Consider the following 52383-nt stretch of genomic DNA (forward strand, 5'->3'; position numbering starts at 1 on the left):
AGTCATTCAGGGAGTACGGCGCACCGAAGGGGACGTTGGGGGCGGTCGGCGGGGACGCCGAGGGTTACTGGACCGATCGTTCCAGAGTTGCTACGGTCTGCGGCATGGGCAGGACCAAGGAGTTCGACCCCGACGTGGCGCTACGCGCGGCGATGGAGCTGTTCTGGCGGCGCGGCTACGAAGCGACGTCGATGCAGGACCTGGTCGACCACCTCGGCATCGGCAGGGCCAGCATCTACGCCACCTTCGGGAGCAAGCACGAGCTCTACCTGAGCGCACTGGACCGCTACTGCGAGAGCATGGACGGCACCGCGCTCGCGGCGTTGTCGAAGCCGGGACCGGCCCTGCCCGCGGTCCGCGAGGTGATGCGCTCCTTCGCGGAGTCCGCCCTCGCCGACGAGGAGCGCAAGGGCTGCATGGTCACCAACACGGCGGTGGAGTGCCTGCCCCGCGACCGACAGGCCGCGCGCCGCGTCGACGCCAGTCACGACGCGGTGGAGACGGCGCTGACCGGTGCGTTGATCCGCGCGCAGAACCAGGGTGAGCTGGCCGAGGACCGCGATCCGCGCGCCATCGCCCGGTTCCTGGTGACCTTCCTCCAGGGCTTGCAGGTGATCGCGCGGACCGGGCACGACCGGCGGCTGACGGACGCGCTGGACCAGGCGCTGGCGCTGCTCGGCTGAGACCTCCCCTCACTTCTGGGTGGCATCGCGCTGCCCTTTTACTGGAACGGTCGATCTAGAAAGGGAGCTGGGCATGGGTTGGTCCTTGCGCATCAAGGCGGGAGTCCTCGCGCTCGCACTGCTGGCCGCGACGGGAGCGGCGCCGGTCGACGGGCTCTCCGACGCGGCGCTCGCGCGCTCGCTGCCGGGGGACTTCCGCAGCGCGCACGCGGAGGTCAACGGCACGCGGCTGCACTACGTCGCGGGCGGGCGGGGTGAGCCGCTGGTTCTGTTGCCCGGGTGGCCGCAGACGTGGTGGCAGTACCGCAAGGTGATGCCCGAGCTGGCGAAGAGCTACCGCGTGATCGCGGTGGACCTGCGCGGCATGGGCGGCTCGGCCAAGCCGGAGTCCGGCTACGACAAGAAGACGATGGCCGCCGACATCCACGGGCTGATCGCGAAGCTCGGGCTCGGACGGGTCAACCTCACCGGCCACGACATCGGCGCGATGGTGGCGCACAGCGTCGCCGTGAACCACCCGGCGGACGTGCGCAGGCTGGCGCTGCTGGACGTGCCGCACCCGGACGAGAGCCTGCGGAACCTGACGCTGCTGCCCGACCCGAAGGGCTCGCCGCACCTGTGGTGGTTCGCCTTCAACCAGGTGCAGGGATTGCCGGAGCGGCTGGTGGCCGGGCGTTCGCGGGTGATGCTGGACTGGATGCTCGGCAGAATGCTGAAGGACCAGGCGAGCGTCGAGGAGAAGGCCCGGCAGGTGTTCGCGCGGGCCTATGACTCACCGGATGCGATCCGCGGCGGAAACGGCTGGTACCAGACGTTCAACCAGGACATCGCGGATGCGAAGAACTATGCGAGGGTGACGATCCCGGTGCTCGGGCTGACCAATGACAGCCTGGGCTACGACGGCCTTAGCCCGGTGCTGCCGAAACAGGCGACGAACTTCCGGGTGGTCGCGGTGGCGGGCACCGGGCACTACCTCGCGGAGGAACAGCCGCGCGCCGTCCTGGACGAACTGCGCAGGTTCTTCGGCTGAGCCGTTATGGCGCGCTGTTGCGATTGCGGGCCCGGTCCGCAATCGCGACAAGGTGCCATAACGTGAGCCCAGGTCGCCCCGCGCCACGCCGGTCGGACTAATCATTTGAGGGATTTCCTCCACATTTCGACCAGGACCGGCTCCGTGGGCTTGCCCGGCCTCGTGACCACGGTGTTGAGCGCGTCAAGCCGTTCGCCGACGGTGAATGTGACCGTTGCGCGCGACGCAAAAGTGGGACGGGCTATGTCGAACCCCCGGTGGGTTATTTGCTACTGTCGCGCCCAACGGGGCGACAAAACCGGCCAAACCCGACCTGACCACACCTTCATGGGGGTACATCATGGCTCAGCTCACCATCGTCCAGCTCATTGATGACCTGGACGGAACCAGTAGTGAGGACATCTCGCGCGTCGAGTTCGCTATTGACGGCGTCGCTTACGAGATCGACCTCAACGACGAGAACTCGGCGAAGCTGCGCGACACCTTCGCGCAGTACGTCGAGGCCGCGCGCCGCGTCGGTGGCCGGGCCAAGCGGGGCACCGCCCCCGGCAAGACCGGCTCCGCCCGCAGCAAGGACGAGACCCGCGCGATCCGCGACTGGGCCAAGGCCAACGGGCACGAGGTCTCCGACCGGGGCCGCATCCCGAGCAACGTCATCCAGGCCTACGAGGCTTCCAAGAACTAGGGCCTCCAAGAACTAGGGGAACAACCAGAGTTCCCCGGCGAAGGGCACCACCGCGGGCCGCGCGGTGGTGCCCTTTCCTCATGTCCGGGCCCTGTGCGCGGCCTCACAAAACGTGCAGAGACTGCAACTGTGCAGAAACTGCAAGATTTTTGCTAGCGTGGGCGCATGCCGTCGACCGACCAGATCCCCGCGCAGGCCCTCGGGCTGCGCGCGCGCAAGAAGCTGGAGACGCACCGCGCGCTGACCATGGCCGCGCTGCGGTTGGTCGGCGAGCGCGGGCTGGAGCACGTCACCGCCGAGGACATCAGCGCGGAGGCCGGGGTCTCGCCGAGGACGTTCTTCAACTACTTCGCCACCAAGGAGGACGCGGTCCTCATCGCCTACCCGGAGTCCGAGCAGCGCGCCGAACAGGCCGTGCTGCGGCTGCTGGAGGCGCCGCCGGAACTGGGGCCGATGGAGGCCGTCCTGGCGATGGTCACCGAGGACGTGGCGCTGATCGACGAGAACCGCGAGGAGTGGCTGGCCCGCTTCGCCATCGTCGACAAGCACCCCGCACTGGCCGCTCGCGTCCTCACCGGCCAGCTCAGCAGCGAGCGGGTGATGATCGAGGCGATCGCGCGCCGCGTCGGTGTGGACGCCGACGCCGACCTGTACCCCGCGCTGCTGCACGGCGCCGTCGGTGCCGCGCTGAAGGCCGCGATCCGCCTCTGGGCCCACGAGGGCGGACGGCGGCCGGTGGCCGAGCTGATCCGCGCCTCCTTCGCCGCACTCGCCGCCGGGCTCCCTGTCCCGGCGAGCACCACCACGAGGGGAAACTCATGACGAGCACAACCGCTGCGCGGGCGGAAGCGCCGCAGCACCAGGACCCCAGCAGACGCGTGGTCCTGCAGGCCCTGTCCGGGCTGATGATGGGCATGTTCGTGTCCATCCTGGCCTCCACCGTGGTGGCAAACGCGCTGCCGAGGATCATCTCCGACCTCGGCGGCTCGCAGTCGGCCTACACCTGGGTGGTCACCACCGAGCTGCTGGCGATGACCGCCACGGTCCCGTTGTGGGGCAAGCTCTCCGACCTCTACAGCAAGAAGCTGCTCGTGCAGCTCTCGCTCGGCTCGTTCCTGATCGGCTCGATGGTCGCGGGGCTGTCCCAGGGCATCGACGTGCTGCTGGTCAGCCGCGTGGTGCAGGGCATCGGGGCGGGCGGGCTCACCGCTCTGGCCCCGGTCATCCTGGCCACGATCGTCTCGCCCCGGGAACTGGGCCGCTACTCCGGCGTCCTGGGCGCGGTCTTCGCGGTCGGCACCGTCGCCGGTCCGCTGATCGGCGGCGTGCTGGTGGACACCCCGTGGCTGGGCTGGCGCTGGTGCTTCTTCATCGGCGTCCCGCTGACCGCCGCCGCGATCGTGCTGCTCCAGCGCACGCTGAGCCTGCCGACCACGCGCAAGGACGTGAAGGTCGACTACCTCGGCGCCGCGCTGCTGATGACCGGTGTCTCCACGCTGCTGGTGTGGTCCTCGTTGGCCGGCAACCAGTTCCCGTGGGGGTCGTGGTGGACGGCGCTGCTCGTCGGTGGTGGTGTGCTGATCCTGGTCGCGGCGCTGTTCGTGGAGTCCCGGGTGTCCGAGCCGGTGCTGCCGCTGAGCCTGTTCCGCAACCGCACGGTGACGCTGTCGATCATCGCCAGCTTCCTGGTCGGTGTCGCGATGTTCGGCGGCACGGTGTTCCTGTCCCAGTACTTCCAGCTCTCGCTGGGCAAGACGCCGACGCAGGCCGGGCTGCTGAGCCTGCCGATGATCTTCGCGATGCTGATCTCGTCGACGGTGTCCGGGCAGCTGATCAGCCGCACCGGCAAGTGGAAGTCGCACCTGCTGATCGGCGGTGTGCTGCTCAGCGGCGGGCTCGCCCTGCTCGGCACGATCAGCGCCACCACCTCCGTGGTGCTGCTGGGCTGCTACATGGCGGTGCTGGGCCTCGGCGTCGGTCTGCTCATGCAGAACCTGGTGCTGGTGGCGCAGAACGACGTCCCGCCCAAGGACCTCGGCGCGGCGACCTCGTCGATCTCCTTCTTCCGCAGCCTCGGCGGCTCGATCGGCGTCAGCGTGCTCGGCGCCGTCCTGGCCAGCCGGGTCGGCACCCTCACCGCCGAGGGCCTGGCCGCCGCGGGCGTGGTGGTCCCGGTCGGGGAGTCGCACGGCGCGGTGCCGAACCTCGCGCTGCTGCCGGAGCCGGTCGTGGCCGTGGTGCGCGACGCCTACGGCATCGCCACCAGCGAGCTGTTCCTGATCGGCGTGCCCCTGGCGGTGCTCGCGCTGGTGACCACGCTGTTCATCAAGCAGATCCCGCTCAAGACGCAGAGCGCCGCGCAGCGCCTCGCCGAGGAGGAGTCCGCGGCCGGGTAGAGCTTTCGGGCTGCTCAGCGGGTTCCCAGCGTTCTCCCAGCATTGCCGGGAAGGATGCGTGAGCATGATCGGAACAGCTCGACCGGCCACCCGGGTTCTCGTCGTTGACGACGAACAGGCGATCACCGAGCTCGTGTCGATGGCGTTGCGCTACGAGGGCTTCGACGTCGTCTGCGCGGCCAGCGTCGCCGAGGCGCTGACCGTGGCCGACCGGTTCACCCCGCACGTGGTGGTGCTCGACGTGATGCTGCCCGACGGCGACGGGTTCTCGCTCGCGCCGAAGCTGCACGCGCGGCAGGGCGGGGTCCCGGTGCTGTTCCTGACGGCGCGCGACTCCGACGAGGACAAGATCCGCGGCCTCACCCTCGGCGGGGACGACTACCTCACCAAGCCGTTCTCGGTGGGGGAGCTGGTCGCGCGGGTCCGCGCGGTGCTGCGGCGCGCGGGCTCGGCCGGAGCGGTCGAGCGGCTGGTGTTCGCGGACGTGGAGATCGATCCGCGCACCCGTGAGGTGCACCGCGCGGGACGGTTCGTCGAGCTGACCGACACCGAGTACCGGTTGCTGCACTACTTCGTGGTGAACGCGCGCGTCGTGCTGACCCGGCAGCAGCTGCTGGACCACGTGTGGGGCCAGGACTTCGCCGGGGAGGCTGGAAACCTGGAGACCTACGTGTCCTACCTGCGGCGCAAGCTCGACGACGGGCCGCGGCTGATCCACACCGTGCGCGGGGTCGGGTACGTGATGCGGTTGCCCAGGTGACGGGACTGCGCCGCAGGATGGTGTTGGTGACGGTGCTGCTCTCGGCCGTCGCCCTCACCGCCGTCGCGGCGCTGGTCTTCACCTCGATGCGCTCGTTCCTGTTGCAGCGCACCGACGAGCAGCTGAACCTCGTGCGCCTGCCGATCGGGGCGAAGCTCGCGGGCGAGCCGATCAAGGAGCCGCCGCGCGGGGTGCAGCACACCCTGGTCAACGTCTACGGCGTGCTGCGCGCCCCGGACGGCCGGTTCGGGCCGGAGACGCGCTTCGGCACCGGAGTGTCCACTGTGGACAAGCCGGTGCTCGCGGAACTCCCTGCGGTCGGGCACGCGAAGTCTGTCGAGGGCCACGCGGGCGTGCGGTACCGGATCGCCGCCTACGAGGCGTTGCAGGGACTGGAAGGCACGCTGTACGTCGCGATGCCGCTGACCGAGGTCGACGCGACGCTGGACCGGCTGTTCGTGCTCGTCGTGGTGATCACCGCAGCGGTGCTGCTCGCGTTGTTGGTCTTCGCGTTGTCCTTGGTGCGCATGGGTTTGCGGCCACTGGACGAGATGGAGGCCACCGCGACCGCCATCGCTTCCGGCGAGTACCACCGGCGCATCGCCTACGTCGACAGGACCACCGAGGTCGGCAGGCTCGGTCTCGCGCTGAACACCATGCTCGGCCGGATCGAGGACGCCTTCGCGCAGCGGTCGCGCTCCGAGCAGCGGCTGCGCACCTTCGTCGCCGACGCCAGCCACGAGCTGCGCACTCCGCTGACCTCGATCCTGGGCTACGCGCAGATGTTCCACCGAGGCGCCGCTGCCGACCCGGAGGACCTGCGCACGGTGATGCGCCGCATCGAGGGCGAGTCCGAGCGGATGGCCCGCCTGGTGGAGGACCTGCTGGTGCTGGCCCGGCTCGACGAGGGACGGCCGCCGAGGCGCGCCGAGGTCGACGTGGCCGCGCTGTGCCGGGACGCGGTGCTCGACGCGGTCGTGCACGAGCCGGACCGGGTGATCACCGGACCGGGGGAGGCGTCCGTGCTGGTCGACGCCGACGCCGACCAGCTGCGCCAGGTGCTGGCCAACCTGCTGCGCAACGCCGTCACCCACACGCCGCCGGGAACTCCGGTCGAGGTCGTGCTAACGCGTTCGGGTGATGAGGTCGTGATCGATGTCGTGGACCACGGGGCCGGCATCGCCGTCGAGCACCGTGAGCAGGTGTTCGACCGGTTCTTCCGGGTCGCTGCCGGTCGGGAGCGCGACAGCGGCGGCGCGGGGCTCGGGCTGTCCATCGTCGTGGCCGTGGTGCGAGCGCACGGCGGGCGGATCGGCGTGCTGGACACGCCGGGCGGGGGAGCGACCTTCCGCCTGGTCCTTTCCGGTGAACCCTGATTTCCCAGGCTGCTCCCAGATCCGCCCCAGGAACGGTTGATGATCCACCGCGACCGTGACGATCATGACTTGCACACAGGCTCCGGCCGGGGAGATCGCCGAGCGGCTCGGCCCGGTCCGGACGGCACCGCCGCCCACCGTCGACGTCGTCGTGCCCGTGCACAACGAGGAGCAGGACCTCGGTCCGAGCGTGCGCGGGCTGCACGCGTTCCTGGGCGAGGCGTTCCCGTTCGGCTGGCGGATCACCATCGCCGACAACGCCAGCACGGACGGCACCTGGGCGCTCGCCGGGCAGCTGGTCGAAGAGCTGCCCGGGGTCAGCGCGGTGCGCTTGGACGCCAAGGGACGCGGGCGCGCGCTGAACGCGGTGTGGACGAGCAGCGACGCGGAAGTGTTGGCGTACATGGACGTCGACCTCTCCACCGACCTCGCCGCGCTGCTCCCGCTGATCGCGCCGTTGGTGTCGGGGCACTCCGACGTGGCGATCGGCTCCCGCCTGGCGCGCGGCGCGCGGGTGGTGCGCGGACCGAAGCGCGAGTTCATCTCCCGGTGCTACAACCTGATCCTGCGCGGGACCCTGCGAGCGCGGTTCTCCGACGCGCAGTGCGGGTTCAAGGCGGTGCGCAAGGACGTCGCCGAGCGCCTGCTGCCGTTGGTGGAGGACACCGGCTGGTTCTTCGACACCGAACTGCTCGTGCTCGCCGAGCGCTCCGGGCTGCGCATCCACGAGGTTCCGGTGGACTGGGTGGACGATCCCGACAGCAGGGTCGACGTGCTCGCGACGGCCATCGCGGACCTGCGCGGAGTCGCCAGGCTGACCAGGACGCTGGCGTCGGCGACGATGCGGGCTCGGCTGCCGACCACGCTGCGCTCAGCGCTCGCCGACGAGCATCCCGGAGTGCCGAAGGGAATGAGCGCGCAGCTGCTGCGCTTCGCGGCCGTCGGTGTTGTGTCCACAGTGGTCTATCTGGTCCTCTACGCCTTGCTGCGGCCCGTGACGGGCGCGTTCTCCGCGAACGCGGTGTCGTTGCTGCTGTGCGCGGTCGGCAACACCGCGGCGAACCGCCTCTTCACCTTCGGCGTCCGCGGTCAGGAAGGGCGGATGCGCGCGCAGTTCGAGGGCCTGGTGGTCTTCGCGCTCGGGCTCGGACTGACGTCAGGATCGTTGTGGCTGCTGGAGAAGCTCGCGCTCGGCGGAGGCACCGCGGTCGAGCTGCTCGTGCTCTGCCTGGCCAACGCCGCGGCGACGCTGCTGCGGTTCGTGCTCTACCGGAACTGGGTCTTCCGGCCCGGCCGTGGAAGGGACTCCGTTCGATGAGGTACCGGCTTCAGTTCGTTCTGGTACTCGCTGCCGTGCTCCACGCGTGGGGGCTGTGGGCGTGGGGATGGGGCAACAGCTACTACACGGCCGCCACGAGATCGATGTCCAGCGGCTTCGTCAGCTTCCTCTTCGGCGCCTTCGACCAGGCCGGGGTGGTCACCGTGGACAAGCCGCCGTTCGCGCTGTGGCCGCAGGTGATCTCGACGTGGATCTTCGGCTTCCACGGGTGGTCGGTGCTGCTGCCACAGGCGATCTTCGGCGTGACCGCGGTGTTCCTGCTGCACCGGACCGTGCGGATCTGGGCGGGGGAGAACGCCGCGCTGCTGGCCGCGCTCGTGCTCGCGCTGACGCCGATCACCGTGGTGATCAACCGCGACAACAACCCCGACACGCTGCTCGTGCTTTTCCTCGTCGGAGCGGCCTACGCCGTCACGCGCGCGTTCCAGCCGGAGATCGGCGCGGGCTCGGCGACGAAGTGGTTGCTGCTGGCCGCTTTCCTGGTGGGCTGCGGGTTCAACACCAAGATGCTGGCGGCGTGGATCGTCCTCCCCGCGCTGGTCGCGGCCTACCTCGCCGGGTCGACGGCGCCGTGGCGCAGGCGGATCACCGACACGTTGGGGGCGGGTGGCGTGCTGCTGGCCAGCTCGTTGTGGTGGGTGGCGCTGGTCGACCTGTGGCCGGGCGAGAAGCCCTACATCGGCGGGAGCACCGACGGCACCGCGTTGGACCTGGTGATCGGCTACAACGGCTTGGCGCGCATCCTCGGCACGGGCTCAAGCGCCCCCGAGGGTTTCCCCGGCTCAGGGGAGATGCCGCAGGCGCTGCGCAACGTGATGATGGGCGGTGACCCCGGCCTCGGCCGCCTGTTCAACGAGCCGATGGGCGGCCAGATCAGCTGGCTGCTCCCGGCCGCTCTGGTCATCCTCGTCGGTGTTGTCGTCGGTGTTGTCGCAGCGCGCCTGAAGCTCCCGGCGCACCAGCGCGCGGGCTGGGTGCTCTGGGGCGGTTGGCTGCTGGTCAACGGCCTGGTCTTCAGCCTCGCCGGAGGGATCTTCCACGCTTACTACACGACCGCGCTGGCTCCGCCGATCGCTGCCCTGATCGGCGCTGGAGTCGTTGCTGCCCAACGCTTCCGCTTCGGAATCCCAGTGCTCGCCGCGATCACCGCAGCGTGGGCGCTCGTGGTCGTGTACCGCACTCCGGAGTGGAACGCGTGGGTCGGCCCCGTGGCTGCTGTGCTGGCCGTCGCGACGTTCTTCATCGGCAAGCGAGCCACCGCCCTCGTCGGTGTCACGGCGTTGCTGCTCGTGCCCGCCGTGTGGTCGGTGTCGGCGGCGTTCGGCCCGCCCCCGGCCAACGCCAGCCTGCCCTCGGCCGGTCCGCCGTCCACTGTGGACCTCCACGAGCTGATGCGGCCGGAGGCGGGCGGCGGCGACTGGACCAACAAGGGCGATCTCACCGAGGAGCAGCGCAAGGTTCTCGACCACGCCACCGCGCGCTCCGGCGGCGCGCGGATCAGCCTCGCGGTGGACGGCGGGGCGATCATAGCGTCGAACTTCGTGCTCAACAGCTCGCGGGTGGTCATCGGCCTCGGCGGTTTCATGGGGGTCGACCCCGCGCCGACCACCGCTGAGCTGGCCGACTGGGTGCGGCGCGGCGAGCTGCGCTTCGTGCTCGGCAGCCCCATGCCAGCGCGCGGTGGCCAGGCCACCGCGCGCATGGAGTGGGTGCGCGCCAACTGTTCGGTGGTGCCGCGCGAGGACTACGGCGGCACCACGAGCACCCTCTACGAGTGCCGCTAGGTCATGGCCCAGCGGAGCAGACCGACGATGCCGTGGCCCGCGAGCTGCACGGCTGTGCGCTCGACGGGCGGGAAGTACGGCAGCCGTAACGGCCACCGCGTCCAGGACGGCAGCGCGGCCACGGCTGCTGAGGCCAGAGCGGTGTATGGGGCTCGTGCCAGCAACGGCAGGGGAGGTTTGAAGAGGAGGAAACGCGCGGTGTCCCGGGCCTGCGCCGTGCCGCGCAGCTCGGGACGGTAGTCGTCGAGCACGGCCGCCAGCTCGGCCACGGAGCGCGGCGGGTCGAGGACGCCGAGCCCTGAGGCGATCCGCGAGGTGTCGGCGACGTAGGAGTCGGCGTCCTCAGGGCTGAGCGGCTTCGGGCCGTAGCGCTGGTAGCAGCGGAGGAAGCTGTCGACCTCCGCCGCGTGCACCCAGCCGAGCAGGCGCGGGTCGCTCGCCCGGTACCGGCGGCCGTCCGGCGCGGTGCCCCGGATGCGCTCGTGCACGGCGCGGACGTGCGCGATCGCCTCCTCGGCGTGCTGGGCGGTGCCGAAGGTCGTCATGGCGAGGAAGGTGCTCGTGCGCTGCAACCTGCCCCACGGGTCGGAGCGGTAGCCGGAGTGCCCCGCGACCGCCGCCATCGCCAACGGGTGCAAGGACTGCAACAGCAGCGCGCGCAGCCCGCCGACGAACATCGACGCGTCGGAGTGCACCCGCCGGATCGCGCTGTCCTCGGCGAACCACCTCGGGCCCGGGGTGGCGTCGATGCGGTCGCGGTTGGCGGGACCGTCCGGACCTGCGACGCGCTCGAAGACGCTCGCCCCGACCCGCTGCCGCACGGCCTTCAGCCCGATCGCCATTCCGCCAGCATGCTGGCCGGGGGTCGTGGCCCGGCCACGGTTCGGTCACAGGACGTCTCTCCCGAGCGCCTTTCGCGTTGGTGTCGGTGGCTCGGGGATAATGCGGGGGTGGACCATCTGGTGTGGGAGCACTTCCTGGTGACGGTCGGCGACGTGACGCAGCAGACCTGGGACGGGCAGACCGTGCGGCAGTGGCCGGCGGGCACCCTGTTCGAGGAGCTGGTGTTCGCCGGTTTCCCCCTCGCGCACAACCCCGACGCGCCCGACGAGTTCTGCCCGGCGCCGGAGTGGTTCGAGTTCAGCGTGGACCCGACGACCGGCAAGGTGATCGTCTTCGCCGAGCTGGACGCCTCCGCGCCCTACGACCTCACCGAGAACGGGGACGTCGTGCGGGCCTGGCGCGACGCGCACGTGCCGGGCTGAACGCGGTTCGGTAGCGGAAGGATCACCGCCGTCACGCCGCGGCCCCGGACCGGCGATACCCCGGGTGTCACCAACTCCGGACCGAGGATGTGGCGCGCGTGGTCACTGGCATCCGTCGAACACTGGCCGTTCTCATCGTGCTCGCCGCCGTCGCGGCGGCCGTCAGCAGCTACTGGTGGGAGCTCACGCAGATCTGCCGCGTGAGCACCGGCGGCACCCCGTTCATCGGCCTGGACACGTGCAACCCTTGGGGCGCAACGGATCTGTTGCCGCCCGTGTTGCTCGCACTGCTGTTGCTGCTGCCCGACCTCAGTGAGCTGAGCGTGGCGAACCTGCTGACGCTCAAGCGCGAGGTCGCGGCGCAGAAGAAGGAGATCGAGGCGACGAACTCCAAGCTGGAGGCCGCTGTCGCCGTGCAGACCTCGCAGAGCGTCACGACGAACTTCTACACCAACGTCCCGGCTGCCCAGCTGCCCGCGCAGATCGACGGCAAGCGCGATTTCGTCACGCAGGAGCCGCGCCGCCAGCTGTTGTCCACGCCGCCGCCGAAGGACTACGCCACGGGCGTGACCACGCTGATCTTCGAGTGGGAGCGGCTGCGGTCCCGGCTCGGCCCCGCCCTCACCAGGCCGGACAACGCCCCCGGCACGGTCGGCCACTTCGCGCGGGTGTTCGATGACGAGATCCAGACCGTCCGCGCCGTCCGCAACAGCGTCGCGCACAGCCGTCCCGTCGACCAGGCGGACCTCGAAGGCGCCATCAGCGCCGCGCGCGAGCTCAACGCGATCCTCCAGGACTCCCTCGCCCCCGGCGACAGCGCCAACGGCGACCGCTCTTAGTCCTCGCGAGCACGCCGCCGCCCAGCCCTTCGTCCCAGCGGCCACCACGCCCCACATCACCTACCCTCCGACTTGTGCACTCCACCCTCCCGCTCGCCTCATCGCGCCCCGGAGTGGTCTAAACCTTTCCCGTTTCGTACTCAAAGCAGTTGCTGGGAGCGCTCTTTTTCCCGCTAGGAGTACGAAACGGGTTTTTGGCGCGCGCAGAGACGTTGCGGCCGCGCTTCGTCAGCGCTGCATTTCGCGTTGTGGTTACGGGAAGTGCGGGGGTGAGAAGGAATCCGCCCGGGGGGTGAAACTGCGTTGCCGGGGTGGTGCGTGATCTTCATGATGAGTGGCGGTGTGAACAAGGTCGGCGGGTCGTTGTCGACGCGAATCCGCTGAGTGGAGCGAATGGAGATGGTGGGGATGACGCAGGCTGGTGGTGGGACGCGAAGACTGGTGTCGGCGGAGGTCATCGCCGAGATCGGGCCGATCGAGGGCGCGGACGCGATCGAGCGAGCGCGGGTGCGCGGCTGGGACGTGGTCGTGAAGAAGGGCGAAATGGCGGTGGGCGACGAGGTCGTCTACTTCGAGATCGACTCCGCCTTGCCGCTTTCCGACGAACGGTTCGCGTTTCTCGAACCGCGTGGCGCCAAAACGCTGGCTGACGGTGCCAAGGTGCACGTGCTGAAGACGGCGAAGCTGCGCGGGCAGTACTCGCAGGGCCTCGTGCTGCCCTTGGCGGCCTTTCCCGATCTGGCCGGGGTCGACAGCGGCGGGCTCGCTGAGGCGCTGGATGTGGTGAAGTACGAGCCGCCGATCCCGACGAGCCTGTCCGGGCAGGTCAGGGGCGCGTTCCCGGGGCACCTGGTGAAGAAGACCGACGCCGAGCGCGTGCAGAACCTGACCGAGGTCTACGAGCGGCTGCTGGCCGAGGGGTCGTGGTTCGCGACGGAGAAGATCGACGGCTCCAGCGTCACCTACATCGTCACCGGTGACGAGCAGGACCCGATCCGGATCTGCTCGCGCAACTGGGAGTTGGAGCCGAAGCCCGAGCTGACGGGGATGAAGATCGCGCAGCGGTACGACCTCGCGAGCCTGCCCGCGGGCACGATCGTCCAGGGTGAGCTGTACGGCGAGGGAATCCAGGCGAACCCCTTGCGCGTCAAGGGCGTCGAGCTGGCGGTGTTCGGGGTCTTCCGCGGCGGGACGGCGATCCCCCGTGCCGAGTGGCCGGAGCGCTTGGCGGCGCTCAGCGCTCCGGTGCTGGACTGGGACGTCCCGGGTTCGGTGCAGGAGGCCGTCGAGCAGGTCGACGGCATGGCGTCGGTGGTCTCGCCGAGCCGGAAGGCCGAGGGCGTCGTGTGGCACGAGAGGTCCGGCAAGGCCTTCGCCGAGCTCGACGGCCGTTCGTGCTGGAAGGCCATCAGCAACCGCTACCTGATCAAGAACGGCTGACCGGGGCCGGTGCTTCCGCGAGCGGCGGTGGCACCGGCCGATCGGCTGCGACACGAGTTCGTGGAAGTCGCGCACGTCGTGCGTCTGCACCGGGAGACCGGTGAGCACCCCGCCGGTGAGCCCGGGAGCAGCCGCCTTGCCGGGACTGCGCTGACGACGTGGACCCCGGTGAAGTTCGTCCGCCCGGTCGTTGTCGGGGTGGCGTGCTACACAGCTGAGCATGTGCAGAAGCATCAAGACCCTTCGCCCGCCCTTCGCCGACGACGTCACCGAGATCGACATGCACGCGGCGGCGTTGCAGTACGTCCGCAAGATCTCCGGCTTCCGGAAACCAGCCGCGCACAACGCCGAGGCGTTCGACCGGGCGGTGGCCGCGGTCGCCGAGGCGACGGCGGAGTTGCTGGCCTCGATCGAGGTGCGCGGCGGCACCAAAACGCAGGGGTGAGCCACTTCACCCGTATGGCGGTACCGCTGCGTTTGCGCACGTCCGGGTAGGCGTGAGGACTCGGCCGACAGGGCCGGACGGGCTGCTGCGCCCGGGAGAACGCCTGTCCACGAACAGGTGACCGCCGTGCGCGCAATGTGCACATTGCGTGCTGATGGTTGCGGGCCTTTTCCCCTGCCGAGTGAACAAGGGTCGGCAATCGCGTGTCCCGTGGAGTGGATCTTCAACCACGGTGCGCTGGTGTGTGACCATCCCACGGCCCCGAATTCACCCGACCACGTCAGCGTGAGGAGTCCCGCCACCGTGACTGTCGCTGTGACCGGCGCGACCGGCTTCCTGGGCCTGCGCCTCGTTCGCGAGCTGCTGGAGCGACACACGAACCTGCTCGTGCTGGCGCACGTGGGATCGCCGGACGCCGTGGAGCGCATCGGACGGTTCCTGGAGCTCTCGGGCACCCCGCGCACGGTGATCAGCACCCTTCCGGACCGCGTCCGCGTGGTCGAGGTCGAGCTGACCGAACCCCGCATGGGCCTCTCCGACGAGGACTACGAAGCGCTCGCGGCGGAGCTGGAGGTGCTGTGGCACTGCGCGGGCGGCGTCGATCCGAGCGCGGGCATCGAGGCTTTGCGGCTGGCCAACGTGACGACCACGCGCACGGTGCTGGACCTGCTTGACGCGGCACCCCGCAAACCGTTGCTGCACTACGTGAGCAGCGCCTTCGTGGCGGGCTCGCGGCGTGACGGGGTGATCGAGGAGGGCGCGCTCGACGACCTGCCGGGCTTCGAGAACGCCTACGAGCGCTCCAAGCACGAGGCCGAGACCGCCGTGCGCGCCTGGGCCGAGGAGACCTTCCGCCCGGTGGTGGTGCACCGGCCGAGCCTGATGATCACCGACGAACCCGCTCCCGGTGAGCTGTGGTCGCACCCGTTGCTGGACCTCGTGCGCGCGGGCAAGGCCCAGCAGCGCCGGATGCGCCTGGGCTGGCTGCGGCTGCCGAGGTGGCTGCGCCCGACCGTGCGGCTGGTCGGCCACGAGGACGCGAGGCTGAACTTCATCCCGGTGGCCGACGCGGCGGCGGCGATGGCGACGATCGCCGACTCGGTCGCGGAGAACGGCCCGCCCGGCGTGGTGCAGACCTACCACGTGGTGCACGGCAGCGACGTGCCGGTGCAGGCCGTGGTCTCGGTGCTGGAGAAGAACTTCCCACTGCGGGTGAAGCTCGTGCCGCAGCCGCCGCACCGCATGCGCGCGGTCGAGCGGGTCACCCAGGTCTCCAGCCTGGAGCCCTACCTGAGCCACCGCAGGACCTTCGACGACGCCCGCGCCAGGTCCGTGCTCGGGCCGCACGGCGCGGAGACCCCGATCGACCTGGACTACCTGCTGGCCAGCGTGCGCACGGTGGGCACCGGTCCGCGCAAGCTCGGTCCGCTGGACCGCGTGTACCTCGACTACGACGCCGGGCACCCGAACAGCGCGGAGCTGGGCGGACTGCTGCGCTTCGCCGGTCGCGCGCCCTCGGTGGAGGAACTGCGCGAGTACATCGCCGCCCGCGTGGCCCGGGTGCCCGACCTCTCCCTCGCGCTCGGCGCCGGGCGGGACTGGCAGCGCCGTGACGAGCTGGACCTGAGCTACCACGTGCGCGAGATCGCCACGGTCGGCGAGACCGGTGACATCGGCCTGCGGTCGGTGGTCGAGGACGTGTTGGGGCAGCGGCTGGCCCGCACCGAACCGCTGTGGCAGCTCTGGCTGATCCACGGCTACCGCGACGGCGAGTACACCGTGCTGTTCAAGCCGCACCACGCGCTGCTCGACGGCGCGTCGGCGGAGGAGGCGCTGTACCGGCTGCTCGACGACGAGGCCGCCGAGTCCGAGCCGCCGAAGCCGTGGTCGGGCCGGCCCAGGGTGCTGCGCTCGGTGCTGAGCGGTGTCGCGCGATACCTGCGCGGCTTCCGGCCGGTGTCCGCGCGGCCGTTCTCGGTGCGCGGCCTGACCGGCGAGCGCCGGGTGTGGTGGACGACGGTCGGTTCGGAGCGGCTGCACCGCGCGGCGCGGTTGCACCGGGTGACGGTGAACGAGATCTACCTGGCCGCGCTCAGCGGGATGCTGCGCGAGTGGCCGGGCATGCCGTGGCGGACGGTGCCCGAGCGGATGTGGGCCCTGGTGCCGATGACCGTGGGCAGCAGCCCGGGACCGGACGAGCTGGGCAACCACTCGGTGCCGCTGCGGGTGGAGCTGCCCTGCGACGAGCCGGACCCGCTGAAGCGGCTGGCCCGGGTCCGCGCCTCCAGCATCGAGCAGAAGAACGTGATCGGCACGACCCGGGGCATGCGCTCGCTGCCCACCTGGCTGGTCCGGCTGACCTGCGCGCTGACCTTCTCGCGCTGGCACGTGGACCTGATGGCGGGCAACAGCAGGTGGACCCGCGAGGTCGACCTCTTCGGCGCGGAGGCCATCGGCAGCATCCCGATCGGCATGTTGCACCGCGACCGGCCGATCGGCGTCTTCCTCGGCACCCACGGCGAGACCGCGAGCCTGTGCGTGGTCACCGACTCGGCACTGCCCGCCTCCGACGGGCTGGACCACCTGTGGGCGGCGGCGCTGGACGAACTGGCGCCGAGCGTCCGGACCACCGCGCCGGTGTGGGCGGCGGCATGAGCGTCCTCGCGTTCTCCGTCGACAGCGTCGCCGAGTGCGCCCGCCGCATCCGCGAGCGCGTGCACCTGGTCTCCGGTGTGCTCGCGGGCAACGACGAGATCGGCCTGGTCGTCGGCGAGGTCAAGCCGGGCAGCGTCGTCGTCGGGACACTGCCGCCGCTGTACCCGGAGTGGCTGGGCGACCGGTCCTTCTGCACCGCGCACGGCACGCGCTACCCCTACGCGGCGGGGGAGATGGGCCACGGCGTCGCCACCACGTCGATGGTGATCGCGCTGGCCCGCGCGGAGCTGCTGGGCTTCTTCGGAACGGCGGGCCTCCCACTGTCCACGGTGGAGCGCGCGGTGCAAGAGCTGTCCGCCTCTGTCGGGGGGCGGCCGAACTGGGGCGTGAACCTGGCCGCCGATCCCGCGAACGAGGACGCGGTGGTGGACCTGCTGCTGGCCAACGGGGTCCCGTGCGTGTCGGTCTCCGGGTTCCGCGCGCTCACCCCGGCCGTGGTGCGGTGCTCGGCCGTCGGCCTGATCCGCGACCCCGAGGGCCGGATTCAGCGCCGCACCAACCTCTTCGTCAAGGTCAACAGCCCCGAGCTGGCCGAGCGCTTCCTGTCACCGGCCCCGCAGCGGATGCTCCGCGAACTCGTCCACAGTGGACAGATCACCGCCGAGGAGGCGGAGCTGGCCGCGCTCGTCCCGGTGGCCGAGGACATCACCGCTTCTTCCGGCAGCGCGCGCCCGCTGATGTCGCTGCTCCCGGCGATCCTGGCGCTGCGCGACGAGCTGGCCGCGCGGCACGGCTACACGCGCCCGGTCCGCGTCGGCGCGGCGGGTGGCATCGGCACGCCGCAGTCGGTCGCGGCGGCCTTCACGCTGGGCGCGGACTACGTGGTGACCGGCTCGGTGAACCAGGCGGCCGTGGAATCCGGGCTCTCCGAGGCGGGCAAGCGGCTGCTGGCCGACGCCGACCTCGCCGACACCGGGCTCGCGCCGCGCTCCGACGGCTTCGAGCGGGGCGAGCAGGCGCAGGTGCTGTTCAAGGGCACCGAGTTCGCCGCGCGCGCGAGCAAGCTGCACAAGCTCTACCGCGATCACCAGTCGCTCGAGGAGATCCCGTCCGGCGAGTTCGCCGCGCTGGAACGGGACGTTCTGGGCCGCCCGGTCGCCGAGGTGCTGGCCGAACTGCCTCCCGTGGAAGACGCGCGGCAGCGGATGGCGATGGTGTTCCGGTGGTACCTCGACCGATCTGCGCTGTGGGCGGTGCACGGCGATCCGGACCGCGCCGCCGACTACCAGCTGCGGTGCGGGCCCGCGATGGGCGCGTTCAACCGCTGGACGGCGGGCACGTTCCTGGCCGAGCCGCGCAACCGCTCCGTGGTGCAGATCGCGCTGAACCTCCTGGAGGGTGCCGCCGTGGTCACGCGCGCCCAGCAACTGCGCGGCTACGGAGTGCCCGTTCCGACTTCGTGCTTCGCATTCCCGCCGCGTGAGCTGCCGTAATTCCGCTCCACGTCGGCGGGTTCGCGGTTAGCCTGCCCTCGTGCAGACCGTCCTCGTCGCCGTCTTCGCCCTGGTACCGGTCGGGTGCTGGCTGCTGCTGGCCCGGACCGAGCGGCTGCTGTGGCCGGTCGCGGTCGGGCTGGCGGCGTTCGCGGGCCTGTGCTTCCCGGTGCTGGCCGGACTCGTGCTCGTCGACCTCGACCGCGTCGTCTGGCTGGGCTACGCGCCGATGACGATGCTCGTGGTCCTGCTCGCGCGGCGCGCCGAGGGCTGGGCGGCGCCGCTCACCCGGCGCGCGCTGGCCGGGCGGATCGTGCTGATCCTGTTCGTGGGGCCGGTGTGGCTGGCGGTGGTGTTCGGGTGGTGGGTCGTGGAGACCGAGCCCGCCCCGCCCTCGGCCGCGGAGGTGCTGCCGCTGCCCGCGGGGGTGCGCGTGGTCGACGACGCCAGGACCGGGTGCGGGTCGAGCCACTGCGGGCGCACCGTGGTGATCGCCGGGCCGCCAGGGGAGTCCACAGTGGACACCCTGCGTCGGGTGCGCGAGGACCTGTTGCGCGCCAAGGGTTTCCACGATGACGGGCCGAGCGCGGTGAGCAAGGTGCACCGCCGGGGCTTCGGCGGGCGCGACCTCAGCGTGGAGATGTCGGCGCGGGACGGGCGAATCGAGCTCCAGCTCGGGGACGGGAAGAACCTCCGTGATTGAGCACCTGTTCTTCTGGGGGCACCAGCCCGAGCGCGACGGCGGTGTGGGCAAGGGCTGTCTGAGCCAGTGGTGGCCCGCGCCGTTCGAGGTGGACGGGCGTACCTTCGCCACCGCCGAGCACTACATGATGTGGCGCAAGGCCGCGCTCTTCGACGACACCGCGACCGCCGACCGGGTGCTGGCGGTCGAGGACCCCAAGGCCGCCAAGGACCTCGGGCGCGGCGTCGTCGGTTTCGACTCGGCGGTGTGGGAGCGCGAGCGCTACGACGTCGTGGTCGCGGGCAACCTGGCGAAGTTCCGCGCGCACTCCGACCTGCGGGGCTTCCTGCTGAGCACGGGCCACCGCTGGCTGGCGGAAGCGAGCCCGCTCGACCCCGTGTGGGGGATCGGCCTGGCGGCAGACCACCCCGACGCCGCGCACTTCGAGCGGTGGCCCGGCCTCAACCTGCTCGGCAAGGCGCTCATGGACGTCCGCGCCCGCCTCCGCTGAGCGGCGGGTGTTAGGTGATGCCTACGGAGCGGAGGACGGCGCCGAGAGTGGTGTAGGTGCGCTCCAGGTCGATGGCCTCGGGGGCGATGCGCCACTGCATGTGGATGCCGACGACGGCGCCGAGCACGACGGTGGCCAGCTCGTCCGCGTCGACGCCCGCGGGAAGGTCGGCGCGCGCGAGCCATGCGCTGATGCGGCGGCGCAGCGTGTCGTGCAGTTCGGAGTACCACTTGTGCGGCGCTGAGCCCGGTTCGACGGCCTCACCGACGAGCGTTGCGAAGAGTGTGGTGGACGGACTCCGCGTGAATGCGACGAGCGTGTCCATCGCCTCGTCGAGCGTGTCGGGCTCTCCGGCCAGCGGCTGCACGACGGCGTGCTCGACGACGGCGCCGAGCAGGCCCTCCTTGTTGCCGAAGTGCCAGGGGATCGAGCCCCGGCTCACCCCGGAGCGCGCGGCGATGTCCTCGAAGGTCGTCTGGCGGTAGCCGCGCTCGGCGAACAGCTCGGTCGCGGCGGTGACCAGCAGCCGACGACTCTCCTGGGTGGTCTCCGCCCGCCTGCTGGCCCGTGGGGTGCTCGTCACAGCCGCCGATCCTAGCGTTGGCTACCGATCACGGTCTAGGTCGTGCAACACTTCCTGTGTTGGCGAACATAGAAAGGTGTGCCGATGAGGACGCAGATGCGCTGGGCCGGCGCGATCATGATCGTGATCGGCGCGGGTCACCTGGTGTTGGCCATCATGTTGGCCTGGGACAGCCACGCCAGGTGGCTGGGGCAGGGGCTGTGGGCCTCGGTGCCGCTGATGGGCGGCCCGCTGGACAACGAGGTCGCCTTCTGGGGCGCGCTCGGCAGCTTCTCCGTGCCGCAGATCCTGCTGGGTTGGGTGGTCTGGCACCTCGCCGGGCGCGGCGTGGCCGTCCCCGCCGGGGTCGGGTGGGCCTACGCCGCGTGGTGCGTGGTCGGCGGGATTCTCCTGGTGCCGTCACCGTTCTTCGTGGGCGTGATCCCCGGCCTGCTCATCGTGCTCGCCGCGCGGCGCTCACACGAGCGCAGCCGCGGCTAGCGTGCAGCCGACCTGGACGGCGACGAGCCTGCGGATCGCGATGCGCTCACCGGGCAGCTCGCGCGTGGCCTGAGCGCACCACTCGGTGAACCGGGCCTCGACGCTGGCCAGGGCCTCGCGGACGCCCTTGCGGGTGTTGCCCGAGCCGAGTTCGGCGTGCAGCACGCGGAGCAGGGTGCCTGCGAGCCGGATGCGGAACATGTGCGGCAGCACGTCGAAAGAGCACACCTCGGCCACGGTCGCGGGGCGCGACGGACCGTCGGCGATGTGCTTCCACGCTCCGGCAACGGCTTCGGCCTGGCCGAGACTGTCCACAAGGGACCGTTGGAACGGCGTGTCCAGCGTCAGGTCCGGCTGCGCGACGGCGAGCGCGGAGCGGAGGAACTGGCCCGCCTCCTCGACGTGCTGGACGGTCGCGCGCACCAGATCGGGGAAGTTCGTGCCGGACGGGCTCGTGTCGGCGGCTCGCGGGTCCTCCCAGTACGGCACCTCGGTGACGATCGTCGTGGTGCCGTGGCGTGCGGAGTAGTCGCCGCTGCTCGCGCCGAAGCTCCCGTCGCCGCCGACCTCCGCGCTGGTCGGCATCCGGATCACGCCGGGCCCGAGCATGCTGCTGTCGGGCACCTCCCACACGGCGTTGTGCAGCGGCACGCCGAACCACCCGGGGACCTCGCCGAGCGCGGCGGTCAGCGCCTCGTCGACGGTGCTGACATAGGTGAAGACGCCGCCGTACTCGCCGTTGTGCAGCGAGCTGATCAGTGCTGGCCGCACCTCGTCGATCACCCGCGCCAGCGCGGCGGTCTCGGGCAGCGGGCGGTCGAAGTAACCGGGCTCGTCGAGCTTCGGGAAGGTCCACTCGACCTGCTCGTCCATGGCGGGGCGGTAGAAGTTCCGGCCGAAGACCTCCCAGCCGCCGGGCCGGGTGTGCCAGTCCTCGTTCAGCCGCGCGCCGTCCGGGTCGACGCACGGGACGAGATGCCAGCGCAGACCGGAGCGCAGCGACTCCTCGGCGCAGAGCAGGCGGCCCAGCTCGCGCACGGTCAGCGCGCCGACCGGCTCGTTGGGATGCGGGCCGCCGAAGGCGAGGGCGGAGCGCGGGCCGTCCCCGATCACGGCCATGACCAGCGGTTCTCCGTGCCGTGAGGTGCCGATCCGGCGCAGCTCGACCAGGTCGGGGTATGCGGCGGCCAGCTCGGCGAGGTCGGCCTGCATCTCCTCGACGGTGGGGAAGCGGTCGATCTCGGGGATGCGGTCCAGTGCTGTCCTGAGGTCCATGCGCGCTCCCATTCCGTAGAGGCTCTATTGCATAGTGACTCTACGGCATGGTGGCGCGGGCAGGATGGGGATGTGGACAGGACACTCGAAGACCGCCTGGAGCACGAGCGCAACGCGTGGCTGTGCACGCTGCGCCCGAACGGCTCCCCGCACGTGACCCCGGTGTGGTTCGTCCACCGCGACGGCACGTGGTGGATCGGCAGCAGCGAGCGCAATCGCAAGGTGCGCAACATGATCAACGATCCGCGCGTCTCGTTGGCGCTGGAGGACGGCATGGCACCGGTGGTCGCGGAGGGGGAGGCGACCGTGCACGAGGACGGTTTCCCGGACGACGTCGTCGCGGCCTTCAAGGCCAAGTACGACGGGTGGGACGTCACGGCGACCTGGGCGGGCGAGGGGGCTCGCGTGCTCGTCGAAGTGCGGATGACGAGGTGGCTGCTCAGCGGCGTGGCTCAGTGACCGACACGATCCGGCACGGCAGCCGGTAGCGGTGGCCGTCCGGGTCGGTGCCCCAGAGCCAGTGGCGTCCATCGGCCTCGGTGTAGGCCTGCGTGACGAGCAGCCGCACCCCGGCGACGTCGATCCCGCCGCAGGTCACGCCAGGTTTGATGGTCACGGTGTCGCCGGTCCTCGGCGCCTGCTCACTCGTCATCGCCGCCTCCTGCCGTGCGGAGGATGCCACCACGAGAGCCCGGCGCGCGGAAACGTTGCCGTCTTGATGTCTACAGGGCTGGGAACGGGACCGAGTCGATGAGTTCTTCCGGCGCGGACAGCCGCCACGCCTCGTAGACGAGTTCGGTCAGCTCGTCGAGGTCGATCCCGGCCAGGTACACCACGACCCAGCCGAAGCCGCCCGCGGTGAACTGCTCCTCGAACACCTCAGGGCGCTCGGACACCAGGGCCAACTGCTCGGTCAGCGTCTGCTTCAAGCCCACGGTCTGCGTGCGCGGCCAGAAGTAGCCGAACCGCTTGCCGCGCACGCTGAACGAGCTGTAGTCGCCGCCCTGGGCGCGTTTGACGTCGCCGAGCGCGTCGATGATGCGGTGGAACTCGTCAGCGTGCACAGTCACCCGGACATTATGGGTGGCTCCACCGACAGGCGTGGTGTGTTCGCTTCGCGCGAGATCTCTCGCACTCGGCGGCCACGCACCAGATGATCAGGCGATGTGGTGGGGAAATCGCTACCCGGTGTTCGTCGCCTCCCGACTGATCTCGCAGACCGGGGACATGGCGGCGCTCTCCGCGCTGACGGTCCACGTGCACGCGAGCACGGGATCGCCGGTCGCGGTGGGCGCGTTGTTCCTGGTGCGGATGCTGCCCAGGATTCTGGGCCTGGTCGCGGGCGCGATCGGCGACCGGGCGGAGCTGCGCGGGCTGATGATGGTCTGCGACGCCGTGTGCGGGGCGGTGTTCCTGCTGATCGCGCTCGTCGACCCGAGCTTCCCGCTGTTGCTGGCGCTGGTGTTCGTGGCGGAGTCCGCTTCGACGATCACCCTGCCCGCCGCGCGGACGCTGATCGGGCGGACGGTCCCGAAGGAGCACTTGGCCGCGGCGAACGGGATGCTGATCGCGGCTTCGGCGACCGGCTTCGCCAGCGGCGCCGCGCTGGGCGGGCTGCTCGCGGGGATGGGCGACTACCGGTGGGCGTTGGTGATCAACGCGGCTTCGTTCGCGATCTCGATCCTGTTGCTGGTGCCGCTACCGCGCGCCGTGCCGGAACCGCGTTCCGGGCGGTCGTTCTACGCGGAGACGGTCGCCGGGCTGGCCGTGCTGCGCCGCTCCGCGCACGTGCGGCCGGTGGTGATCGGCCTGGTCGGGATCGCGTTCGCGGCGGCGTTGGACCGGCCCGCGCTGATCGTGCTGGTGCGCGAGGACCTTGGTGCTTCGGCCCTCTGGTACGGCTTGGTGCTGGGCGGGATCGCGGTCGGCGGTCTCGTGGCCGCGCTCGGCATGCCCCGTTATCGGGGGATGGACTCGCGCGCGCTGACGCTGTTCGGCATCGGCATCGCGGCGCAGATGGCCGGTCACCTGACCATGGGGCTCGCACCGGTCACCGCCGTCGTGGTGCTCGGCGCACTGGTCGCGGGGTTCGGCAACGGGCTGGAATCGTTGTGCGGCAACACGTTGCTTCAGCGTGACGCGCCGAAGGAGTCGCTGGGCGTCGTGCTCGGCGTTGTGCTCAGCGGCTCCTTCCTCGCCGACGCGGCGGGCTCCGCGCTGGGCGGTCTGCTGGTGGAGACGATCTCCGCGCCCGGCACGTTCGTGGTCGCCGCGCTGATCATGCTGGCCTGCGTCAGGATTCGCTGAACACCAGCTTGGCGAAGCGCTCGCCCATGCGCAGGTGGGTCGCGGCGTCGGGGTGCAGCTCGTCCAGCAGCGGCAGCTCGGCGTAGTCGGCCGCCCCGTAGAGCTGCTGGCCGTCCAGGTAGCTCAGCTTCGGGTCCTCGGCCGCGCGCGCCGCGACGATCTTGGCCAGCTCCGCGCGGATGACGGTCAGCGTGAGCCTGCCGCGCTCGGTCGGGTCGCCGGTGGCGCGGAACTTGACCGCGCCGCTGCTCATGTCCAGTGCGCCGGGGCCGGGGGTGTGCTCGTGGATGGGGCAGTGGATCGGCGAGATCACCAGCAGCGGCGTGTCCGGCTGACCCTCACGGATCGTGTCGAGGAAGCCGTGCACGGCCGGGCCGAACGCGCGCAGCCGCATCAGGTCGGCGTTGGCCAGGTTGATGCCGATCTTGACGCTGATCAGATCCGCCGGGGTGTCGCGCAAGGCCCGCGCGGTGAACGGGTCGAGCATCGCGCTGCCGCCGAAACCCAGGTTGACCAGCTCGACCCCGCCCAGCGACGCCGCGACGGCCGGCCAGGTCGTGCTCGGGCTCGCCGCGTCCGAGCCGTGGCTGATCGAGCTGCCGTGGTGCACCCAGACGCGGCGCCCGTGCTTCGGCGTCGGCTCGACCGGCGCGTCCGTGCGGAGGGCAACCAGCTCGGTGACTTCCTTGTGCGGCAACCAGATCTCGATGTCCTTGGGCGTCGGCGCGAGACCGTCGAAGCGCACGGTGCACACCGGTCCCGGCTTGTGCTCGAAGCCGCCGGTGGCCATGTCGATGATCGTGAAGTTGCCGTCGGGCACGCTCGACTGAGCGGTGAGCCGGCCGTCGACGAGCAGGTCGTACACGCCGTCTGGCCGCGGCGGGACTCCCCGGTAGGCCGTTTTCGTGGCGAGCACGTCCAGCTCCACCACGGTCGCCGCCGTGCGGAGGACCAGCCGCACCCCGGAGGGTTGGGCCTCGACCATCGCCAGCTGCGGGTCGTCGCACTGCGCGCGGGCCCTCGCCGGGAGCCGGTGCGGCAGCACACCGCGCTCGGTGACCTCCAGCTCCAAGGCTCCGCGCAGGAGCTCCGGCGTGATGGGTGTGCTGATCATGTCGCTGGAGGTCACCGGGCGATTCTGTCAGGCGGGGTGGGTGATGCGCCTCAGGAATTTCCGGGTGCGCTCCTCGGCCGGGTCGCCGATCACCTGCGCGCTGGTGCCGCGCTCGACGATCACGCCGCCGTCCAGGAACAGCACCTGGTCGGCCACCTGCTCGGCGAAGCGGATCTCGTGGGTGACGATCACCGTGGTCCAGCCCGAGGAGGCCAGGTCTTTGATCACCGCGAGCACTTCGCCGACCAGTTCGGGGTCCAGCGCGGAGGTCGGCTCGTCGAAGAGCACCACGCGCGGCTTCAGCGCCAGCGCCCGAGCGATGCCGACGCGCTGCTGCTGGCCGCCGGAGAGCTGCGCCGGGTAGGCGTCGGCCCGCTCGCCGAGCCCGACCTGGTCGAGCAACGCCCGAGCGTCGGCGACGGCCTCCTCGCGCGGGCGCTTCTGCGCGATCACGGGGCCTTCGATGACGTTCTCCAGCACGGTTCGGTGCGGGAAGAGGTTGTGCGACTGGAAGACCATGCCGCTCTGCGCGCGCAGCCGGCTCGCCTCCGCGCGACCCGCTCTGCCGGAGGGCAGCTGGGCGAAGTCGACATCGACGTCGTCGATGCCGATCACGCCGCGCTCGGGGATCTCCAGCGCGTTGAGCGAGCGCAGCACCGTCGTCTTGCCGGAGCCCGACGGTCCCAAGAGGACGGTCGAGGTGCCGCTGCGCGAGTCGAAGTCGATGCCGCGCAGCACCTTCTGCGCGCCGAAGGACTTCTCCAGTCCGCGCACGCGGATCTCAGCGGTGTCTGTCATGCCGTCACATACCTGTTCAGTCGGGTCTCCAGGCGTTTCTGCGCGGCGGAGAGCCCGACGCAGATCAGCCAGTAGTACAGACCGGCGAAGGAGTACAGGGCCAGGAACTCGTTGCTCTCGGCCGCGGCGAGCTGCGATTCGCGGAACAGTTCCGTGAGCAGCACCACCGAGCCCAACGAGGTGTCCTTCACCAGCGACAACAACGTGTTGGACAGCGGCGGCACCGCGATCCTGGCCGCCTGCGGGAGCACGATCCGCCGCAGCGTCAGCGGGTAGCTGAGCCCGACCGTGGCCGCCGCCTCGAACTGGCCGCGCGGCACGGACAGGATCGCCGAGCGGATCACCTCGGCGGCGTAACCGGCGACGTTGAGGCTGAAGGCGATCACCGCCGCGAGGAACGGCGAGAACTTCAACCCGAGCTGCGGCAGGCCGTAGAAGACGATGAACAGCTGCAACAGCAACGGGGTGCCGCGGATGATCGAGATGAACGCGCGGGCGAGCCAGGAGAGCACCCGGGAGGGGGAGATCCGCGCGAGCGCCACGAGCAGCGCGAGCACGAGGCCGATCGCGAAGCTCAGCGCTGTCAAGGGAATCGTCACCTTGACGAGGCCGACGAACATCGGCCACGCGGTGTTCGCCACCACCTCCCACGTGCTCCGGGCGCCGCGTCCCTGGGAGAGGTCCGCGTTCCCGCCGTCGGGCACCGAGACGTCGGCCTTGAAGTACTTCTCGGAAATGCCGCGCAGCGTCCCGTCTGCCTTGAGCGCGGCGAGCGCCTGGTTGGCTTGGGCGAGCAGGTTCGCGTCCGCCTTGCGGAAGGTGAGGACCTGTTCGGAGCCCTTCTCCCCGGCGTTGGCCGCGATCTCGACGTCCTTGGAGCCGGTGCTCGCCAGGTAGTCCAGCACCGCGATGTTGTCGTTGACGATCGCGTCGACCCTGCCCTGCGTGAGCAGCGCCGCGGCCTGCGCGAACCCTTCGACCGCCTCGACCTTCGCCCCGGCTTCGCGCGCGACCTTGGCCCAGTTGCTGGTGCTCGACTGCGCCGTGGTCTTGCCGCTGATGTCGGCCAGCGAGGTGATCCGCTCGTCGCCCGTGCGCCGGACGACCACCCCGCGCGAGTACGTGTAGGTGCTGGACAGGCCGTACTTCGCTCGGCGCTCGTCGTTGGCCGAGACCTGGTTGGCGATGAGGTCGATGCGCCCGGAGTCCAGCGCGGGGAAGATCGCGTCCCACTGCGTCTCGACGAACTCCAGCCGCCACCCCGCCTTCCCGGCGACGGCCTTGATCACCTCGATGTCGTAGCCGGTGAGCTGCTGTGATCCCGGGTCGTGGAAGGAGAACGGGGGATAGGTGCCCTCCGTGCCGACCCGCACGACCGGTTGCTGCGCGTTCGCCGGTGGGGCGAGCACCACCAGCAGCAGGAACAGCAGCACTCCTCTGAGCGCGTGTCGCATCAGCGACTCCCTCGACCTCGACCTGGTACCGCGTTGCGAGGTTAGATCGGGTCGGGGGAGTCCCGCGCGCTGATCCACTATGCGGGATTCGGCGTTCGGGCATGATGGACTGGTGGATTCGAGTGTTGACCGCGCGGTGCGCGACTGGGTGCACGGCTGGGCGCTGACCCGGGGGACCGCCGCGCCGGTCGCCGAGCCTGACGGTTACCGCATCGACGTGGGTCGTCCTGGTCACGTGGTGCGCTACGTGCTGCCCTCGACGTCCACTGTGGACGCTCGCTGCGCGTCGTTGACTGCTCCCGGCACGTGGCTGAAGATCTGCGGGCGCCCCGCGCTTGGTCCACAGTGGACCGTTGAGGCCCCGGAGTACCTGATGGGCAAGGACCTGTCGGCTTCCTCCCGCGTCGCCCCGCCCCCTGGTTACGCCGTCTCGCGCTCCCCGCTCGGTGTTGAGATACACGCCTCGGACGGTTCTGTCGCCGCTTCGGGCTTGTTCGCCATCTGGGGTTCGACGTCCACTGTGGACCAGGTGGTCACCGCCCCCGCGCACCGAAGGAGAGGGTTGGGCGGCGTGGTGATGAGCGAACTCGACGTGCTCGCCGCCGAAGCCGGTGCCACGCGATCGGTTCTCGTCGCGACCGAGGACGGCCTCGGCCTCTACCGCCGCCTCGGCTGGACTGTGATCAGTCCCGTCACGGCCGCTCACCTCGCCTCATGAGGTTCTCGTGGCAGGCCGCCCACTACCCGGGCCGCCCCGTCGAGGAGCTGTGGTTCGCCCTCGACCGCGACGCGCGCGGCGACTGGTGGTTCGACGCGTACTTCCTCGGCCGCGTCCGGTTGAGCGGCGGTTCCGACCACGTCGCCCGCTTCGCTTCCTGGCTGCTCACGCCTGCTGCCGATGAGGCGTACGAGCGGAGTTTCGTGCTCGTCGACGATGCCCCCGACCCCGGCCGGTCGATCTCCTGGCTCGCTCCCGGCGCCACCGAGCCCACGCGAGTCTCCGACACCGAGCTGACCGTCGAGGTCGTGATCGGCCGCGACGAGGACGGCGGCCCGGAGTACCTGATGCTCCAGCCCAGTGGTCACGCGCCGCAGCAGGGTTTCGCATTCCAGATCTGCGCGGAACTCGTGTGGGAGCCCATGGAGCGTGCCGTTGTGGAGCGAGGTGCGGCCGCGTTGCTCAGCTCCTGCGCGGGCCTGGCTTGATCTGGGCATGTCGACGACACCTCCCTTCTCGGTTACGCGGTGAGTCGTGGGTCGACTCTGATGTTGCGCATCGGTTTCCGCTCCGCGTCCACCCACGGCGGCGGAATGAAGTCCGGCCTTCCGTCCTCGGCGAAGACGATCTTCCAGTCTTCTTGGTGGATAACGTGATGGTGGTGCGAGCACAGCAACGTCATGTTGTTCAGATCCGTTGGCCCTCGGTGCTGTGTCCAGTGCAATACGTGGTGAGCTTCCGTCCATGCCGGGGGCCGATCACATCCCGGGAAGGCGCATCCTTTGTCCCGCACGGCGAGTGCTCTCCGTAGCGGTGGTGGCGCGGTCCGAACTGAGCGCCCGTAGTCGAGGGGGATGCTCTCCCCGTTGAGGACCACCGGAATGACCTCGGCGTCGCAGGCGACCTGTCGCAGGAGTGAGGCGGTGGCTTCGCCGTCCCAGTCGGTGTAGCCGGAGCGGACCTTCTCTTCCAGCCAGTCCAACCGCATCGTGACGACCATCTGCGGGCGCACGCCTCCGCTGATCGGCAGATCGTGGGTGGCCATCGCGATGGTGATCAGTTCGCAGAGTCCGTCGGCGTAGCGCTGTTCAGGCGTGCGCGGGTCTTCTTCGCCGCCGACCGGTCGGGGTTTGGAGACGGCGTGCAGTGCTTCTTCGACCATCGCGCCCTCGATCGGTGGCAAGCATCCGTTGAAGACCAGCCATCCGTGCTGGTTCTTGGTCATCCTGAACGACCGGGCGTTCACCGCCGCCTGCTCGTCTGTGAACGCACCCGCCTGGTCAACGTGGGAGCGGACTCGTTTGCCCAGCTGCATCAGCTCGCGTGGGGTGAGCTCGGGTGCGTGCTTGAGCAGGGATGCCTCGGCCTCGTCGGCGACCTCAACCGGGACGTTCTTGATGACGTCGGCGATGACCGCCGCGTGATCACCACTGATCACGCCTGCGTAGAGGGCGTCCCGCGTGTCCGGCACACCGGGCAGGTCTTCCACGAGTTGCGAGCGTCGCTTCGCTTCCGCCGGAGAAATCCTCAGGTGTGACCGCAACAGGGTCGCGATGTTCCGGCACCCCTGCGAGGTGTGCAGGCCACGATCCTCAGCGCACGCGGCGGCGTCGATCTTCACTGCTGTCAACAGATTAGTGATGGTCTCCAGCTTCGTCAGGAACGCGAGATGCTCATCCTCAGACAACTGGTAGACATCGTTCAGTTTGAGATGATCTAGCAAAAGTGACTCGATAGCATTGGTATCCAACATGATCACACCTCCTTCCTTGTTGGATACCTCAATTTTAGCAAGTCCTCGGGATGCGTCAAATCCGTTGCAGGCTAAAGAGAAACGCGACTTTCAGCTGACAGTGAAACCAGGTCGGCTTTACCTGGGGTGCGCGTGCCATACGCTTGTTCGCGTGGGCCGGGATTCCTCCCGTGCCCGCCCGGCTAATGAGGGCACGCGCAAGGGGCCCCAGGTCAAGCCGACCCCCCGCGCTGGAACCAGCCGTTCCCCCGCTGGAAGTCCAGCTCGGCAGACCTGGAAACCCAGCTGGAAGGAGCTAAAAACAGCCGTTCCCCCACTGGAAGTCCAGCCGTGCCCGACCTGGAATTCCAGCCCGCTCAAGCAGGAAGTCCAGCCGTGCCCTAGCTGGAAGCCGATCCCGCTGGGAAGCCACCCGACCGTGCTTCAACCACGGACGAATCGGTTTTGCCCTCCCCGCGCCACCTCGTACAGACAGTCCATGAGCGACTGGATTCCCGACGGGATCGACCTCAGCAAGCCGAGCGCGGCGCGCGTGTACGACTACTACCTCGGCGGCGGGCACAACTTCGAGGTGGATCGGGAGTTCGCGGAGCGGGCGCTGCTCGCGCATCCGTTCGCCCGCGAGATGGCGGTGATCAACAGGACGTTCGTGCGGCGCGCGGTGCAGTTGATGGTGGAGCGCGGTGTCCGGCAGTTCTTGGACCTGGGCTCGGGAATCCCGACGGTGGGCAACGTGCACGAGATCGCCAGGGACTGCCGCGTGGTCTACGTGGACTGCGAGGAGGTGGCGGTGGCGCACACCAGGATGATCCTGCGGGGCAGCGACAGGGCGACGGTGGTGCACGCGGACGCGGCGCGGGCGGAGGACGTGCTGAGCGCGCCGGAGACGGTGCGGATGCTGGACTTCGACGAGCCGGTGGGGGTGTTGGCGGCGACGGTGTTCCACTACGTGCCGGAGCACCACGACCCGTTCGCGGCGCTTGAGCGGTACAGGGACGCGGTGCCGCCGGGGAGCTACCTGGCGATCAGCCACCTGGCGAGCGACGGTCTGCCCGCGATGATCGAGCAGATGGCGACCATGATGAAGGAGTCGCGGAACAACATTCACCCGAGGACGTGCGCGGAGATCGCGCGGATGTTCGGCGACTTCGAGATGGAGCAGCCGGGGCTCGCGGGGGTGGCGAACTGGCAGTCGGAGCGGCCGGTGGACGCGACGCAGCACCTGGACGTGGGACTGCTCATCCAAGCGGGGATCGGTCGGAAGTGCGCAGCAGCGCGCGGAAGTTCGGGCACTGGATGACGTCCTCGTGCTCGCAGCGGAGCACGTGAGCCAGCAGCGCCAGCGCGTCCTGGGCGGTGCGGACGCGGTGTTCGAGGCGGGCCTGCTGCTCGCGGAGCACGGCCTTGCGGTCGGCGCCGGCGGGCGCGTGCAGGAACACGCGCGTGTCGTCGAGGCTGAGGCCGACCTCCTTGGCCTTGAGGATGAACGTGACGCGCTCGACGTCCGCCGAGCCGTACCTGCGGTGACCGCCGGAGTGCCGTGACGGTTCGAGCAGCCCGACGGACTCCCAGTGCCGCAGGACGTGCGTGGCGAGCCCGAAGCGCGCGGCGAGCTCGCCGATGGTGAGGCTTGACTTCATGTCGACATGAAATTGCACGCTCGGCGCATGGTCAACGACTTGAGCGACGCCCTGGACCGCCTCGACGCCCTGCCCGCCGCCGTGGAGCTGCGGAAACGCTCCTACGAGCTGCTGAGCGCCCGACCGGGTGAGGCGGTGCTGGACGTCGGCTGCGGCGCCGGGCTCGCGGTGGCGGAGCTGGCCGCGCGCGGTGTCGCGGCCGAGGGCGTCGACCCGAGCCGGGCCATGATCGAGACCGCGCGTGAGCGGTATCCGCGCGAGGTGTTCCGCCTGGGCTCGGCGGAGTCGCTGCCGCACGCGGACGCCTCACTGCGCGGCTATCGAGCCGACAAGGTGCTGCACGCCGTGGCCGACCCCGAAGCGGCGATCGCGGAGGCGCACCGCGTGCTGGCGCCGGGCGGGCGGATCGTGCTGCTGGGCCAGGACTGGGCGGGCGTCGCGGTCGACTCGGACGATCCCGTGCTGACGCGGCGCCTGATGGCCGCGCTTGCGGAGGGCATCCCGCATCCCACGATCGCTCGGAGCACGCGAAACCTGTTGCTGGACGCGGGTTTCCGCGACGTCGAAGTGGAAGGGAGGCTGCTCGTGTTCGCCGAGGCCGACGCGATGACGCACCTGCTGCGCCGCGTGTCCAACGATCCTGACGGACCGCGGTGGCTGGCCGATCAGCTCGATCGGGCCGAGCGCGACCGCTTCTTCGGCATGGCCCCGGTGCTCATCACCTCGGGGACGCGCTGATGGCGGCCTTCGCGATCCCGGAGATCATGCGCCGGACGGCGATCGCGTGCCCGCCGGTGCCGATGACGAGCGCGCGGTAGAGGCGGCCGAGCGCACCGGGGAACACGGCCAGGCTCTCCGCGCGCAGCCGCGACCGATCCGGGCCGAGCGAATCGATTCGAAAGATCAACTCGTAGTTCGAGAAGCGGTGCCGCCCGGCGAGGACCAGCTCGCTGGGCGGGGTCGCCGCCGCGACGCGGAACCCGGGCAGCGTGGAGCCCTCGGCCAGCGGGCGCGGACCGGACGCGGCGTGCTCGGGGCAGCCGACGAGCCGCGAGTAGAGCTCGGCGAGAGAGCCGGAGAAGGACCTGTCCAGCGCCTCGGTGAGCACGGCCCACACCGCCTCGGCCGGTGCCGCGACGGGGACCGCGTGCTCGTCGATGCGGGGGAGCGCCATCACCGCGCCCCGAGTTCGGCGGCCATCGCCTCCGCCAGGGCGTGCGCGGCGCTGAGCGGGCGGACCATGACCGTGAGCTGGTCGATCCGGCCGTGCTCGTCGACGTGCAGGAAGTCCGCGCCCTCGACATCCCGCTCGCCGACCCGGGCGTGGAAGACGAGCACCTGGTCAGCGGCGTCGGGGGCGCCGATCTCGCGCACGTAGCGGAAGTCCTGGAAGACCCGGGAGACGGCGTGCAGGATCGTGCCGACCACCTCCCGGCCGTGGTACGGGCGGAAGGCGACGGGGCTGTGGAAGACCACGTCGTCGGCTAGCAGCGCCACGGCCGCTCCCATGTCCTGCGCTTCGACGGCGATCCGGAAAGCACGCACGGCTTGCTCCTGAGGTAGTCAACTAGTTGAATAGGTGCCGCTGACACTAACCCCTCGCGGGAAGGCTGAACAGATGGCTCTGCGTCACGCGGTGCTCGCCGCGCTGCTGGACGGGGACGCTTCTGGCTACGAGCTGGCGAAGCGCTTCGACGTGTCCGTGGCCAACTTCTGGTCGGCGACGCCGCAGCAGCTCTACCGCGAGCTGGAGCAGCTGGAACGCGCCGAGCTGATCCAGGGCCGCGTCGTCGAGCAGGAGCGGCGGCCGAACAAGCGGGTGTTCAGCCTCACCGCCGCCGGGCGCGCTGAGCTGCACGCGTTCACCACGGAGCAGACCAGGCCCCCGGCGATGCGTGATGATCTCCTGGTCAAGCTGCGCGCGCTGGACGTCGGCGACCGGGAAGCGCTCTGCGAAGCCATGTCCGCGCGGCTGGAGCTGTCCGAGGCCAAGCTCGCGCGCTACGACCGGCTGCACGAGGACCTGCTCGACGGCCGCTCCGAGGAGGAGTACGCGCGCGAGGCGGAGTCGATCGGCGTGTACCTGACGTTGATGGGCGGGCGCGCTTACGAGCAGGCCAACGTCAGCTGGGCCAGGGCCGTGCTGCGAGTGCTGGAGCTGCGAGGCTCGTGAACTCGGCCCACCGGTAGCGCGGGCACGTCATTCCGCGCTGATGCCGTTGTGGCCCAGTGGCGCGAGAAGATCGGCGGGCAACGCGCGGTTGTCGTCGCTCCAGCGCGGAACGTCGGCGACGCGTCCCTGCTTCCGGAGGAAAACCTGGGAGGCGTTGTAGGCCGTTTGCGGTACTGCCATTCTGGGGGAATGTTCACCGCGCTCCGCCGCCTGTCGGCCGCCGCCCTGCTGACCGCCGCCTTCGCCGTTCCCGTCTCCGCCGCGCCGGGCGTGAGCTCGATCGCCGAGGCCAGGGCCTTGCCGCTGGGCTCGACCGTGACCGTCGAGGGCACCACGACCACGCCGAGCGGAGTGTTCGAATCCAGCTTCTACGACAAGGGTTTCGCGATCCAGGACCGCTCCGCCGGGATCTACGTGAAGACCGCCGATGATCTCGGAGCGGGTCCGGGCCGCCGCGCGCGGGTGAGCGGTGTGCTGACCGACAGCTCCGGTCTGCGGACGATCGTGCCCGTCGCGGACGGCGTGAAGATCGGCCACTGGGCGCTTCCCGTGCTGCCCGAGCCCGTGCGCACCGGCTCGGTCGGCGAGTCCACCGAGGGCCGCCTCGTCGTCGCGCTCGCCAAGATCACCAAGCCGGTGGAGAACGATCTGCCCTACGGCCACAAGGTCTACGTCAACGACGGCTCGGGCGAAGTGATCGTCTTCGTCAACACGCAGACCCGCATCGACGTGAGTCGCCTGGCCGCCGGGCAGCGCGTGCGCGTCGTCGGCTTCAGCAGTCAGTACGGGGACCACCACGAGATCGACCCGCGCGGCCCGCACGACCTGCTGCACGGGTGAGCCGCTCGGCAAGGCGCAGCACCTCCGCGCGCACCGCATCTCCTTGCAGCACAACAAAAGGCAGCTCCGTCGCGGCGAGCTGCGCGGCGTACCACTCGGCGTTGTCGGTGCTCCCGCTCAGCACGCAGGTCTCCCCATCGGCGGTCAGGCGGCCGAGCACTCGTGAAACGCACTGGGAAGCAAGGGAGATCGGCACCTCGAAGCGGACTTCGGCCTCGTGCGTCCAGCCGTCGGCGAGGTGGTTCTCCACCTCCTGCACGGGATCGAGCTCAGCGGGCGGCTCGAAGGTGTCACCGGTCGGCTCGGCCTGCTCGACGCGGTCGATGCGCAGCACGCGGCGGGCTCGGGCGGTCTGCGACCAGCACAGCAGGTACCAGCGCCCGTGCCGCACCACGACGGCCCACGGGTCGAGCACCATCTCGCGCGTTCGGTAGCGGATTCGCAGCCGCTGCTCGCTCTCGCACGCCTGCGCGAGCGCGGCGGTGAGCCGCGGATCGGGGCTCGCCGCCGCGTCGCCGGGGTTCTGGGCGTTCACCCGCCGGATGGCCTCGACCGGCGCGGCGGAGGACGCGGGCAGCACGCGAACGATCTTGCCGAGCGCCGTGGCGACCGGGTGCTCGCCGTCGGCCGCGCCGTGCCAGCCCTGGAGCACGGCCATGACCAGCCCCAACGCCTCGGGCGTGCTGAACATCAGCGGTGCCAGCCGGGCGCCCCGGCCGACGCGGTAGCCGCCGTACGGGCCGCTCAGCGACTCGACCGGGATACCGGCCTCGCGGAGGATGCCCACGTGGCGACGCGCGGCGCGGTCGCTGACGCCGAGCCGCGCGGCCAGCTCCGCGCCGGTGATGCCCGGTCGGTCCTGAATGGACTCGAGGGCGAGCAGAGCGCGCGCTGTCGGGCTGAGGTCTCCACGCATGAGCGCCATTCTAGGAAGCAGAGTGTCCGGGACCGGCTTTACCGTGTCCGCGTGGAAGAAACCGTGGAGGCCACGTTCACCGCCGAGGTCTGGTACTGGCGCGGTCCGGCGCCGTGGTACTTCGTCACCGTCCCCGAGGACGTGTGCCTCGACATCCAGGAGCTGTCGGGGCGCGTCAGCTACGGCTGGGGGATGATCCCGGCGACGGTCACGGTCGGCGAGAGCACGTGGACGACGTCGCTGTTCCCCAAGGACGGCAGCTACGTGGTGCCGCTGAAGACGCAGATGCGCAGGCGCGAGAGGATCGAGGACGGCCAGATGATCAGCCTGGCCCTCGCCGTTCCCGGCAGCTAGCTCCCGTAGCTGGCCCGTAGTCATGCCCGCTGAGCTGGCGTTGCCGGTGACAGCGAGGTGTCGGCGCCGCCTGGCAGGCTGCGGCGATGGGACCGCAGTGGCATGTCAGTGCTTTTCACGCTCGTGCCGACGAGGACGGCGTGATCGCCCTGGTGCGCGAGCTGCGGGCACGGGTGCTCTTCGACCGTGGCCGCCGTCCCGCCTTCCGCGCCGACGACGGCACGCACGTGGACGACCAGGTGCTGGACCACGGGGCCTGGCACTTCATCGCGCGGCGTTCGCCCGATGGCCCGCCGTTGGGTTACATCCGGCTCTCCACACCGGAGACGGGGGAGCTGTTCCAGTCGCTCGCCTTCGTCGGCGTGGAGCGCTACGAACAGATCCTGCGCGCTGAAGGCGTTGGCGTGGAGGACACCTTCGAGCACAGCAGGCTCGTCGTTGAGCACCGCGCGCGCAAGCTCGGCCTCGGCGCCCACCTCAACGCCGTGGCGATCGGCGCCGCACACGCGCTGGGCGCCAAGCTGATGATCGGTACCTCCGGCACCAAGGACGGCCAGCACGCCTTCCATGAACGCTTCGGTTTCCGCGCCGTCAACAGCACGCGTCGCTACGTGAACCGCTACACCGAGGACGTCGTGATCATGGTCCACCGGCCCGCTGACGGCGCGGGGGAGTACTCCGGCCTGGTTGCCGAGCAGCGCGATGCCTTCCCCGGAATCGCTTCTGCCACAACGGACATCGCCCCGGCGCCCGAGGCGTGCACACTCACTGACACCGCCGACCGCTCCGCTTGGCGCCCGACGCTGTTCGACCTCGCGCACGACCGCCCGGCCTTCGAGGAACTGCTTGACTCGGGCCGCGTGCGGGAGGTCCACGACACGATCGACGCGCAGCTCGACGAGCTCATCCGCAGTCGTGAACCTTCGGTTTCCTTTGAGACCAACGAGATCGCTGCGCGAAAGGTCGAGCAGCTGGCCGGGGTCCCGGTCCAGGCGTACGGGACGTGGGCGTGGTACCCGTGGTCGGGGCGACTCGTGCACGTGCTGCCGCGCGAGGAGTTCCGGCTCGTCCGCACCGACCGCAACCGCGGCAAGGTCGAGCGTCCGGCCCAGCGAAGCCTGCTGGAGCGTCGAGTGGGCATTGTCGGCCTCTCGGTCGGCAACGCCTCCGCGGTCACGTTCGCGCTGGAGGGCATCGGCGGCGCGTTCAAGCTCGCCGACTTCGACAGCTTCGGCCTGTCCAACCTGAACCGGCTGCGCGCGGGCGTGCACCACCTCGGCGTCAACAAGGCGGTGGTCACCGCTCGACAGCTGTTCGAGATCGATCCGTACCTCGATGTGGAGATCTTCACCGACGGGCTCACCGAGGACACCATCGCCGAGTTCTTCACGGGCCTCGACCTCGTGGTGGAGGAGTGCGACACCCCCTACGCCAAGATCGCTGTGCGCGAGCACGCCCGGGCGCTCGGCATTCCGGTGGTGATGGACTGCAACGACCGGGGCATGCTCGACGTCGAGCGCTTCGACCTCGAACCCGACCGCCCGCTGCTGCACGGTGTGATCGGCGACGTCACCGCCGAGTCGGTGAAGTCGTTGTCGCACGCGGAGAAGGTGGACCTCATCCTCTCGATGGTGGACGCCAGCCGGATCAGCCCCGAGCTGCGCGCGTCCTTCGACGAGCTCGGCAGGACGTTGAGCAGCTGGCCGCAGCTCGCCTCCGGTGTCGCGCTCGGCGGCGCCCTCACCGCTGAGGCCGCCCGACGCGCCCTGCTCGGCGCCGACTGCCCGTCCGGGCGCTTCTACGTGGACTTCGCCGAGCTGATCACCGCTTCCGCCAACAGCCTCGCTCAGCGGAGTCCGGTGTGCGGCCCGTCGTGATCGCGGGCACCGGCCTGCACGTCCCCGAGACCGTGGTCACCAACGACGACCTCGCCCGGATGATCGACACCTCTGACGAGTGGATCACCAGTCGCACCGGGATTCGCGAACGCCGCTGGCTCGCGCCGGAGCTGGCCGTCTCCGACATGGGTGTCGAAGCCGCCCGCTCCGCATTGGAGTCCGCGCGCCTCGCTCCGTCCGAAGTGGACGCCATCATCTTCGCGACCTACACCTGGGACCAACCACTGCTGTCGACCGCGTTGATCGTCAAGGACGCGCTCGGCGCCGACCGCGCGCTGACCTTCGACGTCACGCACGCCGCGTGCGCCAACGGCTTGCAGGCCGTCCTGCTCGGCTCCCACCTGGTGCAGTCCGATGACATCCGCTCCGTGCTCGTCATCGCCGCCGACGCCGCGTCCCGTGTCACCGACCCGCAGGATCGCGTCACCCGCGTCTTCTTCGGCGACGCCGCTGCCGCTGTTGTGCTGCGTCGTGGTTCGGTCCCGGGCACCGGTTTGCTGGCTTGGGACTTCGGCTCCGAGCTGTCGCACGCCGTGCAGATCCCCGCAGGCGGCTCGCGCATGCCCGCATCCGCCGTCACCGTTACCGCGCGCCAGCACTATCTCCAGATGGACGGCCACGCCGTCTGGGACGCTGCCACCCGCTGGCTCCCTGACAGCATCCTCGCCGCGACCGCGCGCGCCGGTGTCCCCGTGGCCGAGGTGTCGCACTTCTTCCTGCACCAGGCGAATCTGAACATCATCAAGGCCGCTGTGGACAAGCTCGGAGTGCCGCTGTCCCGCGCTCCGATCACCCTGGACCGGCTCGGCAACACCGGCTCCGCCGGAGTGTTCACCGCGCTGCACGAGTCTTTCAGCCGGGGCCGCGTCCGCTCCGGCGAGGTGTGCGTGATGTCGGCGATCGGCGCCGGTTTCCAGTGGGGCACCCTGTGCTTCAGGCAACCGTGACATCGTGTTCCCGTGGAAGCACTCTTGATCGGCGGAAGAGCCGGTGTTGCAAGACGACCGTCGCGTGGGAGATCTCGGCTCTGCTGCGCGCAGTCCCCGTGGCGCACGCTTTGATCGACGGGGATTTCATGGGCCAGATCCACCCCGCTCCCGAAGACGATCCGCACCGCTCGGAGATCACCGCGCTCAACCTCGCGGCCGTCTGGTCGAACTACGCCCGCCTCGGGCATTCCCGGCTCATCTACACGAACACGCTCTGCGTCATGCCTTGGGCGGCGTCGATGTTCACTCGTGCCATGGGCGCTGACCTGCGGATCGTTCGCATCTTGCTCACCGCCTCCGAGAGGACTGCCCGCGAGCGGCTCGTTCACCGCGAGTTGGGTTCGGAGCTCGACCAGGAGTTGGCCAACAGCGCCCGCAAAGCCCGCTTCCTCGACGAGGGGGTTCCTACCGACACCGTGCGCGTGGCGACTGATGACCGATCCGTGCCGGAGATCGCTCGCGAGGTGATCGCCGCCACTGGCTGGGCCGCCGTGACCGAGATGTGACTCGATGCCAACGATGGCATGGCCCATTTATCAGGTTTTTCTATTGAGGCTCGTTCACCGCCCGTTCATGCTGTCGCCATGGAGGTGCTGTTGATCGGGGGCCGGGCCGGAGTCGGGAAAACCACTGTCGCGTGGGAGATCTCGGCGCTGTTGCGAACTGTTCCCGTCGCGCACGTGGTGATCGACGGCGACCACATGTGCCAGTCCTATCCCGCTCCCGAAGGCGATCCGCACCGCTCGGAGATCACCACCCGCAACCTGGCGGCCGTGTGGTCGAACTACTTCCGCCTCGGTTACCGCCGGCTCATCTACACCAACACGCTGTGCGTTCTGCCGTCCGCCGCCGTGATGTTCCGGCGTGTCATGGGGTCCGGCGTGGATGTGATGCGCATCCTGCTCACCGCTTCCGACGCCACCGCCCATGCGCGGCTCGTTCAGCGGGAGCTGGGTTCGGAGCTTGACCGGGAGTTGGCCAACAGCGACCAGAAGGCTCGCCTCCTCGACCGGCGGTCTCCCGCTGACACCGTGCGCGTGGCGACTGATGACCGATCCGTGCCGGAGATCGCTCGCGAGGTGATCGCCGCGTCCGGGTGGACCACGGCGTGAGCACGAGTTCGCGTTAGCGCGTCGGGGTCGCGCCCGCACGGCGTTGCGGTAGAGCGATGATCGTCTTGGCGCTCAACGGTTTCGTCGACAGCACACCAACCGCGTGCAGCGCCGTCGTGGCCGAGCAAAAATCTTCGCAGTCACAATAGCTTCAGTGTTGACTGAAATATAATCCAGGGAAAGCAAAGCTGCACACCGCCCGGAGCCCGCAGTGGAGTGAGTAGGTCGCCGGGGACTCGAACCCCGAACCCGCTGATTAAGAGTCAGCTGCTCTGCCAGTTGAGCTAGCGACCTGAGTGGGGCCGCCCCCGATCACGGGGCGGCACCCTGGTCATGACGCGGCTGCGCCTTCGAGGGAGCCCTTCGTCATGACCGCCCCCCTTGCTTGCTTGTACGCTCCCCATCATCGGCAGCGCGCGCCAAGGGGGCAATCGAATTAACGTCGTGCTCGCGGGATTGTTCGTGCTCGCAACGGGTTTCCTGCCTTGGTGGAGCGTGCGCTACGCCTACAGCGACGCGACCGGCAGCGGCCACATCACGGAGACGGCGTCGGCGTGGGAGATGTCGACGCTGTGGTCGATCGCGTTGGTGCTCACCGCGACGGTCGCGGCGGGATGGGCCTGGTGGACGGCGAAGCGAGGGCGGCCGCCGCGTTGGATGCTGATCACGGCGTTGGCGTGCACGACGGTGTCGGTCCTCCTGGTTGTGCTCGCGCGTGCGGTCGCTTGGGCGCCGGGCTCGGGGACGGCGGAGTGGGTGATGAGCTGGTCGACGGGCGAGGACACGCTCGCGCAGAGCTGGATGGTGCGCGACCGGCTGCTCACCCGTGCCGACCCGGACCTCACCGTCGACGTCACGTGGGGGTTGTGGGTGGGGCTGGCGGCGATCGTGCTCGTGGCCGTGCTCGTGCTCACTCAGCGCGGAGTGCGTGCAGCGGGTGCGCGCGAGTGACGCGCCGCCCGGGCAGCCGGATCGAGAGAACGCCGGTCAGCACGGTCGCGGCGACGATCCCGGCGAACACCCACGGAGTGCCGGACGGCAGCGGGATCGACGTGAGCCGCAGCGACAGCACGGCCAGCGGGATCGCCGCGACCACCGTGCCCAGGGTGACCGCGATACCCACGATGATCACAGTCTCCGTGCGGAGCATGCGGGCGATCTGCCGCCGCGTGCCGCCGACGAGGCGCAGCAGGGCGAACTCGCGCGCACGCCCGGTCGTCACGGTCACGAGCGTGGTCGCCGAAGCGAGTGCGACGTAGGCCAGCACGAGGCCGAGCAACAGGCGGTTGAGCCACGCATTGGCCTCCAACTGGTTGTCCTGCGCGACACTCAACGCCGAACGGTCGCCCACCGTGAGACCGGGAAACAGCTCGCGCAGCCCAGAAGCCACATCGGCGTTCGGCGCGGCTGACACGAGGATCGCGTCCGCGAGGCGGTCGGTGGTGTGGGGAAGGACGACCTCGGCGGGCAGGAGCACGTCGCCGAAGCCCAGGTTCCCCTCGAACACCGCCACAACGCGGGGATGGGTGACAAAGCCGTCGCCGAGCACGAGTTCGACGCGGTCGCCGACGCGTTTGCCGAGCCACGAAGCCTCGGTCGAGCTGAGTGCGACGGTGTCACCGCGAAGCTCGGAGAACGAGCCGGACGCGACAGGAAGCCGCAGCACGGAAGCGACAGAAGAGTCGACGCCGTAAGCGGTAGAGCGCGAAAGCGGCTCCTGCGCAGCGCTGCGGTCGATCGCGACGACCTCGGTGGCGACGAGCGGAGATGCCGCCGTGACGCCGGGAACTCCGCGTGCGGCAACGGAAAGCGAAGCCGAGACACCGACGCCTTGGCCGGTCACCACGTAGTCCGCGACGGTGGCGGCGCGGGCCTGGACCTGGGTCGCGTCGATCAACGTGCTCTGCGTGTAGAACTGGCTGGTCGCGAAGCCGATTGTCAGCACGAGCGGAGTCACCGCCGCGGCGAGGCGACGCGAGCCCGCGGAGCTGTTCGCCGCCGCGAGATAGCTGGAAGCCCTGTGCCCGCGCAGCAATCGTGCTCCGGCGAAGCGCGTGAGCGCCGCCATCAGCCTAGGTCCGAGGAGCGCGAGGCCGATCACCGCGAGCAACGACGAGACCCCGGCGGGCACCACGGTGAGCTTCGCGGGCACGAAGAGCACGGCCACCACCGACGCGAGCGCCAAGCCGACGAGCACGCAGCCAACAGCGGTCCGGGCGCGACCGATCTCCGGACGCTCCACAGTGGACTCGCGGAGCGCTTCTACCGGGGACACCCGCACCCCGCGCCGCGCGGCCGACCACACCGCGATCCTGGCCGCCCCGAAGCACAGCACAGCGGCGGCGAGCGCGGGAACTGGGCCGATCGACAGGACGAAGCCGTCCGCGATCACGCCGATCCCCGCGAGCCCGTCGCGCAGCGAGTACGCGAGCAGATAGCCCGGCACCACGCCGATCGCGATGGCCGCGCCCGTCACCACCAACACCTCCCCGGCGAGCATGCGGTGGATCTGCCGGGGTGTGGCCGCGATCGCTCGCAGCAGCGCGATCTCCCTCCGCCGCTGGTGCACCATGAGGGACAGCGTGCTGGCCACCACGAAGATCACGATCATCAGCACGAAGCCGCTGAAGGAACCGGACACCAGCAACAACACGAAACGCGACTGCGCGGCGCTCAGGAACTCGATCTCACCTCTGTCCACACCGGACTTGACCACCGCGCGCGAAGAGAGCCCCTGCGAGGCCAAGGACTGTGACACGCGCGCGGCCAAAGCAGTGTCCGAGATGCCCGGCGACGGGAAGACCGCGAGAGCGGTAGCGCCGCCCGGAAGCGAAGCGAAGTAGAGCCCGGAGTCCACGACACCGCTGACCCGGTACTCCACGGCCTCGCCGTCCGTGGCGATCCGCACCGTGGCCCCAACCGACGCAACATCAGCGCCGACCACGACTTCGCCGACACCGGGGGTCGAGCCACCGAGCAACGTGACCGGAGTGATCTTCGTGGAAGCCCAACCGTGGCCGGGCATCCCGATCACCTGGCCACTCGAAGTGATCACGCGCGCGGAGACGCTGACGTCGCTGACCGCCTCGCGGACTCCGGGCGTCGAGGCAACGGCGGAGACGACCTCAGCAGGCACCAGAGCGCGCTCCGGCAACCATTCGACCGGATCGATGTTCTCCTCGACGGGGACCGTGACGGACTGCGTGGCACCGACAACGACCGGCGCCCCCGCATAGCGCTGCGGAGCGATCCCCGCGAACAACCCTGACTGCAACAACACTCCGCACGCCGTGATGAGCACGACGCCGCCGAGCACCGCGAGGAACGCGGACACGAAGCTCGTGCGGTGCGAGCGAACCGACTGCCACGCGATCTTCATGCCCGCCGCCCCAGGTGCGCCATGCGCGCCGCGACGGCGTCAGCGGTCGGATCGTCCAGCGAGTCCACGATCGCGCCGTCCGCCAGGAACAGCACGCGGTGCGCGTAGGACGCGGCGACCGGATCGTGCGTGACCATCACGACCGTCTGTCCGCGCGTGTCGACGAGTTCTCGCAGGAGCCGCAACACCTCCGCCGCGGTCGTGGTGTCGAGCGCGCCCGTCGGCTCGTCGGCGAAGACCGCGTCCGGCCTGGTGATCAGCGCGCGGGCGATCGCGACGCGCTGCTGCTGTCCGCCGGAGAGCTGGTTCGGGCGGCGGCCGAGCAGTCCGCCGAGCCCGACCGCGCTGGCGATCTCCATCAGCCACGCGGGATCGGCCGAGCGCCCGGCGAAGCGCAGTGGGAGCGTGATGTTGTCCGCGACGCTCAGCGCGGGGATCAGGTTGTAGGACTGGAAGACGAAGCCGATGCGGTCGCGGCGCAGCTCGGTGAGCTTGGTCTCGGACAGTCCACCGAGGTCGGTTCCGCCCAGCAGCACGCGCCCGGACGTGGGCCGGTCGAGCCCGGCGGCCAGGTGCAGGAACGTGCTCTTGCCGGAGCCGGACGGCCCCATCACAGCAGTGAGGACGCCGCGCGGCAGGGCGGTGGTGACCGCCTTCAGCGCGGTCACGCGGTTCTGCCCGGAGCCGTAGACCATGGTCGCCGCCTCCAGCCGGACAGCGTGCCCGGTCCCCGTCTCACCCACCGCGACCAGCTGCTGCCGTGTCATCATGATGTGCCTTCCGTCCAGCGTTTTCCGACGTCAGGACGGTAGGTCGGCGGGAGCGGCGGCAACCATCCCGCGCGCGCCCCTGTCGATGGTGGAGCCTGCTCCACCCCTTCTCTGGAGCAGCCCGGGTGAAGCAGTGGAAGTACCTCGCGGGCACGATGGTCGTCGGCCTCGCGGCGATGGTGTCCGCGGTGCTGCTGCTGGCCTGCGTGGTCATGATCGTGACGCTGCCGCTGCTGCCCAGGGTCGCCGGGCTCGCGCGGCGGCTCGCGGCGTTCGAACGCGGCCGTACCGGGCGGTTCCTCGGCACCACGGTCCCTGAGCCCCCGCGCGAGGGCGGAGACCCGTTCGTCGAGCTGCTCAGCGCCTCCAGCCGTCGTGAACTCGGGTGGCTGGCAATGCAGGCGCTGCTGGGGACACTGGTCGGCACGGTGGCGATCGGCTCGCCCGCCGGGGTCGTGCAGAACGTCGTGTTCGCCGCGATCTGGCCGTACTTCCCGGGAATCACCACGACCGTGGACATGCCGATCCGGTCGTGGACCGACGCCGGGCTGGCGGTGCTGACCGCGGCGGCCTACGGCTTGCTCGGCGTGCTCCTCGTGCCGCGCCTGGCCCGGTGGTACTCGCGGGTCAGCGCCGCGCGCCTCGCGCCGCCGAGCCGGAGCCTGGTGGAGCGCTTGGCCGAGGTCACCGCGACGCGCGCGGCGGCTCTCGAAGCGCACGGCACGGAGCTGCGGCGCATCGAGCGCGGCCTGCACGACGGCACGCAGAACCGGCTCGTCGCGGTCGTGATGCACCTCGGCATGGCGGAGCGAGCGTTGCGCCGCAATCCCGACGCCGCGTTGCCGTTGGTGCTCACGGCGCAGAACGCGGCGACCGACGCGCTGACCGAGCTGCGCGAAGTGGTCCGCAGCATCTACCCGCCGGTGCTCGCCGACCGGGGGCTTGAAGGGGCGGTGACCTCGCTCGCGGCGCACTGCGCGATCCCGTGCACGCTCGGCATCGGAGAGCTGCCGCGCCTGCCCGCTGCTGTCGAAGCGGCGGCGTACTTCGTGATCGCCGAGGCGTTGACCAACGCGGTGAAACACAGTGGCGCCAAGCAGATTACCGTCGGGTTGTGGATGCGGGACCGCGCTCTCGTCGTGGAGATCACAGATGACGGCACGGGTGGCGCCGACGAGGAGCAGGGCAGCGGACTGCTCGGAATCCGCCGCCGCGTGGACGCATTCGACGGCCTCACCGAGATCACCAGCCCGCACGGCGGACCCACCGTCGTGCGCGTCGCCATCCCTGCGGGAGCATGAGCCGTGCGCATCGTGATCGCCGAGGACGACGCCCTGCTCCGCGAGGGCCTCACCCACCTGTTGCGGGCCGAGGGCATGGAGGTCACCTCCGCCGTCGACAACCCGTCCGCCCTGCTCACCGCGGTCGCCGAGGACCGGCCGGACGTGGCTGTGGTGGACGTGCGCATGCCGCCGAGCTTCACCGACGAGGGACTGCGCGCGGCGGTGGAGGCCCGGCGGCTGCATCCCGGGCTCGCCGTGCTGGTGCTGTCGGCGCACGTGGAGGACAGCTACGCGGCGGAGCTACTGGCGGACGGCAGCGGGGGAGTCGGCTACCTCCTCAAGGAGCGGGTCGGCAAGGTCGAGGACTTCCTGGACGCGTTGGAGCGCGTGGCCTCCGGCGGGACCGCGATGGACCCGGAAGTGGTGTCGCAGCTGCTTGTCCGGCGGCGCGGCGACGATCCGCTGCACGGGCTGACCCCGCGCGAGCGCGAAGTGCTGGCGCTGATGGCGGAGGGCCACTCCAACGCGACGATCGGGTCCACGCTCGTGGTGAGCGACAGCGCCGTGCACAAGCACATCGGCAACATCTTCTCGAAGCTCGGCCTGCCCGCCACCGATGCCGGGCACCGCCGGGTGCTGGCCGTGCTGGCGTACCTGCGGGCCTGAGGTCAGCGCAGCGCGCGGGAGAGCGCGGTCGCGTACGCAGTGAGCTGGAGCCGCATCGCGATGCGGCGCAAGGGGTTCGGCGTCCAGCGGCGTGCCCAGGAGCCGGTGAGCGTGATCGTCGTGCCGCCGGCGGTCTCGGCGAGGGAGGCGGTCAGCCAGTGCAGGCCCGCCCAGTGACCCGGCCAGCGAACCTCCTACTCCAGGGTGTGCACGACGTTGCTGAGCTCGCGCAGCTCGAAGCGCCGTCCGGTGGTCAGCGTCATTTCCCAGCGGCTGTCGGTCACGGGCTCGGCGTGGACGACCGCCGTGTCCCATTCGGGACGCCGCGCCGGATCGGCGAGCAACGCCCACACGGTCTTCACCGGTGCGGGAATGAATCCACTGTGGACGGCTGTGCGAGGTAGTTTCGGTTGTGGCGGAACGGCTTCTGCGGCTTGGTGCACCTCGTCGGCAGTGAGGCCAAGTTGGCGCAGGATGGCATCGACCAGCCCGCTGGGCTCGTCGACGAGCGCGCGCAGAATCCCGATGTCGTCGCGCGCCTGGACGACCTCGACGGCGCGCTCAGAGAAGTAGATCTCCCGGCTGCCCGGCTCGCGGATCGGGCTCGTCGGGATCGGCGGGGCTTCGATCCCCAGGCTCGCGATCCGTTCCGCGTGCACGGCCTCCACGGCGGCGCGGGCGCGCTCCACGGTGATTCCGAGCCCTCGCAACGTGTTCCCGGCTCCGCCGCCGGAGAGCAGCAGCGCGAGGAACAGGTGCTCGACGTCCACCTCCGGGTGCCCCCGGCGCGAGGTCTCGTCCCTCGCCAGGACGGACAGGTTCGCCGCCATCACGTACTTCGTCACCCTCTGTTCCTTCGTGGCACCTCGATGGAGGGGTCGATCCGCTTGGCGTACTTCTTGTGCACGGCCTGCCGGGACACGCCGAGCGCCTCGGCGATCTCCAGCCAGCTCATGCCCGCCCGCAGCGCGGCTTCGACCTGGCTGAACTCCAGGGCCTCGGCCAGCAGGCGCAGTGAGGACACCGCGCGCAGTCCGGCTCTCGGGTCCGACACGTCGGCGGCGACGGACGTGACGTCCCGTGGCTCCATGGCTGGCAACCTACATTGCTAAGTGCGGCGTTAGCAACCGAGGTTGCTTGATGCACAATCGTGGGATGAGCATCAGGACCGTGTCATCCAAGGTCGTGTACGAGAACCCGTGGTTGTCGGTGCGCGAGGACCGCGTCGAACACCTCGACGGGACGCCGGGGCTGTTCTCGGTGGTCGACAAGCCGGACTTCGCGCTGGTGATCCCGTGGGAGAACGACGGCTTCCACCTCGTCGAGCAGTACCGGTACGCGGTGGGCGCGCGGTCGTGGGAGTTCCCGGCCGGGTCCTTCCCACAGGGGGAGAGCGGCACGCCCGAGCAGATGGCCGCGGCCGAGCTGGCCGAGGAGACCGGTTTCGTGGCGGGGCGGATCGAGAAGATCGGCTACACGCACAGCGCGAACGGGATGTCCGGCATCGGCGCGCACGTGTTCCTCGCGACCGAGCTGACCGGCGGCGAGCCGAACCGCGAGGTGACCGAGCAGGACATGCGGCAGCAGTGGTTCTCCCGGGCCGAGGTCGAGGACATGGTGCGCGGCGGCCTGATCACCGACGCGCCGACCCTGGCGGCCTACCTGATGTGGAGCCTTCGCTAGGCCGGGGCGGTCGCGGGCGACACGGAGCGTGGTGGTTCAATCTCGCGCTGTGAACGTGGCGGAACTGGTGCTGCGCCTGCCCGAGCTCGGCCTGACCGAGGACGCGATCGGGGCGGGCTCGCTCGTGCGCGACCGGATGTGCGTCGCGCAGGACCCGGAATCGCGGAGGTGGGCCGCCGGGTTCATCGACGGCAACGGGCGCCCGGGGCGGTGGCGCGCCTTCGCCGACGAGTCGGCGGCGTGCTGGTACCTCTACGGCGAGCTGGCCGCCGACCAGGTGTGGCGCGGCGCGCTCGGACCGGTGGGGGGCGGGCGCTGATGCAGGCGAAGCTGTTCGAGCGCAACCTGGTCCGGCTGGGCATCGCCCCGTTCGACCCCACCCGCGCGGCCGCGAACCGGTGGCACGCCGAACCCTCCGGCTCCGCGTGGCGGGTGCGCCTGCTGGACGCGGGCTGCTCGCCGGTGTTCTCCGTCGACGTGCCCGACCAGGACGCGGCGTGCACCTACATCCTGGGCAGGCTCGTCGCCGAAGGACTCGCGGCCCGCGCCATCGCCGTCAGGGACTAGCTCCCCGCGTAGGTGCCGAAGGACCAGAGGTTGCCGTCGGCGTCGCGGACGTCGAAGGCGCGCGAGCCGTAGTCGGTGTCGTGCAGCTTGCGCAGCACCTCAACGCCTTCCGCGGTCTCCACGCGCTCCCAGACGCGGTCGATCGTGGCGGTGTCCGGGGCGACCACGTACACGCCCTGCGGGCCGAGCGAACCCCAGTCCCCGCGCTTGCCGCGCGAGCCGAACATGACGCCGCCGCCGGCGGGCCAGCGCGCCTCGGCGTGCTCGACGACACCATCGTCGGAGCGGTGGACCACGGTGACCACGAAGCCGAAAACCTCGGTCAGCACACGGATTCCGGCGTCCACGTCGGTGAAGCCGACACTGGGCCAGACGGTGGGGGCAGGCGGCTGGGGCAGGTTGGGAGTGCTCATGCCGGAGATCCTGACCGCTGCCCGGCCGCCTCGTCTTGAACGAATGGGAGCTCGTCGAGCACCCACCGCCCGACGCTGCACCCGGCCAGCGCCCGCCATTCCCTGGCCAGGTGCGACTGGTCGGCGAACCCGCACAGCGCGGCGACCTCGGCGAGCGGGGGCCCGGTGGGGGAGCCCAGCAGCCGCCGCGCCGCCTCGAACCTGGCGACCCGCGCGGCCTGCTTCGGCGTGAACCCGGTGGCCAGGCGGAAGCGCTCGGTGAGGTGGCGTCGGCTCCAGCCCACGTGCGCGGCCAGCGAGTCCACCCTCGCCCGCCCGTCGCCGTCGAAGATCACCCGCCACGCTTCGGCCACCTCCGGCGGCAGTTCGGCGGTGCGGTCGCCGAGCCTGCGCAACAGCGCCTCGTCCAGCAGCGCGAAGCGTTCCGCCCACGCGGGAGTGCTGTGCAGGCGCTCGACGAGCAGCGCGGCGTCACGACCGAAGAGCTGGCCGAGGTCGAGCACCTGGTCGAACAGCTCCCCGGCGGGCAGTCCGAGCAACGTGCGCGCGCCCAACGGGGTCAAGCCGTACTGCACGCCCTCCTGCGGCCGTGAAGCGTCGATCAGCGCGGGCCTGGTGTGCAGACCGCCGACGACGCCGTGCGCGGCGACGGAGCTTTCCAGACCTTCAACGCGAAGCGGCTCGTGCAGGTCCAGCACCAGAGTGAGGTGCCGCGAGGGCAGGCCGCGGTGCACGCCGCTCGCGCTGGCGGGCACGTGGTAGCCGTGCGCGGCCGAGACGAACGGGCTCAGCGCACGCGGCGGGTGGTGGACGAACAGCGGCACGCCACGATCATCCACCCGCGAAGCGCCCGGCGCAGTGACCCTCGAACGAGGGGTCTGCGGCGCCACCGGGGTGAGCGGGGTCGTTCGACCGCTCCCGTGTGAGAGGGTCCCTGCGGTCGGCGCGCGGCGTGGGGACGGATGCGCGCGCCGGGAACAGGAGCGTGCGATGAGGCTGGTCGTTCTGGGTGCCAGTGGCGGGCTCGGCCGGGAGGTCGTCGAGCTGGCGCTCAGCGAGGGCCATTCCATCAGGGCCTTCGTCCGCGATCCGGCGGCGCTGGCGTTCTACGAGAGCGGCCCCTACCACCAAGGGCTCTCCGTCGTCGCGGGCGACGTCTTAGACCCCGGCACGCTGGACGGGCTCTTCGTCGGGGCAGATGCGGTGATCTCGGCGATCGGCTCCCCCGGGAACGGGCCGAGCGTGGTGCGGACCCTGGGCTACCGCAACGTGGTCGACGCGATGGAGCGGCAGGGCGCGCCGATGCTGGCCGCCGCCTCCGTCGCCGCCGTCGAACCCGGCGTGAACCCGATGGCGCTGACCTCCGCGATGACCCACCGCCACCTGCTCAAGGACGTGCGCGCGATGGAGGAGGTCATCGAGGAGAGCACGCTGGACTGGGTGATCGTGCGCGCGCCCAAGCTCACCGACGGCCCCCCGACGGGGAACTACCGCTTCGCCAACCGCAGGCCCCCGCTCGGCGGCGTGATGATCTCGCGCGCCGACATGGCCGAGGCGATGCTGTCCTGCCTGCACGGCCCCGGCCGCCGCCTCGGCACCATCGCCGTCGCCTACTAGCTCTCGCTCGCGTTGAGCCTCGCCGCCTGCCGGGTCAGGTGCGCGCGCTCCGCAAGGTTGGACGCCTTGTCCGCGGCTTCGACGTACAGGCGCGCCGCCTTGGCCGCATCGCCGTCGCGCTCATGCAGGTACGCGGCCACCGCCGTGTGGCGCGGCAGCGATTCGTCCAGCGGCGCCAACGCTTCCAGGCCCGCTCGCGCGCCCTGAGCCTCGCCGACCGCGACCGCGCGGTTGAGCCGCACGACGGGGTTGTCGGTCAGCTTCGCCAGCTCGTCGTACCACTCCACGATCTGCGCCCAGTCGGTGTCCCCTGCGGTCGGCGCGTCGGCGTGCAGGGCCGCGATCGCCGCCTGCGCCTGGAACTCGCCGAGCTGGTCGCGCGCGAGGGCCACCTGCAAGATCGCGACCCCTTCGGTGATCGACGCGGTGTCCCACGCCTCGCGGTCCTGCTCAGCGAGCGTCACCAAGCTCCCGTCCGACGCCGTTCGGGCCGCGCGCCGCGCGTGGTGCAACAACATCAGCGCGAGCAGCCCCGCGACCTCGGGGTGGTCGATCACGGCCGCGAGTTGGCGCGTGAGGCGGATCGCCTCCACTGCGAGGTCGACATCACCGGAGTAGCCCTCGTTGAACACCAGGTACAGCACGCGCAGCACCGTCGCGACATCGCCGGGCTGGTCGAACTTCACGCTGGAGACCGTGCGCTTGGCGCGGCTGATGCGTTGCGCCATGGTCGCTTCCGGCACCAGGTAGGCCTCCGCGATCTGCCGCGTGGTGAGCCCGCCGACCGCGCGCAACGTCAGCGCTACAGCGGAAGACGGCGTCAGCGATGGGTGCGCGCACAGGAAGCAGAGCTGGAGCGTGTCGTCCACCGAGGACACCGGCCCCTGCTCCGGCTGCGCGTCGATCACGTCCTCGCGTTGGCGTCTCGCCGTCTCCGAGCGCGTCGCGTCCAGGAACTTCCGCCAGGCCGCCGTCACCAACCAGCCCTTGGGGTCCCTCGGCGGGTCCTGCGGCCACACCCGGATCGCTTCGACGAGCGCGTCCTGCACGGCGTCCTCCGCCGCCGCGAAGTCCGCGCCGCGCCGCACGAGCACGCCGATCACGCTCGGGGTCAAGCTCCTGAGCAGGGTCTCGTCCACGCTCACGCGGCTCACTCGACGATCAGCGGCTGCTCGCCGTACAGCGGTCGCACTTCCAGCCACTCGTGGATCGGCTTCCCACCAGCGCCCGGCGCCGCCGACAGCTCCGCGGCGAGTTCGAGCGCGCGCTCCTGGCTGTCCACGTCGATCACCGTCCAGCCCGCGATCAGGTCCTTGGTCTCGGCGAACGGGCCGTCGGTCACCGGAGGGCGGCCTTCGCCGTCGTAGCGCACGAACGCGCCCCCCGGGGCGAGCGCGCGGTGGTCGACGAACTCCCCGGAAGCCTTGAGCCGGTCGGCGAAGTCGTTCATGTACGAGATGTGGGCGGAGACCTCCTCCGGGCTCCACTGGTCCATGGGCACGTCGTTGACCGCGGCGGGGGCGCCTCGGTAGTGCTTGAGCAGGAGGTACTTGGGCATGGCGGCCATTGTGTCCGCCGCCCCGCCCCGGTTCCAGCGTGGCTCGGGACCGTTGCTGGGAAGCTTGTCCGATGAGCGAGGCGGTGGAGGCGCACGTCCGTGCCTTCTTTGTGGGACACGAGGTCGACGTGGTCGACGTGGACATGGGCACGAGGCGGGACGTGGTGCCGGAGCTTCGAGTGCTCGTGGTCGGGCCGGGACCGCGCGGCGGGGGCTGGGCCTACGTGACCGTGGGGTGCTGGGCGCTCGTGCAGGAGGACGGGTGCGGGGTGGAGTTCGTCATGACCTCGGCGCAGCGCCACCAGCGGTTCGTCGACCTCATGGCAATGGTCGCGTACTACCACTGCGGCGGACATCAGCTCGACTTGGAGCACAGCCTGCCGATCGGTGAGCCGTGGGTGCCGGGCTCGACCTGCGACCAGCTGCTGGTCAGCCTGCCCTACCTGCATGGGCCGGACTTCGAGATCTGCCCGATGCCAGGCGGCCACGCGCGCATCCTGTGGACGCTTCCGGTGACCACGGCCGAGATCGAGTACCGCCGGGAGCACGGCAACGAAGCGCTGGAACAGCTCTTTGACGACGCCGCGATCATCCCCACCGATCCGTTCCGTGCGTCGGTGGTGTGAGCGTGTGGGAGTGGGACTCCTCGCTCTACTCCGG

Annotated in this window: 63 protein-coding genes and 1 tRNA gene (1 of these 64 only partly in view); 41 read left to right on the top strand and 23 right to left on the bottom strand. The window is 70.4% G+C overall.

All coding sequences use genetic code 11. From position 1 onward, the window contains the following. Positions 1-104 precede the first annotated feature (104 nt). The 9 genes from CCN37_RS07045 to CCN37_RS07085 all read left to right on the top strand — a co-directional run bounded on the left by CCN37_RS07045 (position 105) and on the right by CCN37_RS07085 (position 10053). On the top strand, positions 105-683 hold the full coding sequence (locus tag CCN37_RS07045; protein WP_086819860.1) for a TetR/AcrR family transcriptional regulator: 579 nt from the start codon (positions 105-107) through the stop codon (positions 681-683). 73 nt (positions 684-756) lie between these two features. Next, entirely contained in the window at positions 757-1713 is a 957-nt protein-coding gene (locus CCN37_RS07050) for an alpha/beta fold hydrolase (protein ID WP_086819861.1), read from the top strand. A 340-nt stretch (positions 1714-2053) separates the two neighbouring features. Next, a complete protein-coding gene (locus CCN37_RS07055) occupies positions 2054-2398 on the top strand; it encodes an Lsr2 family protein (RefSeq protein ID WP_086819862.1) in 345 nt (114 codons plus the stop codon). Positions 2399-2563: 165 nt separating this feature from the next. After that, positions 2564-3220: a TetR/AcrR family transcriptional regulator gene (locus CCN37_RS07060; protein WP_086819863.1), complete on the top strand. Its 657-nt coding sequence runs from the start codon at positions 2564-2566 to the stop codon at positions 3218-3220. Next, positions 3217-4794 (top strand): MDR family MFS transporter, encoded by a 1578-nt coding sequence (locus CCN37_RS07065; protein WP_086819864.1) that lies wholly within the window; start codon positions 3217-3219, stop codon positions 4792-4794. Before CCN37_RS07060 ends, CCN37_RS07065 begins: the two co-directional genes overlap by 4 nt. Before the next feature lie 64 nt (positions 4795-4858). Further along, positions 4859-5554, top strand: coding sequence for a response regulator transcription factor (locus tag CCN37_RS07070; protein WP_086819865.1), 696 nt, complete (start codon positions 4859-4861; stop codon positions 5552-5554). Continuing rightward, on the top strand, positions 5551-6930 hold the full coding sequence (locus tag CCN37_RS07075; protein ID WP_210407905.1) for a cell wall metabolism sensor histidine kinase WalK: 1380 nt from the start codon (positions 5551-5553) through the stop codon (positions 6928-6930). Before CCN37_RS07070 ends, CCN37_RS07075 begins: the two co-directional genes overlap by 4 nt. 64 nt (positions 6931-6994) lie before the next feature. Then, positions 6995-8248: a bifunctional glycosyltransferase family 2/GtrA family protein gene (locus CCN37_RS07080; RefSeq protein ID WP_086819928.1), complete on the top strand. Its 1254-nt coding sequence runs from the start codon at positions 6995-6997 to the stop codon at positions 8246-8248. Continuing rightward, entirely contained in the window at positions 8245-10053 is a 1809-nt protein-coding gene (locus tag CCN37_RS07085) for a glycosyltransferase family 39 protein (RefSeq protein WP_086819866.1), read from the top strand. The genes CCN37_RS07080 and CCN37_RS07085 overlap by 4 nt, the downstream gene beginning before the upstream one ends. On the opposite strand, the gene CCN37_RS07090 is transcribed toward CCN37_RS07085, so the two are convergent. Next, entirely contained in the window at positions 10050-10895 is an 846-nt protein-coding gene (locus CCN37_RS07090) for an oxygenase MpaB family protein (protein WP_086819867.1), read from the bottom strand. The two genes, CCN37_RS07085 and CCN37_RS07090, sit on opposite strands and share 4 nt — an antisense overlap. Before the next feature lie 108 nt (positions 10896-11003). On the opposite strand from CCN37_RS07090, the gene CCN37_RS07095 reads away from it, so the two are divergent. The 8 genes from CCN37_RS07095 to CCN37_RS07130 all read left to right on the top strand — a co-directional run bounded on the left by CCN37_RS07095 (position 11004) and on the right by CCN37_RS07130 (position 19383). Further along, positions 11004-11318, top strand: coding sequence for a hypothetical protein (locus CCN37_RS07095; RefSeq protein ID WP_086819868.1), 315 nt, complete (start codon positions 11004-11006; stop codon positions 11316-11318). Between the two features lie 98 nt (positions 11319-11416). Continuing rightward, positions 11417-12157 carry a hypothetical protein gene (locus tag CCN37_RS07100; protein ID WP_143261466.1) on the top strand — a complete coding sequence of 247 codons (741 nt, stop codon included), beginning with the start codon at positions 11417-11419 and terminating at the stop codon, positions 12155-12157. 408 nt (positions 12158-12565) lie between these two features. After that, positions 12566-13597 (top strand): RNA ligase (ATP), encoded by a 1032-nt coding sequence (locus CCN37_RS07105; protein WP_168200551.1) that lies wholly within the window; start codon positions 12566-12568, stop codon positions 13595-13597. Positions 13598-13817: 220 nt separating this feature from the next. Beyond that, on the top strand, positions 13818-14042 hold the full coding sequence (locus CCN37_RS07110; protein ID WP_086819871.1) for a DUF2277 domain-containing protein: 225 nt from the start codon (positions 13818-13820) through the stop codon (positions 14040-14042). Positions 14043-14345: 303 nt separating this feature from the next. Next, complete coding sequence (locus CCN37_RS07115) at positions 14346-16697, top strand: SDR family oxidoreductase (RefSeq protein ID WP_168200552.1); 2352 nt, start codon at positions 14346-14348, stop codon at positions 16695-16697. Beyond that, positions 16694-18190: a PfaD family polyunsaturated fatty acid/polyketide biosynthesis protein gene (locus CCN37_RS07120; protein ID WP_086819929.1), complete on the top strand. Its 1497-nt coding sequence runs from the start codon at positions 16694-16696 to the stop codon at positions 18188-18190. Before CCN37_RS07115 ends, CCN37_RS07120 begins: the two co-directional genes overlap by 4 nt. Positions 18191-18230: 40 nt before the next feature. Further along, positions 18231-18893, top strand: a complete 663-nt coding sequence (locus CCN37_RS07125) for a hypothetical protein (protein WP_086819873.1) — start codon at positions 18231-18233, stop codon at positions 18891-18893. Beyond that, positions 18886-19383 (top strand): NADAR family protein, encoded by a 498-nt coding sequence (locus CCN37_RS07130; RefSeq protein WP_086819874.1) that lies wholly within the window; start codon positions 18886-18888, stop codon positions 19381-19383. The genes CCN37_RS07125 and CCN37_RS07130 overlap by 8 nt, the downstream gene beginning before the upstream one ends. Positions 19384-19393: 10 nt before the next feature. Here CCN37_RS07130 and CCN37_RS07135 read toward each other — a convergent pair whose 3' ends face one another. Continuing rightward, complete coding sequence (locus tag CCN37_RS07135; protein WP_086819875.1) at positions 19394-19966, bottom strand: TetR/AcrR family transcriptional regulator; 573 nt, start codon at positions 19964-19966, stop codon at positions 19394-19396. An 84-nt stretch (positions 19967-20050) separates the two neighbouring features. Here CCN37_RS07135 and CCN37_RS07140 point away from each other — a divergent pair, with 84 nt between their 5' ends. After that, positions 20051-20446 carry a DUF6463 family protein gene (locus CCN37_RS07140; RefSeq protein ID WP_086819876.1) on the top strand — a complete coding sequence of 132 codons (396 nt, stop codon included), beginning with the start codon at positions 20051-20053 and terminating at the stop codon, positions 20444-20446. Here CCN37_RS07140 and CCN37_RS07145 read toward each other — a convergent pair. Then, positions 20423-21721, bottom strand: a complete 1299-nt coding sequence (locus CCN37_RS07145) for a M14 family zinc carboxypeptidase (RefSeq protein WP_168200553.1) — start codon at positions 21719-21721, stop codon at positions 20423-20425. The genes CCN37_RS07140 and CCN37_RS07145 overlap by 24 nt on opposite strands. Positions 21722-21793: 72 nt before the next feature. Here CCN37_RS07145 and CCN37_RS07150 point away from each other — a divergent pair, with 72 nt between their 5' ends. Further along, the gene (locus CCN37_RS07150) at positions 21794-22180 is read left to right on the top strand and encodes a pyridoxamine 5'-phosphate oxidase family protein (RefSeq protein WP_086819878.1); all 387 of its coding nucleotides are present in this window, start codon (positions 21794-21796) and stop codon (positions 22178-22180) included. On the opposite strand, the gene CCN37_RS07155 is transcribed toward CCN37_RS07150, so the two are convergent. Both CCN37_RS07155 and CCN37_RS07160 read right to left on the bottom strand, forming a co-directional pair. Next, positions 22161-22373, bottom strand: coding sequence for a hypothetical protein (locus CCN37_RS07155; protein ID WP_086819879.1), 213 nt, complete (start codon positions 22371-22373; stop codon positions 22161-22163). The genes CCN37_RS07150 and CCN37_RS07155 overlap by 20 nt on opposite strands. Positions 22374-22443: 70 nt before the next feature. After that, positions 22444-22791, bottom strand: coding sequence for an MmcQ/YjbR family DNA-binding protein (locus CCN37_RS07160; protein ID WP_086819880.1), 348 nt, complete (start codon positions 22789-22791; stop codon positions 22444-22446). A 94-nt stretch (positions 22792-22885) separates the two neighbouring features. On the opposite strand from CCN37_RS07160, the gene CCN37_RS07165 reads away from it, so the two are divergent. Next, the gene (locus CCN37_RS07165; RefSeq protein ID WP_168200554.1) at positions 22886-24028 is read left to right on the top strand and encodes an MFS transporter; all 1143 of its coding nucleotides are present in this window, start codon (positions 22886-22888) and stop codon (positions 24026-24028) included. Here the strand turns inward: CCN37_RS07165 and CCN37_RS07170 are convergent. The 3 genes from CCN37_RS07170 to CCN37_RS07180 are packed head-to-tail and all read right to left on the bottom strand — an operon-like array spanning position 24015 to position 27394. Continuing rightward, positions 24015-25142 carry a GDSL-type esterase/lipase family protein gene (locus CCN37_RS07170; RefSeq protein WP_086819930.1) on the bottom strand — a complete coding sequence of 376 codons (1128 nt, stop codon included), beginning with the start codon at positions 25140-25142 and terminating at the stop codon, positions 24015-24017. The two genes, CCN37_RS07165 and CCN37_RS07170, sit on opposite strands and share 14 nt — an antisense overlap. A 27-nt stretch (positions 25143-25169) precedes the next feature. Then, a complete protein-coding gene (locus CCN37_RS07175) occupies positions 25170-25940 on the bottom strand; it encodes an amino acid ABC transporter ATP-binding protein (protein ID WP_086819882.1) in 771 nt (256 codons plus the stop codon). Then, a complete protein-coding gene (locus CCN37_RS07180) occupies positions 25937-27394 on the bottom strand; it encodes an ABC transporter substrate-binding protein/permease (RefSeq protein WP_086819883.1) in 1458 nt (485 codons plus the stop codon). Before CCN37_RS07180 ends, CCN37_RS07175 begins: the two co-directional genes overlap by 4 nt. Before the next feature lie 112 nt (positions 27395-27506). Between CCN37_RS07180 and CCN37_RS07185 the strand changes: the two genes are divergently transcribed. Both CCN37_RS07185 and CCN37_RS07190 read left to right on the top strand, forming a co-directional pair. After that, positions 27507-28112 (top strand): GNAT family N-acetyltransferase, encoded by a 606-nt coding sequence (locus tag CCN37_RS07185; RefSeq protein ID WP_246842864.1) that lies wholly within the window; start codon positions 27507-27509, stop codon positions 28110-28112. After that, on the top strand, positions 28109-28600 hold the full coding sequence (locus CCN37_RS07190) for a hypothetical protein (protein ID WP_086819885.1): 492 nt from the start codon (positions 28109-28111) through the stop codon (positions 28598-28600). Before CCN37_RS07185 ends, CCN37_RS07190 begins: the two co-directional genes overlap by 4 nt. Positions 28601-28632: 32 nt before the next feature. Here CCN37_RS07190 and CCN37_RS07195 read toward each other — a convergent pair whose 3' ends face one another. Further along, complete coding sequence (locus CCN37_RS07195; RefSeq protein ID WP_246842871.1) at positions 28633-29865, bottom strand: HNH endonuclease signature motif containing protein; 1233 nt, start codon at positions 29863-29865, stop codon at positions 28633-28635. Between the two features lie 478 nt (positions 29866-30343). Here CCN37_RS07195 and CCN37_RS07200 point away from each other — a divergent pair, with 478 nt between their 5' ends. After that, positions 30344-31165 carry an SAM-dependent methyltransferase gene (locus CCN37_RS07200; protein ID WP_086819887.1) on the top strand — a complete coding sequence of 274 codons (822 nt, stop codon included), beginning with the start codon at positions 30344-30346 and terminating at the stop codon, positions 31163-31165. Here the strand turns inward: CCN37_RS07200 and CCN37_RS07205 are convergent. Continuing rightward, a complete protein-coding gene (locus CCN37_RS07205; protein WP_086819888.1) occupies positions 31104-31505 on the bottom strand; it encodes a MerR family transcriptional regulator in 402 nt (133 codons plus the stop codon). The two genes, CCN37_RS07200 and CCN37_RS07205, sit on opposite strands and share 62 nt — an antisense overlap. A 27-nt stretch (positions 31506-31532) precedes the next feature. Between CCN37_RS07205 and CCN37_RS07210 the strand changes: the two genes are divergently transcribed. Beyond that, positions 31533-32243 carry a methyltransferase domain-containing protein gene (locus tag CCN37_RS07210; RefSeq protein ID WP_086819889.1) on the top strand — a complete coding sequence of 237 codons (711 nt, stop codon included), beginning with the start codon at positions 31533-31535 and terminating at the stop codon, positions 32241-32243. Here CCN37_RS07210 and CCN37_RS07215 read toward each other — a convergent pair. Then, on the bottom strand, positions 32224-32679 hold the full coding sequence (locus tag CCN37_RS07215) for a hypothetical protein (protein ID WP_086819890.1): 456 nt from the start codon (positions 32677-32679) through the stop codon (positions 32224-32226). The two genes, CCN37_RS07210 and CCN37_RS07215, sit on opposite strands and share 20 nt — an antisense overlap. Further along, positions 32679-33050 (bottom strand): nuclear transport factor 2 family protein, encoded by a 372-nt coding sequence (locus CCN37_RS07220; RefSeq protein WP_086819891.1) that lies wholly within the window; start codon positions 33048-33050, stop codon positions 32679-32681. Before CCN37_RS07220 ends, CCN37_RS07215 begins: the two co-directional genes overlap by 1 nt. Before the next feature lie 73 nt (positions 33051-33123). Between CCN37_RS07220 and CCN37_RS07225 the strand changes: the two genes are divergently transcribed. Beyond that, positions 33124-33678 carry a PadR family transcriptional regulator gene (locus CCN37_RS07225; RefSeq protein WP_086819892.1) on the top strand — a complete coding sequence of 185 codons (555 nt, stop codon included), beginning with the start codon at positions 33124-33126 and terminating at the stop codon, positions 33676-33678. Between the two features lie 27 nt (positions 33679-33705). Here CCN37_RS07225 and CCN37_RS39640 read toward each other — a convergent pair whose 3' ends face one another. Beyond that, positions 33706-33858: a hypothetical protein gene (locus CCN37_RS39640; protein WP_168200555.1), complete on the bottom strand. Its 153-nt coding sequence runs from the start codon at positions 33856-33858 to the stop codon at positions 33706-33708. A gap of 9 nt (positions 33859-33867) precedes the next feature. Here CCN37_RS39640 and CCN37_RS07230 point away from each other — a divergent pair, with 9 nt between their 5' ends. After that, on the top strand, positions 33868-34518 hold the full coding sequence (locus tag CCN37_RS07230; RefSeq protein WP_143261468.1) for a hypothetical protein: 651 nt from the start codon (positions 33868-33870) through the stop codon (positions 34516-34518). On the opposite strand, the gene CCN37_RS07235 is transcribed toward CCN37_RS07230, so the two are convergent. After that, entirely contained in the window at positions 34451-35434 is a 984-nt protein-coding gene (locus CCN37_RS07235; RefSeq protein ID WP_086819931.1) for a YafY family protein, read from the bottom strand. The two genes, CCN37_RS07230 and CCN37_RS07235, sit on opposite strands and share 68 nt — an antisense overlap. A gap of 51 nt (positions 35435-35485) precedes the next feature. Here CCN37_RS07235 and CCN37_RS07240 point away from each other — a divergent pair, with 51 nt between their 5' ends. The 5 genes from CCN37_RS07240 (at position 35486) to CCN37_RS07260 (ending at position 39787) form a co-directional block, all read left to right on the top strand. After that, positions 35486-35788, top strand: coding sequence for a DUF1905 domain-containing protein (locus CCN37_RS07240; RefSeq protein WP_210407906.1), 303 nt, complete (start codon positions 35486-35488; stop codon positions 35786-35788). An 86-nt stretch (positions 35789-35874) separates the two neighbouring features. Continuing rightward, the gene (locus CCN37_RS07245; protein WP_086819893.1) at positions 35875-37665 is read left to right on the top strand and encodes a ThiF family adenylyltransferase; all 1791 of its coding nucleotides are present in this window, start codon (positions 35875-35877) and stop codon (positions 37663-37665) included. Further along, positions 37650-38633 (top strand): 3-oxoacyl-ACP synthase III family protein, encoded by a 984-nt coding sequence (locus CCN37_RS07250; RefSeq protein WP_210407907.1) that lies wholly within the window; start codon positions 37650-37652, stop codon positions 38631-38633. Before CCN37_RS07245 ends, CCN37_RS07250 begins: the two co-directional genes overlap by 16 nt. Before the next feature lie 98 nt (positions 38634-38731). Continuing rightward, positions 38732-39181, top strand: coding sequence for a hypothetical protein (locus tag CCN37_RS07255; RefSeq protein WP_210407908.1), 450 nt, complete (start codon positions 38732-38734; stop codon positions 39179-39181). Between the two features lie 78 nt (positions 39182-39259). Beyond that, entirely contained in the window at positions 39260-39787 is a 528-nt protein-coding gene (locus tag CCN37_RS07260; protein WP_086819895.1) for an AAA family ATPase, read from the top strand. Positions 39788-40008: 221 nt separating this feature from the next. Here the strand turns inward: CCN37_RS07260 and CCN37_RS07265 are convergent. Then, positions 40009-40081 (bottom strand) — tRNA-Lys (locus CCN37_RS07265). A gap of 150 nt (positions 40082-40231) precedes the next feature. Here CCN37_RS07265 and CCN37_RS38855 point away from each other — a divergent pair. Further along, a complete protein-coding gene (locus CCN37_RS38855; RefSeq protein WP_143261469.1) occupies positions 40232-40738 on the top strand; it encodes a hypothetical protein in 507 nt (168 codons plus the stop codon). On the opposite strand, the gene CCN37_RS07280 is transcribed toward CCN37_RS38855, so the two are convergent. Both CCN37_RS07280 and CCN37_RS07285 read right to left on the bottom strand, forming a co-directional pair. Continuing rightward, positions 40698-43166: an ABC transporter permease gene (locus CCN37_RS07280; RefSeq protein ID WP_086819898.1), complete on the bottom strand. Its 2469-nt coding sequence runs from the start codon at positions 43164-43166 to the stop codon at positions 40698-40700. The genes CCN37_RS38855 and CCN37_RS07280 overlap by 41 nt on opposite strands. Next, positions 43163-43936 (bottom strand): ABC transporter ATP-binding protein, encoded by a 774-nt coding sequence (locus tag CCN37_RS07285; protein ID WP_168200556.1) that lies wholly within the window; start codon positions 43934-43936, stop codon positions 43163-43165. Before CCN37_RS07285 ends, CCN37_RS07280 begins: the two co-directional genes overlap by 4 nt. A gap of 125 nt (positions 43937-44061) precedes the next feature. Here CCN37_RS07285 and CCN37_RS07290 point away from each other — a divergent pair, with 125 nt between their 5' ends. Genes CCN37_RS07290 through CCN37_RS39645 form a run of 3 tightly spaced genes read left to right on the top strand, consistent with a single transcriptional unit; the run spans position 44062 to position 46062 of the window. Continuing rightward, on the top strand, positions 44062-45237 hold the full coding sequence (locus CCN37_RS07290; protein ID WP_246842865.1) for a sensor histidine kinase: 1176 nt from the start codon (positions 44062-44064) through the stop codon (positions 45235-45237). 3 nt (positions 45238-45240) lie between these two features. Beyond that, positions 45241-45885: a response regulator transcription factor gene (locus CCN37_RS07295; protein WP_086819899.1), complete on the top strand. Its 645-nt coding sequence runs from the start codon at positions 45241-45243 to the stop codon at positions 45883-45885. Between the two features lie 39 nt (positions 45886-45924). Then, positions 45925-46062, top strand: coding sequence for a hypothetical protein (locus CCN37_RS39645; protein WP_168200557.1), 138 nt, complete (start codon positions 45925-45927; stop codon positions 46060-46062). 17 nt (positions 46063-46079) lie between these two features. On the opposite strand, the gene CCN37_RS07300 is transcribed toward CCN37_RS39645, so the two are convergent. After that, positions 46080-46730: a Clp protease N-terminal domain-containing protein gene (locus tag CCN37_RS07300; RefSeq protein WP_086819900.1), complete on the bottom strand. Its 651-nt coding sequence runs from the start codon at positions 46728-46730 to the stop codon at positions 46080-46082. Continuing rightward, complete coding sequence (locus CCN37_RS07305) at positions 46727-46975, bottom strand: hypothetical protein (RefSeq protein WP_086819901.1); 249 nt, start codon at positions 46973-46975, stop codon at positions 46727-46729. The genes CCN37_RS07300 and CCN37_RS07305 overlap by 4 nt, the downstream gene beginning before the upstream one ends. Positions 46976-47040: 65 nt before the next feature. Here CCN37_RS07305 and CCN37_RS07310 point away from each other — a divergent pair, with 65 nt between their 5' ends. The 3 genes from CCN37_RS07310 to CCN37_RS07320 are packed head-to-tail and all read left to right on the top strand — an operon-like array spanning position 47041 to position 48135. Then, positions 47041-47568, top strand: a complete 528-nt coding sequence (locus CCN37_RS07310; protein WP_371503740.1) for an NUDIX domain-containing protein — start codon at positions 47041-47043, stop codon at positions 47566-47568. Positions 47569-47617: 49 nt separating this feature from the next. After that, positions 47618-47887 carry a hypothetical protein gene (locus tag CCN37_RS07315; RefSeq protein ID WP_086819903.1) on the top strand — a complete coding sequence of 90 codons (270 nt, stop codon included), beginning with the start codon at positions 47618-47620 and terminating at the stop codon, positions 47885-47887. Then, positions 47887-48135, top strand: a complete 249-nt coding sequence (locus tag CCN37_RS07320) for a hypothetical protein (RefSeq protein ID WP_143261470.1) — start codon at positions 47887-47889, stop codon at positions 48133-48135. Before CCN37_RS07315 ends, CCN37_RS07320 begins: the two co-directional genes overlap by 1 nt. Here CCN37_RS07320 and CCN37_RS07325 read toward each other — a convergent pair. After that, entirely contained in the window at positions 48132-48548 is a 417-nt protein-coding gene (locus tag CCN37_RS07325) for a VOC family protein (RefSeq protein ID WP_246842866.1), read from the bottom strand. The two genes, CCN37_RS07320 and CCN37_RS07325, sit on opposite strands and share 4 nt — an antisense overlap. After that, positions 48545-49372, bottom strand: a complete 828-nt coding sequence (locus tag CCN37_RS07330) for a helix-turn-helix domain-containing protein (protein WP_246842867.1) — start codon at positions 49370-49372, stop codon at positions 48545-48547. Before CCN37_RS07330 ends, CCN37_RS07325 begins: the two co-directional genes overlap by 4 nt. Positions 49373-49538: 166 nt before the next feature. Between CCN37_RS07330 and CCN37_RS07335 the strand changes: the two genes are divergently transcribed. Next, positions 49539-50165 (top strand): NAD(P)-dependent oxidoreductase, encoded by a 627-nt coding sequence (locus CCN37_RS07335; protein ID WP_086819905.1) that lies wholly within the window; start codon positions 49539-49541, stop codon positions 50163-50165. On the opposite strand, the gene CCN37_RS07340 is transcribed toward CCN37_RS07335, so the two are convergent. Continuing rightward, positions 50162-51304, bottom strand: coding sequence for an RNA polymerase sigma factor (locus tag CCN37_RS07340; protein WP_086819938.1), 1143 nt, complete (start codon positions 51302-51304; stop codon positions 50162-50164). The genes CCN37_RS07335 and CCN37_RS07340 overlap by 4 nt on opposite strands. A gap of 11 nt (positions 51305-51315) precedes the next feature. Continuing rightward, on the bottom strand, positions 51316-51723 hold the full coding sequence (locus CCN37_RS07345) for a YciI family protein (RefSeq protein ID WP_086819939.1): 408 nt from the start codon (positions 51721-51723) through the stop codon (positions 51316-51318). A 71-nt stretch (positions 51724-51794) separates the two neighbouring features. Between CCN37_RS07345 and CCN37_RS07350 the strand changes: the two genes are divergently transcribed. Further along, positions 51795-52349 carry a suppressor of fused domain protein gene (locus tag CCN37_RS07350; RefSeq protein ID WP_086819906.1) on the top strand — a complete coding sequence of 185 codons (555 nt, stop codon included), beginning with the start codon at positions 51795-51797 and terminating at the stop codon, positions 52347-52349. 2 nt (positions 52350-52351) lie between these two features. Continuing rightward, positions 52352-52383 carry the beginning of a bifunctional 2-polyprenyl-6-hydroxyphenol methylase/3-demethylubiquinol 3-O-methyltransferase UbiG gene (locus CCN37_RS07355; protein WP_246842868.1) on the top strand. The gene runs 778 nt beyond the window's last position, so the window shows 32 of its 810 coding nt (coding positions 1-32); its start codon is at positions 52352-52354; its stop codon lies beyond the right edge, outside the window.

The sequence above is a fragment of the Allokutzneria sp. NRRL B-24872 genome (assembly GCF_002155965.1).
GTDB lineage: Bacteria > Actinomycetota > Actinomycetes > Mycobacteriales > Pseudonocardiaceae > Allokutzneria.

What these genes read in the sequence shown, in the direction of transcription:
- CCN37_RS07350 (WP_086819906.1), top strand. Translation starts at nt 51,795, where the DNA reads ATGAGCGAGGCGGTGGAGGCGCACGTCCGTGCCTTCTTTGTGGGACAC.
- CCN37_RS07260 (WP_086819895.1), top strand. Translation starts at nt 39,260, where the DNA reads ATGGAGGTGCTGTTGATCGGGGGCCGGGCCGGAGTCGGGAAAACCACT.
- CCN37_RS07285 (WP_168200556.1), bottom strand. Translation starts at nt 43,936, where the DNA reads ATGATGACACGGCAGCAGCTGGTCGCGGTGGGTGAGACGGGGACCGGG.
- CCN37_RS07060 (WP_086819863.1), top strand. Translation starts at nt 2,564, where the DNA reads ATGCCGTCGACCGACCAGATCCCCGCGCAGGCCCTCGGGCTGCGCGCG.
- CCN37_RS07205 (WP_086819888.1), bottom strand. Translation starts at nt 31,505, where the DNA reads ATGAAGTCAAGCCTCACCATCGGCGAGCTCGCCGCGCGCTTCGGGCTC.
- CCN37_RS07345 (WP_086819939.1), bottom strand. Translation starts at nt 51,723, where the DNA reads ATGCCCAAGTACCTCCTGCTCAAGCACTACCGAGGCGCCCCCGCCGCG.
- CCN37_RS07155 (WP_086819879.1), bottom strand. Translation starts at nt 22,373, where the DNA reads ATGACGAGTGAGCAGGCGCCGAGGACCGGCGACACCGTGACCATCAAA.
- CCN37_RS07175 (WP_086819882.1), bottom strand. Translation starts at nt 25,940, where the DNA reads ATGACAGACACCGCTGAGATCCGCGTGCGCGGACTGGAGAAGTCCTTC.
- CCN37_RS07180 (WP_086819883.1), bottom strand. Translation starts at nt 27,394, where the DNA reads ATGCGACACGCGCTCAGAGGAGTGCTGCTGTTCCTGCTGCTGGTGGTG.
- CCN37_RS07200 (WP_086819887.1), top strand. Translation starts at nt 30,344, where the DNA reads ATGAGCGACTGGATTCCCGACGGGATCGACCTCAGCAAGCCGAGCGCG.
- CCN37_RS07105 (WP_168200551.1), top strand. Translation starts at nt 12,566, where the DNA reads ATGACGCAGGCTGGTGGTGGGACGCGAAGACTGGTGTCGGCGGAGGTC.
- CCN37_RS07195 (WP_246842871.1), bottom strand. Translation starts at nt 29,865, where the DNA reads ATGTTGGATACCAATGCTATCGAGTCACTTTTGCTAGATCATCTCAAA.
- CCN37_RS07335 (WP_086819905.1), top strand. Translation starts at nt 49,539, where the DNA reads ATGAGGCTGGTCGTTCTGGGTGCCAGTGGCGGGCTCGGCCGGGAGGTC.
- CCN37_RS07140 (WP_086819876.1), top strand. Translation starts at nt 20,051, where the DNA reads ATGAGGACGCAGATGCGCTGGGCCGGCGCGATCATGATCGTGATCGGC.
- CCN37_RS07120 (WP_086819929.1), top strand. Translation starts at nt 16,694, where the DNA reads ATGAGCGTCCTCGCGTTCTCCGTCGACAGCGTCGCCGAGTGCGCCCGC.
- CCN37_RS07050 (WP_086819861.1), top strand. Translation starts at nt 757, where the DNA reads ATGGGTTGGTCCTTGCGCATCAAGGCGGGAGTCCTCGCGCTCGCACTG.
- CCN37_RS07280 (WP_086819898.1), bottom strand. Translation starts at nt 43,166, where the DNA reads ATGAAGATCGCGTGGCAGTCGGTTCGCTCGCACCGCACGAGCTTCGTG.
- CCN37_RS07070 (WP_086819865.1), top strand. Translation starts at nt 4,859, where the DNA reads ATGATCGGAACAGCTCGACCGGCCACCCGGGTTCTCGTCGTTGACGAC.
- CCN37_RS39640 (WP_168200555.1), bottom strand. Translation starts at nt 33,858, where the DNA reads ATGGCAGTACCGCAAACGGCCTACAACGCCTCCCAGGTTTTCCTCCGG.
- CCN37_RS07065 (WP_086819864.1), top strand. Translation starts at nt 3,217, where the DNA reads ATGACGAGCACAACCGCTGCGCGGGCGGAAGCGCCGCAGCACCAGGAC.
- CCN37_RS07245 (WP_086819893.1), top strand. Translation starts at nt 35,875, where the DNA reads ATGGGACCGCAGTGGCATGTCAGTGCTTTTCACGCTCGTGCCGACGAG.
- CCN37_RS07165 (WP_168200554.1), top strand. Translation starts at nt 22,886, where the DNA reads ATGTGGTGGGGAAATCGCTACCCGGTGTTCGTCGCCTCCCGACTGATC.
- CCN37_RS07325 (WP_246842866.1), bottom strand. Translation starts at nt 48,548, where the DNA reads ATGAGCACTCCCAACCTGCCCCAGCCGCCTGCCCCCACCGTCTGGCCC.
- CCN37_RS07305 (WP_086819901.1), bottom strand. Translation starts at nt 46,975, where the DNA reads ATGGAGCCACGGGACGTCACGTCCGTCGCCGCCGACGTGTCGGACCCG.
- CCN37_RS07210 (WP_086819889.1), top strand. Translation starts at nt 31,533, where the DNA reads ATGGTCAACGACTTGAGCGACGCCCTGGACCGCCTCGACGCCCTGCCC.
- CCN37_RS07045 (WP_086819860.1), top strand. Translation starts at nt 105, where the DNA reads ATGGGCAGGACCAAGGAGTTCGACCCCGACGTGGCGCTACGCGCGGCG.
- CCN37_RS07085 (WP_086819866.1), top strand. Translation starts at nt 8,245, where the DNA reads ATGAGGTACCGGCTTCAGTTCGTTCTGGTACTCGCTGCCGTGCTCCAC.
- CCN37_RS07190 (WP_086819885.1), top strand. Translation starts at nt 28,109, where the DNA reads ATGAGGTTCTCGTGGCAGGCCGCCCACTACCCGGGCCGCCCCGTCGAG.
- CCN37_RS07230 (WP_143261468.1), top strand. Translation starts at nt 33,868, where the DNA reads ATGTTCACCGCGCTCCGCCGCCTGTCGGCCGCCGCCCTGCTGACCGCC.
- CCN37_RS07320 (WP_143261470.1), top strand. Translation starts at nt 47,887, where the DNA reads ATGCAGGCGAAGCTGTTCGAGCGCAACCTGGTCCGGCTGGGCATCGCC.
- CCN37_RS07080 (WP_086819928.1), top strand. Translation starts at nt 6,995, where the DNA reads ATGACTTGCACACAGGCTCCGGCCGGGGAGATCGCCGAGCGGCTCGGC.
- CCN37_RS07215 (WP_086819890.1), bottom strand. Translation starts at nt 32,679, where the DNA reads ATGGCGCTCCCCCGCATCGACGAGCACGCGGTCCCCGTCGCGGCACCG.
- CCN37_RS07090 (WP_086819867.1), bottom strand. Translation starts at nt 10,895, where the DNA reads ATGGCGATCGGGCTGAAGGCCGTGCGGCAGCGGGTCGGGGCGAGCGTC.
- CCN37_RS07110 (WP_086819871.1), top strand. Translation starts at nt 13,818, where the DNA reads ATGTGCAGAAGCATCAAGACCCTTCGCCCGCCCTTCGCCGACGACGTC.
- CCN37_RS07145 (WP_168200553.1), bottom strand. Translation starts at nt 21,721, where the DNA reads ATGGACCTCAGGACAGCACTGGACCGCATCCCCGAGATCGACCGCTTC.
- CCN37_RS07225 (WP_086819892.1), top strand. Translation starts at nt 33,124, where the DNA reads ATGGCTCTGCGTCACGCGGTGCTCGCCGCGCTGCTGGACGGGGACGCT.
- CCN37_RS07310 (WP_371503740.1), top strand. Translation starts at nt 47,041, where the DNA reads ATGAGCATCAGGACCGTGTCATCCAAGGTCGTGTACGAGAACCCGTGG.
- CCN37_RS07235 (WP_086819931.1), bottom strand. Translation starts at nt 35,434, where the DNA reads ATGCGTGGAGACCTCAGCCCGACAGCGCGCGCTCTGCTCGCCCTCGAG.
- CCN37_RS07170 (WP_086819930.1), bottom strand. Translation starts at nt 25,142, where the DNA reads ATGATCAGCACACCCATCACGCCGGAGCTCCTGCGCGGAGCCTTGGAG.
- CCN37_RS07055 (WP_086819862.1), top strand. Translation starts at nt 2,054, where the DNA reads ATGGCTCAGCTCACCATCGTCCAGCTCATTGATGACCTGGACGGAACC.